The sequence below is a fragment of the Massilia sp. IC2-476 genome (assembly GCF_020707295.1).
Taxonomy (GTDB): Bacteria; Pseudomonadota; Gammaproteobacteria; order Burkholderiales; family Burkholderiaceae_D; genus Telluria.
On record NZ_JAJFER010000002.1, the window covers coordinates 851098 to 908768 of the forward strand.

47 protein-coding genes, 1 tRNA gene and 1 pseudogene (2 of these 49 only partly in view) are annotated in these 57671 nt (G+C 66.1%); 44 read left to right on the top strand and 5 right to left on the bottom strand.

Annotated elements, in window-relative coordinates:
- The 5 genes from LK539_RS08680 to adk form a co-directional block, all read left to right on the top strand.
- A protein-coding gene (locus tag LK539_RS08680) for a biopolymer transporter ExbD (RefSeq protein ID WP_227800577.1) crosses the window boundary here: on the top strand, window positions 1-106 show its final stretch. The gene continues 338 nt to the left of window position 1, outside the view; 106 of the gene's 444 nt are visible here — the last part of the coding sequence; the start codon falls outside the window, past its left edge; its stop codon occupies window positions 104-106.
- Window positions 107-137: 31 nt separating this feature from the next.
- Complete coding sequence (gene lpxK / locus LK539_RS08685; RefSeq protein WP_227800499.1) at window positions 138-1166, top strand: tetraacyldisaccharide 4'-kinase; 1029 nt, start codon at window positions 138-140, stop codon at window positions 1164-1166.
- Entirely contained in the window at window positions 1147-1317 is a 171-nt protein-coding gene (locus LK539_RS08690; RefSeq protein ID WP_227800500.1) for a Trm112 family protein, read from the top strand. The genes lpxK and LK539_RS08690 overlap by 20 nt, the downstream gene beginning before the upstream one ends.
- Window positions 1318-1321: 4 nt before the next feature.
- On the top strand, window positions 1322-2074 hold the full coding sequence (kdsB, locus tag LK539_RS08695; RefSeq protein ID WP_227800501.1) for a 3-deoxy-manno-octulosonate cytidylyltransferase: 753 nt from the start codon (window positions 1322-1324) through the stop codon (window positions 2072-2074).
- A 194-nt stretch (window positions 2075-2268) separates the two neighbouring features.
- Window positions 2269-2925, top strand: coding sequence for an adenylate kinase (gene adk / locus LK539_RS08700; RefSeq protein ID WP_227800502.1), 657 nt, complete (start codon window positions 2269-2271; stop codon window positions 2923-2925).
- A 182-nt stretch (window positions 2926-3107) separates the two neighbouring features.
- Here the strand turns inward: adk and LK539_RS08705 are convergent, their stop codons facing one another.
- Window positions 3108-3620 (bottom strand): thioredoxin domain-containing protein, encoded by a 513-nt coding sequence (locus tag LK539_RS08705; RefSeq protein WP_227800503.1) that lies wholly within the window; start codon window positions 3618-3620, stop codon window positions 3108-3110.
- A 164-nt stretch (window positions 3621-3784) separates the two neighbouring features.
- Here LK539_RS08705 and LK539_RS08710 point away from each other — a divergent pair, with 164 nt between their 5' ends.
- The 11 genes from LK539_RS08710 to LK539_RS08760 all read left to right on the top strand — a co-directional run bounded on the left by LK539_RS08710 (window position 3785) and on the right by LK539_RS08760 (window position 18139).
- Window positions 3785-4444, top strand: coding sequence for a hypothetical protein (locus tag LK539_RS08710; protein WP_227800504.1), 660 nt, complete (start codon window positions 3785-3787; stop codon window positions 4442-4444).
- A gap of 111 nt (window positions 4445-4555) precedes the next feature.
- The gene (locus tag LK539_RS08715) at window positions 4556-5314 is read left to right on the top strand and encodes a 3-hydroxyacyl-CoA dehydrogenase (protein WP_227800505.1); all 759 of its coding nucleotides are present in this window, start codon (window positions 4556-4558) and stop codon (window positions 5312-5314) included.
- 106 nt (window positions 5315-5420) lie between these two features.
- Window positions 5421-7205: a gamma-glutamyltransferase gene (ggt, locus tag LK539_RS08720; RefSeq protein ID WP_227800506.1), complete on the top strand. Its 1785-nt coding sequence runs from the start codon at window positions 5421-5423 to the stop codon at window positions 7203-7205.
- Between the two features lie 134 nt (window positions 7206-7339).
- Complete coding sequence (locus LK539_RS08725; RefSeq protein WP_227800507.1) at window positions 7340-8749, top strand: hypothetical protein; 1410 nt, start codon at window positions 7340-7342, stop codon at window positions 8747-8749.
- A complete protein-coding gene (locus tag LK539_RS08730; RefSeq protein WP_227800508.1) occupies window positions 8746-9099 on the top strand; it encodes a hypothetical protein in 354 nt (117 codons plus the stop codon). Before LK539_RS08725 ends, LK539_RS08730 begins: the two co-directional genes overlap by 4 nt.
- A 103-nt stretch (window positions 9100-9202) precedes the next feature.
- Window positions 9203-9727 (top strand): hypothetical protein, encoded by a 525-nt coding sequence (locus LK539_RS08735; protein WP_227800509.1) that lies wholly within the window; start codon window positions 9203-9205, stop codon window positions 9725-9727.
- A 60-nt stretch (window positions 9728-9787) separates the two neighbouring features.
- Window positions 9788-10957 carry a patatin-like phospholipase family protein gene (locus tag LK539_RS08740; RefSeq protein ID WP_227800510.1) on the top strand — a complete coding sequence of 390 codons (1170 nt, stop codon included), beginning with the start codon at window positions 9788-9790 and terminating at the stop codon, window positions 10955-10957.
- 26 nt (window positions 10958-10983) lie between these two features.
- On the top strand, window positions 10984-15177 hold the full coding sequence (locus LK539_RS08745; protein WP_227800511.1) for a two-component regulator propeller domain-containing protein: 4194 nt from the start codon (window positions 10984-10986) through the stop codon (window positions 15175-15177).
- Window positions 15178-15205: 28 nt separating this feature from the next.
- Window positions 15206-15904, top strand: a complete 699-nt coding sequence (locus LK539_RS08750) for a response regulator (protein WP_227800512.1) — start codon at window positions 15206-15208, stop codon at window positions 15902-15904.
- Between the two features lie 83 nt (window positions 15905-15987).
- Complete coding sequence (locus LK539_RS08755; protein ID WP_227800513.1) at window positions 15988-17619, top strand: AMP-binding protein; 1632 nt, start codon at window positions 15988-15990, stop codon at window positions 17617-17619.
- Between the two features lie 7 nt (window positions 17620-17626).
- Complete coding sequence (locus LK539_RS08760) at window positions 17627-18139, top strand: MarR family winged helix-turn-helix transcriptional regulator (protein WP_227800514.1); 513 nt, start codon at window positions 17627-17629, stop codon at window positions 18137-18139.
- A 3-nt stretch (window positions 18140-18142) separates the two neighbouring features.
- Here the strand turns inward: LK539_RS08760 and LK539_RS08765 are convergent, their stop codons facing one another.
- Window positions 18143-18595 (bottom strand): PEP-CTERM sorting domain-containing protein, encoded by a 453-nt coding sequence (locus LK539_RS08765; RefSeq protein ID WP_227800515.1) that lies wholly within the window; start codon window positions 18593-18595, stop codon window positions 18143-18145.
- 323 nt (window positions 18596-18918) lie between these two features.
- On the opposite strand from LK539_RS08765, the gene LK539_RS08770 reads away from it, so the two are divergent.
- Together LK539_RS08770 and LK539_RS08775 are read left to right on the top strand one after the other, a co-directional pair.
- A tRNA-Arg gene (locus LK539_RS08770) sits at window positions 18919-18993 on the top strand.
- Window positions 18994-19090: 97 nt separating this feature from the next.
- The gene (locus tag LK539_RS08775; protein ID WP_227800516.1) at window positions 19091-21859 is read left to right on the top strand and encodes a PAS domain-containing protein; all 2769 of its coding nucleotides are present in this window, start codon (window positions 19091-19093) and stop codon (window positions 21857-21859) included.
- Between the two features lie 346 nt (window positions 21860-22205).
- Here the strand turns inward: LK539_RS08775 and LK539_RS08780 are convergent, their stop codons facing one another.
- From LK539_RS08780 to LK539_RS08790, 3 genes and pseudogenes are all read right to left on the bottom strand, one after another.
- Window positions 22206-23147 (bottom strand): hypothetical protein, encoded by a 942-nt coding sequence (locus tag LK539_RS08780; protein ID WP_227800517.1) that lies wholly within the window; start codon window positions 23145-23147, stop codon window positions 22206-22208.
- A 369-nt stretch (window positions 23148-23516) separates the two neighbouring features.
- Window positions 23517-23680, bottom strand: a pseudogene (locus LK539_RS08785) (transposase); the annotation flags it as partial.
- A 530-nt stretch (window positions 23681-24210) separates the two neighbouring features.
- The gene (locus LK539_RS08790) at window positions 24211-24819 is read right to left on the bottom strand and encodes a PH domain-containing protein (RefSeq protein ID WP_227800518.1); all 609 of its coding nucleotides are present in this window, start codon (window positions 24817-24819) and stop codon (window positions 24211-24213) included.
- A gap of 184 nt (window positions 24820-25003) precedes the next feature.
- Here LK539_RS08790 and LK539_RS08795 point away from each other — a divergent pair, with 184 nt between their 5' ends.
- The 26 genes from LK539_RS08795 to LK539_RS08920 form a co-directional block, all read left to right on the top strand.
- The gene (locus LK539_RS08795; RefSeq protein WP_227800519.1) at window positions 25004-26953 is read left to right on the top strand and encodes an ATP-binding cassette domain-containing protein; all 1950 of its coding nucleotides are present in this window, start codon (window positions 25004-25006) and stop codon (window positions 26951-26953) included.
- A gap of 52 nt (window positions 26954-27005) precedes the next feature.
- The gene (locus LK539_RS08800) at window positions 27006-27734 is read left to right on the top strand and encodes a CAAX prenyl protease-related protein (RefSeq protein ID WP_227800520.1); all 729 of its coding nucleotides are present in this window, start codon (window positions 27006-27008) and stop codon (window positions 27732-27734) included.
- Between the two features lie 49 nt (window positions 27735-27783).
- Complete coding sequence (epsL, locus tag LK539_RS08805) at window positions 27784-29010, top strand: XrtB/PEP-CTERM-associated polysaccharide biosynthesis outer membrane protein EpsL (RefSeq protein ID WP_227800521.1); 1227 nt, start codon at window positions 27784-27786, stop codon at window positions 29008-29010.
- 22 nt (window positions 29011-29032) lie between these two features.
- The gene (locus LK539_RS08810; RefSeq protein ID WP_227800522.1) at window positions 29033-30415 is read left to right on the top strand and encodes an undecaprenyl-phosphate glucose phosphotransferase; all 1383 of its coding nucleotides are present in this window, start codon (window positions 29033-29035) and stop codon (window positions 30413-30415) included.
- A gap of 285 nt (window positions 30416-30700) precedes the next feature.
- On the top strand, window positions 30701-31816 hold the full coding sequence (gene gmd / locus LK539_RS08815; protein WP_227800523.1) for a GDP-mannose 4,6-dehydratase: 1116 nt from the start codon (window positions 30701-30703) through the stop codon (window positions 31814-31816).
- A gap of 5 nt (window positions 31817-31821) precedes the next feature.
- Entirely contained in the window at window positions 31822-32859 is a 1038-nt protein-coding gene (locus LK539_RS08820; protein WP_227800524.1) for a GDP-L-fucose synthase, read from the top strand.
- A gap of 184 nt (window positions 32860-33043) precedes the next feature.
- Window positions 33044-34114: an EpsD family peptidyl-prolyl cis-trans isomerase gene (locus LK539_RS08825; RefSeq protein ID WP_227800525.1), complete on the top strand. Its 1071-nt coding sequence runs from the start codon at window positions 33044-33046 to the stop codon at window positions 34112-34114.
- 45 nt (window positions 34115-34159) lie between these two features.
- Window positions 34160-34948, top strand: a complete 789-nt coding sequence (gene epsE / locus LK539_RS08830; RefSeq protein ID WP_227800526.1) for a polysaccharide export protein EpsE — start codon at window positions 34160-34162, stop codon at window positions 34946-34948.
- A 225-nt stretch (window positions 34949-35173) separates the two neighbouring features.
- A complete protein-coding gene (gene epsF / locus LK539_RS08835) occupies window positions 35174-36580 on the top strand; it encodes a chain length determinant protein EpsF (RefSeq protein ID WP_227800527.1) in 1407 nt (468 codons plus the stop codon).
- A gap of 71 nt (window positions 36581-36651) precedes the next feature.
- Complete coding sequence (epsG, locus tag LK539_RS08840) at window positions 36652-37551, top strand: chain length determinant protein tyrosine kinase EpsG (protein ID WP_227800528.1); 900 nt, start codon at window positions 36652-36654, stop codon at window positions 37549-37551.
- A 1-nt stretch (window position 37552) separates the two neighbouring features.
- On the top strand, window positions 37553-38542 hold the full coding sequence (gene xrtB, locus LK539_RS08845; RefSeq protein WP_227800529.1) for an exosortase B: 990 nt from the start codon (window positions 37553-37555) through the stop codon (window positions 38540-38542).
- On the top strand, window positions 38539-39288 hold the full coding sequence (gene epsI / locus LK539_RS08850) for an exosortase-associated protein EpsI, B-type (RefSeq protein WP_227800530.1): 750 nt from the start codon (window positions 38539-38541) through the stop codon (window positions 39286-39288). The genes xrtB and epsI overlap by 4 nt, the downstream gene beginning before the upstream one ends.
- Window positions 39289-39309: 21 nt before the next feature.
- Window positions 39310-40779 carry an O-antigen ligase gene (locus LK539_RS08855; RefSeq protein WP_227800531.1) on the top strand — a complete coding sequence of 490 codons (1470 nt, stop codon included), beginning with the start codon at window positions 39310-39312 and terminating at the stop codon, window positions 40777-40779.
- Window positions 40779-42302, top strand: coding sequence for an oligosaccharide flippase family protein (locus LK539_RS08860; RefSeq protein ID WP_227800532.1), 1524 nt, complete (start codon window positions 40779-40781; stop codon window positions 42300-42302). Before LK539_RS08855 ends, LK539_RS08860 begins: the two co-directional genes overlap by 1 nt.
- A gap of 14 nt (window positions 42303-42316) precedes the next feature.
- Window positions 42317-43525, top strand: a complete 1209-nt coding sequence (locus LK539_RS08865; RefSeq protein WP_227800533.1) for a glycosyltransferase family 4 protein — start codon at window positions 42317-42319, stop codon at window positions 43523-43525.
- Window positions 43515-44336, top strand: coding sequence for a glycosyltransferase family 2 protein (locus LK539_RS08870; protein WP_227800534.1), 822 nt, complete (start codon window positions 43515-43517; stop codon window positions 44334-44336). The genes LK539_RS08865 and LK539_RS08870 overlap by 11 nt, the downstream gene beginning before the upstream one ends.
- A gap of 287 nt (window positions 44337-44623) precedes the next feature.
- Window positions 44624-46858, top strand: coding sequence for a DUF4962 domain-containing protein (locus LK539_RS08875; RefSeq protein WP_227800535.1), 2235 nt, complete (start codon window positions 44624-44626; stop codon window positions 46856-46858).
- Between the two features lie 99 nt (window positions 46859-46957).
- Window positions 46958-47818 (top strand): beta-1,6-N-acetylglucosaminyltransferase, encoded by an 861-nt coding sequence (locus LK539_RS08880; protein ID WP_227800536.1) that lies wholly within the window; start codon window positions 46958-46960, stop codon window positions 47816-47818.
- Between the two features lie 90 nt (window positions 47819-47908).
- A complete protein-coding gene (locus LK539_RS08885; RefSeq protein ID WP_227800537.1) occupies window positions 47909-48892 on the top strand; it encodes a cation diffusion facilitator family transporter in 984 nt (327 codons plus the stop codon).
- A 107-nt stretch (window positions 48893-48999) separates the two neighbouring features.
- The gene (locus LK539_RS08890) at window positions 49000-50235 is read left to right on the top strand and encodes a glycosyltransferase (protein WP_227800538.1); all 1236 of its coding nucleotides are present in this window, start codon (window positions 49000-49002) and stop codon (window positions 50233-50235) included.
- Window positions 50236-50361: 126 nt separating this feature from the next.
- On the top strand, window positions 50362-51492 hold the full coding sequence (locus LK539_RS08895; RefSeq protein WP_227800539.1) for a glycosyltransferase family 4 protein: 1131 nt from the start codon (window positions 50362-50364) through the stop codon (window positions 51490-51492).
- Between the two features lie 26 nt (window positions 51493-51518).
- Window positions 51519-53453, top strand: coding sequence for a heparinase II/III family protein (locus LK539_RS08900; RefSeq protein ID WP_227800540.1), 1935 nt, complete (start codon window positions 51519-51521; stop codon window positions 53451-53453).
- Window positions 53454-53509: 56 nt separating this feature from the next.
- Window positions 53510-54646 (top strand): non-hydrolyzing UDP-N-acetylglucosamine 2-epimerase, encoded by a 1137-nt coding sequence (wecB, locus tag LK539_RS08905; RefSeq protein ID WP_227800541.1) that lies wholly within the window; start codon window positions 53510-53512, stop codon window positions 54644-54646.
- A 65-nt stretch (window positions 54647-54711) separates the two neighbouring features.
- A complete protein-coding gene (locus LK539_RS08910) occupies window positions 54712-55422 on the top strand; it encodes a WecB/TagA/CpsF family glycosyltransferase (protein WP_227800542.1) in 711 nt (236 codons plus the stop codon).
- 195 nt (window positions 55423-55617) lie between these two features.
- Window positions 55618-56616, top strand: a complete 999-nt coding sequence (galE, locus tag LK539_RS08915; protein WP_227800543.1) for a UDP-glucose 4-epimerase GalE — start codon at window positions 55618-55620, stop codon at window positions 56614-56616.
- Window positions 56617-56637: 21 nt separating this feature from the next.
- A protein-coding gene (locus tag LK539_RS08920; protein ID WP_227800544.1) for a sugar phosphate nucleotidyltransferase crosses the window boundary here: on the top strand, window positions 56638-57671 show its 5' portion. Its footprint extends 145 nt past the window's final position; only the first 1034 of its 1179 coding nucleotides appear in the window; it begins with the start codon at window positions 56638-56640; its stop codon lies off the right edge, out of view.

Here is a 57671-nt window from a genome sequence, read left to right on the forward strand (position 1 = left end):
CGACCAGTTCGCGATGCATCAGATGGTGATCAACGTGCTGGAAGCGGCGCGCGTGGCAGGCTACGACAAGCTGACCTTCGCCGCCCAGACCGGCGCCAAAAAATAACACCAGCGGACGCGCAAGCGTCCGCCCCCGCATGTCTTCCAAGCTCGAATCGACCCTTACCCGCGCCTGGCTGCGCCGCGGCCCGCTGGCGCTGGCGCTGCTGCCGCTCGCATTGATCTTCCGGCTGCTGGCCGCCGTCCGCGTGCTGCTCTACCGCCTCGGCATCAAGAAGAGCGAGCGCCTGCCGGTGCCCGTGATCGTGGTCGGCAATATCTTTATCGGTGGGACCGGCAAGACCCCGCTGACGATCTGGCTGGCGGAAGCCCTGCGCGGGGCCGGCATGCGTCCCGGCGTGATCTCGCGCGGCCATGGCGGCGCGGAAAGCGCAGCGCGTGAAGTCACACCGCAGTCCGATGCGCGCGAGGTGGGCGACGAGCCGCTCCTTATCGCAGCGCGTGCAGGCTGTCCGGTCGTGGTGGGACGCAAGCGCGCGGAGGCGGGCAGGGCGTTGCTGGCGGCGCACCCCGAGGTCGACGTGCTGATCACCGACGACGGCCTGCAGCACTACGCCTTGGGGCGCGACCTCGAGATCGTCCTGTTCGACGGCCGCGGCGTCGGCAACGGCTGGCTGCTGCCGGCCGGCCCGCTGCGCGAGCCGCCTTCGCGCCGCCGCGATTTCACCGTCGTGAACGCGCCCCAGATCACGCCGCAGCTGGCGCGCTCGGTGGGCGGCCAAGCTTTCCGCATGCAACTGGCGGGCGATTTCGCCGAACCCCTGAACCGTCCGGAAGCCTGCCTGCCGCTGGCGCGCCTGCAGGGCCGGCGCATCGTGGCCGCGGCCGGGATCGGCAATCCGGGGCGCTTCTTCGCAATGCTGCGCGGCGCCGGCCTGAGCTTTCGCGAACTGCCGCTGCCCGACCACCACGACTTCCTCGACCGCCCATTTGACGGCGTTGACGCCGATGTCATCCTGATCACGGAGAAGGATGCAGTAAAATGTCGGCAACTTGATAACCTGAAGGACGACCCGCGGCTGTGGGTCGTGCCGGTGACGGCGCGGATCGATCCCGCGCTGGCCGAACAAATCGTGGAGAAATGTCGTGGACGCTCGACTGCTTGATATCCTGGTCTGCCCGCTGTGCAAGGGCCCCCTCCAGTACGACAAGAAGGCGCAGGAACTGACCTGCAGCCCGGACCGCCTTGCATATCCTGTTCGCGACGGTATCCCGATCATGTGGGCTGACCAGGCGCGCAAGATCGAACCGGTGTAACTCGATGGGCTTTACCGTCATCATCCCGGCGCGCCTTGCCTCGACCCGGCTGCCGAACAAGCCGCTGGCCGACCTCGGCGGCAAGCCGATGGTCGTGCGCGTCGCCGAGCGTGCGCGCGAATCGGGCGCCGCGCGCATCATCGTTGCTACCGATCACCCGGATATCCTGGCTGCCTGCCAGGCGCACGGCATCGAGGCCTGCATGACCCGCGCCGAGCACCCCTCGGGCACCGACCGCATCGCGGAAGTCGCGCAACAGCTGTGCCTGGCGCCTGAGGAAGTCGTGGTCAACCTGCAGGGCGACGAGCCACTGATCGACCCGGCCCTGCTGGCTGCCTGCGCCGCCCGCATTCGCGACGGCGTGCCGATGGCCACCGTTGCCCATCCGATCCACGACGTCGCGGACGTGTTCAACCCGAACGTGGTCAAGGTCGTGCTCGACAAGGCGGGCAGGGCCCTGTACTTCTCGCGCGCCACGATTCCCTGGAACCGCGACGCCTTCGCCGCGTCAAAGGAATCGCTGCCGGCGGGGTATGCGCCGCTGCGCCACGTTGGTCTCTATGCTTACAGCAACGCTTTCCTCCAGGCCTATCCGGCACTGGAAAGCTCGCCCCTCGAAACCATCGAGGCGCTGGAACAGTTGCGTGTGCTCTGGCATGGCTACCCGATCGCCGTCCACATCACGGACAGCGCGCCGCCGGCCGGTGTCGACACCCCTGACGACCTGGAGCGCGTGCGCCGTCACTACGCTGCCTGAAAGGCAAATCGCAGCTAGTTTATTGTTGTCTGCGCTACATCAAACCTGACTGGCGGAAGGCCCCGGAATTGGCGTTAAAGCTGACTTTTGTGGTAACTTTCGTATCAAGTAAGCAGATATGCATCAAGCGCGCATCTACAACATTGCTCGCCTACATAAAAATTATCAACATCCTCTAAGAATCTAGGAAACTCATGCGTCTCATTCTGTTAGGAGCACCCGGCGCCGGCAAAGGCACCCAGGCCAACTTCATCAAGGAAAAGTTCAACATTCCCCAGATTTCGACCGGCGACATGCTGCGTGCCGCAATCAAGGCTGGAACCGAACTGGGCCTGGCTGCGAAGAAGGTGATGGATGCGGGCCAGCTGGTGTCCGACGACATCATCATCGGCCTGGTGAAAGAGCGCCTGAAAGAGACCGATTGCGCCAACGGCTACCTGTTCGACGGCTTCCCGCGCACCATCGCGCAGGCCGACGCCATGAAGGACAGCGGCGTCACCATCGACTACGTGCTGGAAATCGACGTGCCGGACGAACTGATCGTCGAGCGCATGTCGGGCCGCCGCACCCACCAGGCATCGGGCCGCGTGTACCACACCAAGTTCAATCCGCCGAAGGCCGAGGGTGTCGACGACGTCACCGGCGAGCCGCTGGTGCAGCGCGACGACGACAAGGAAGAGACCGTGCAGAAGCGCCTGGCCGTGTACCACAACCAGACCGAAGTGCTGCTGGGCTACTACAACAAGTGGGCCCAGTCGGGCCTGCCGGGCGCGCCGAAGTACCGCAAGATCTCGGGTGTCGGCCCGGTCGAGCAGGTGCGCGACGCAGCCTTCGCCGCGCTGTCGGAATAAACCGTCAGCGCATGTGTGAAAACGGCCCCGCGGGGCCGTTTTTCATTGGTGCTTACAAATATTTCTCGACGGCCGCGGTCATCTCGTAGGGTGGTCGGCTCTGCCGACCGCGCGTTCGACTCCGGCACGCATGACGACTGCTCATTGAGGAGTTGAACGCGCGCACGGCCGAGCCGTGCACCCTACAGGTACTTCTCGACGGCGGCTGTTAGCGACTCGCGGTCCGAATCCCCGTGGTAGCGCTCGCCGTTGATGAAGAAGCTCGGCGTCCCGCTCGCGCCCAGCGCCTTGCCTTCATCTGCTTGGGCGCGGATCTGCTCGCGGTAGCGGCGCGCCGCCAGGTCTTCCTGGAAACGGCCGTTCTCGATGCCGAGCTGCTGGGCCACCAGTGGCAACTGGGCCGGTGACATCTGCGCCTGGTGCTCGAACAGCGCGTCATGCATCTGCCAGAACTTGCCCTGGGCGCCGGCCGCCTCGGCCGCCTCGGCGGCGCCTTCCGCGAACGGGTGCATGCCGAGCGGCAGGTGGCGGTAAACCAGGGCGAGGCGCTCGCCGTAGCGCTGCTGCAGCTCGACCAGGGTAGGGTGGGCACGCGCGCAATAGGGGCACTGGAAGTCGCCGTACTCGACGATGACGATGTCGGCGTCCGGGCGTCCGCGCACGTGGTCGTTTTCCGTGATCTGCAACTGGCTCATGCCTTCTCCTGTCGATATGTGTTGGCCCGATCTTCGCATGCCGTCCCGGGGCCATGCCGCCCGTTACCGCCCAACAATCATGTGAGGAATTGTTTCGCGTGCGCCGACGCCGCTTGCAGGGGCAGATAATGAGCTGTCCACATTTCAAACTCACGAGGTGCACCATGCGTCCCACCAAGTCCATGATTGCCCTGTTGTTCGCGCTGGGATCCAGCTGCGCGCTGGCCCAGAACGGGGCGTCGCCGCAACCGCCGACCGGCAAGCCGGTGTCCGACAGCGCCAGCTACGGTCCGGTACTGAACCCGCAGACGCCGCCGGCGACCACGCAGCAGCCTACCCAGGCCGCCGGTGAAGCCCGGCCCCAGGCCCAGGAAGAGCGGGCCGGCCAGCCGCCCGTTACCAGCAAGCAGGTCGAGGTCGATCCGTCGGCCCGCCCGGCCCCAGGCAGCAATCCACCGCAAGGGCAGGCGCAGCCGCAGACCCGGCAGCAGAACCAGCAGCCCATGACCGAGCAGGAAAAGCGCGGGCAGCCCGAGCGCCAGCAGCAGACCAAGAAGCAGGCCCAGCGCCGTCCGGGCGCGGTGCAGCAGATCACGAGCACGCCGCGCATCGTCGCGCCTGCGCCCACCCTGACGCCGCGCGCCCCGGCGCCTGGCGTGTCCGCGCCGGTGGGACCGCAAACCAGCCAGGTGATCGGCTGCGCCGGCAGCGGCTGCACCGATGTCAACGGCGGCAGCTACAACGCCAGCGGTCCGGGCAATACCACCGTGAGCAGCAGCGGCCGCCTGTGCACCCGCAACGGCGCCAACATGCAGTGCATTTGACGGGGCTGCGGGCCCGCGGATGGTTTTTCTTGCCAAAAATTCGCTACAATGCCGCTGTTTGACGTTTACGTTAACGTAAAAGCGCACAAGAATTTTTAAAAAGGGAAAACCATGCAAATTCAGAACAATGTGTTCATCGTGACCGGTGGCGCGTCGGGGCTTGGAGCAGCCACCGCGCGCATGATCACGGAGGCGGGCGGCAAGGTCGTCATCGCCGACGTGCAGGCTGAGGCCGGCGCGGCCCTGGCGGCAGAACTGGGTGGCCAGTTCGTCAAGTGCGACGTGACCTCGGAAGCGGACGGCCTGGCCGTGGTCGAGGCGGCCTCGAAGCTGGGCACCCTGCGTGGCCTGGTCAACTGCGCCGGCGTCGCGCCGGCCGTCAAGACCGTCGGCAAGGACGGCCCGCACCCGCTGGACGCCTTCCAGCGCGCGGTGAACATCAACCTGGTCGGTACCTTCAATATGTGCCGCCTGGCGGCCGACGCCATGGGCAAAACCGAAGCATCGGAATACGGCGAGCGCGGCATCATCATCAATACCGCCTCGGTCGCGGCCTTCGACGGCCAGATCGGCCAGGCAGCCTACGGCTCCTCGAAAGCGGCGGTGGCCGGCATGACCCTGCCGATGGCGCGCGACCTGGCGCGCAGCGGCATCCGCGTGATGACCATCGCCCCGGGCATTTTCGAAACCCCGATGCTGATGGGCATGCCGCAGGAAGTGCGCGACTCGCTCGGCAAGATGGTCCCGTTCCCGCCGCGCCTCGGCATGCCGAAGGAATACGCGCACCTGGCCAAGGCCATCATCGAAAACGTGATGCTCAACGGCGAAACGATCCGCCTGGACGGCGCGATCCGCATGCAGCCGAAATAAGCACATGCATATCGCTTCCTGAAGCGTGCTGCCAATTGTTGTAGGATTGGCAGATGTCGGGCGCGTGGCGCAAGCCGCGTGCCCGTTTTGCTTTTGGAGAAACGATTTGAACAACACGAAGTTGCGCAGCACCGTCCTGGCCCTGGCACTGGCCTTTACCGTTCACCCCCTGTTGGCGCAGGACGTGCGCCAGGCGGCGCCCGAAGCCGCCACCGGCTACCAGGAAAAAGCCGGCTGGCCGGCGAAAAAATACATGGTGGCCGCGGCCAACCCGCTGGCGGTGCAAGCGGGCTACCAGATACTGAAACAAGGCGGCAGCGCGATCGACGCGGCGATCGCCACCCAGCTGGTCCTGACCCTGGTCGAGCCGCAGTCCTCGGGCATCGGCGGCGGCGCCTTCCTCGTTCACTACGACGGCCGCAAGACCCAGGCCTTCGACGGCCGCGAGACCGCCCCCGGCAAGGCCGACGAGCGCCTGTTCCAGCGTCCCGACGGCACGCCGCTGTCGCGCACTGAAGGCATTGTCGGCGGCCGCTCGACCGGCGCGCCGGGCGTGCTGCGCATGCTCGAGCTGGCGCACAAGGAGCACGGCAAGCTGCCGTGGAAGGCATTGTTCGCGCCCGCCATCAAGCTGTCCGAAGAAGGCTTCGCGGTCAGTCCGCGCCTGCACGCGCTGCTCTCCGGCGACCAGCACCTGCGCAAGGACCCGGAGGCCGCGCGCTACTTCTACGGCAATGGCGGCCAGCCCTGGCCAGTCGGCCACATCCTGAAGAACCCCGCGCTGGCCAAGACCCTGCGCGAGATCGCCGACGGCGGCGCCGATGCCTTCTACAAGGGCCACATCGCACGCGACATCGCGGCCAAGGTGCAGGGCCACCCGACCAATCCGGGCCTCTTGAGCGCCGCCGACATCGCCGCCTACCAGCCCAAGGTGCGCACGCCGGTGTGCAGCGACTACCGCGCCTACACCGTGTGCGGCATGCCGCCGCCGTCTTCCGGCGGCATCGCCGTGGCCCAGATGCTGGGCATGTTCGAGACCATGGACATGAAGGCGCTGGCGCCAGCGAAGGGCGTGCCGGGACCGGACGCGCTGCACGTGTTCAGCGAAGTCGGGCGCCTGGCCTATGCGGACCGCAACCGCTACGCGGCCGACACCGACTTCGTGCCGCTGCCCGGCCGCGGCCTGCCTGGCCTGATCGACAAGGGCTACCTGGCCGCGCGCGCCAAGCTTGTCGGATCGCGCTCGATGGGCGAGGCGCCGGCCGGCAAGCCGCCCGGCATGGACCTGGCCTGGCACTGGGGCAAGGACAACGCCATCGAAACCCCGTCCACCTCGCACGTGGCCGTCGTCGATGGTTACGGCATGGGCCTGGCGATGACCACCACCATCGAAGACGCCTTCGGCTCGCGCCAGATGGTCGACGGCTTCATCCTCAACAACCAGCTGACCGACTTTTCCTTCGCATCGCGGGATGCGGACGGCCCGATCGCCAACCGCGTGGAAGCGCTCAAGCGCCCGCGCAGCGCGATGTCGCCGACCATCGTCTTCGATCGCAAGACGGGCAAGCTGGTGCTGACCGTCGGTTCGCCCGGCGGCCCGGCCATCATCAACTACGTGGCCAAGGTGCTGGTCGGCACGCTCGACTGGGGCCTGAACGTGCAGGAAGCGATCTCGCTGCCGAACTTCGGCAGCCGCAACGGCCCGACCGAGCTGGAAGTGGGGCGCTTCCCGTCCACCACGATCGAAGCGCTGAACGCGCGCGGCCACAAGGCACGACTTGGCGAGCAGACCTCGGGCCTGCACGGCATCCAGCGCATCGAGGTGCATGGCGTGCCGCTGTGGTACGGCGGCGCCGACCCGCGCCGCGAAGGCGTGGCAAAGGGGGACTGAACCCGGTCGCTACAAACCGGTGAAAAAGCCGGACAACTGATGACCAATTCGGGAAGCCTGTCCGACAAACTTGCGACAGATGGGTGACGGCGCCTGCCTACGATGACGGTATTGACACCGACATCGAGATTGCCATGCGCCCGACCACTGCCCGACCCATCCTGCTCGCCGCCAGCCTGCTGGCCCTGCTCAGCGCCTGCGGCGGCGGAGGAGGGGACGCCGGTGGCGGCGCCGGCGGCGGCAAGGACAATCCTCCACCGCCGGTGCAGACAAGCGTCGAGCACCGCGTGACCGGCGAAGCCGTCGTCAAGGTGCGCGGCGCCGGGGCCGGCTGGGTCGCGCTGGTCGACCAGCTGCAGCCCTCGTTCGCCTCCTTCCTGCGCCCGGCGCGGCGGCTGGTGATCGCCGAAGGCGCCGCCGCCTCCAGCGCCTATGCGCCGCCCGAGGGCTGGTCGCTGCTCGACTTCGCCGTGCACCCGAGCCGCGAGATCAGCGTCGTCATCGCCACCGACAGCGAGGTGCGGCTGCTGCGCCTGGACCGGCGCGGGGCGGTACTGGCGCAGCACGCCTTCCAGGACGCCGCCATCGCCGACGATCCTCTCTTCAGCGACCCCGCCATCCCCAATCACAAGGCCCTGCTGCCGAAGGCGACCCGCGACGGCGTGCGCCTGGCGCCGCTCGGCGAGCACCTGGCCATGGCGCTGCACACCGCCCGCAATTCGATCCTGGCCTACCGCTATGCCTACGGCGCCGGCGGCTTCGCCCGCAACTGGCGCACCCTGGTGGAGCCGGGCGTGTTCGTGAGCGGCCGCAGCGTCATCAGCGGCACCTACGATCCCTATGGCAGCCTGGGCGAGCAATGGCAGGTCTTGCTGGACGCCGATGCCAACGGACGCATCGCCGTCGGCGTCAACCTGAACCCGACCGACTATGCCGAGGCCCATGCCGAGCATTTCAAGGAGGCCTTGCCGGCCAGCTTCTACGCCGGGGCCCTGATCACCGAACTGGCGCCCGATGGACGCCGCGTCGGCACCAGCTACATCGAACCGCGCACGCCCTTCGAACTGAAGGCCGTGAAATGGCACGGCAACGCCATCGCCGCGGTCGGCCGCGTGCTGCCGGTGCGCCGTCCCGATGGCTACGGCTGGGACGGCGTGCTGAGCCTGATCCCGGCCGGCAGCAAGGGCCGGGCGGATTACCGCACGGTCGACGTCGACCGCGGCGACGTGCTGCTCGACGTCGCTTCGCTCCCGGACGGGCGCCTGCTGGCCTCGGGCAGCACCGGCTACTTCCAGAACCCGAACGGCGCCAGCATCTCCGAGGACGCCAGGCCCCTGCTGCTGGTGCTCGAGGCCGACGGCCGCGTGCGCGAACAGCTGCCGGCGGGCGTCGGGCCGCGCCACAACCAGCTGCGTTCGGTGGCGCCCTGGACTGGCGGCTGGCTGGCCGCCGGCATGGAGAACGGACCCGGCACCCATTCGGCCGATGCCGACCCCGCGCTGCTGCGCGCGGACGGCCATGTGCGCAGCATCCGGATCCCATGAACGGCATCCATGCGCACCAGGCCGGCCGCCATCCCCGCCCGCTGGTGCTCGGCATGCTGGCCTTTGCCGTGTGCGGCCTGGCGCTGTGGTTTGCACCCGCTCACCTGGGCGCCGCAGTCCTGTTCGCGATGGCGCTGGCCGTGCTGGCCGGGCGGGCGAGGGCGCTTGCCGACGACTTCTTCGCCGGCCTGGCGCTGGCCCTGGCCGGCTGGGGCGGCGCCGGGCTGGTGCTCGGCAGCCCGGCGCAGCGTTTCAGTACGCTGATGCTGTTGCCGGAAGTCTTCCTGCTCACCTTCATCCTCGGCAGCATGGGCTTCTTCCTCGGCGTCTGCCTGCGCCGCCGCCCGTGACAATGTGAGATTTTTTCGCGAGTCCGGCGCGGCTACACTGGGCCATGGACAAAAAACTGCTGGTACATGCGCAGCCGCCAGCCTGCACGCGGGAGCGGCGCGCATGAATATTCTCGATTTCATGGCCGGGACCTTCTCCGTCCGGCTTCCGGACGGCCGCTTCGTTTATCGGCCCTTGGGAGCCCGCGGCGCCTGCTACGTGATGACGCTGGCCCAGCGCCGCACCCGCGCCTGGGCCCAGCTGGCCTTCTACGGCGCGCTGATGGCGCTCGTCGCGCACTACCCGCCCGTACCGATCACCAAGGGCGTGGTCATCGGCGGCGCCGGCATCCTTGCCTTGAACTACCTGCTGCTCTGGCTGTACACCTTCGGCCTGGACAAGACCGAGCCGCCTGCGCCCATGACACGTGAGCAGCGCCACAGCGCCGTGGCGGACCAGGGCCGCGCGCTCGGCCGGCCGCTGCTGTGGATCATGGTCATCGTCAGCTGGCTGTTCGCGCTCGGAGGACTGTCCATGGTCCTGCTGCTCGGGAAATGGCTGAGCGGCGCGCTGTGCATGCTGTTCTTCGGCGCCTGCGCCGCCGTCTTCACCTGGCAGCTCCGGCTGACCCGCGCGGAACGTCGGTGAAAACCAACTAACAGGCTATTTATTTCCCAAGAGATAGTCGATTTTTGCTACCCTTGGGAGGTGGACAGCAACGAGAAAACAGGCCTGGTCCTCACAGGCGGTGGAGCGCGCGCCGCCTATCAGGCCGGCGTGATGCATGCGATCGCGCGCATCCTGGCCGACGCCGGCCGTCCGGCCCTGCGCTCTCCCTTCGACATCATCTGCGGCACCTCGGCCGGGGCGCTCAACGCCACCGCGCTGGCCTGCCGCGCCGACGACTTCACCAGCGCCGTGCGCGGCCTGCTGGGCGTGTGGGAAAGCGTGGCCGCCCACCAGGTCTACCGCGCCGATTCGTTGGCCGTGCTGCGCTCCGGCGCGCGCTGGCTGTCGCTGCTCTCGTTCGGCTGGCTGCTGCGCAAGTGGCGGGCGGCGCCGCCCCAGTCCCTGCTCGACAACACCCCACTGGCCGGCCTGCTGCACCGCGTGCTCGACCTGCCGCGGCTGGACGCGGCGCTGGCCGACGGCGTGCTGCATGCGCTGGCGATCACCGCCTCGTCGTACAGCAGCGGCCACCACATCACCTTCTACCAGGCGGCGCGCGAGATCACGCCCTGGCAGCGCCACCAGCGCCTGGCGCTGTCGACCCAGATCGGGGTCGAGCACCTGCTGGCTTCCAGCGCCATCCCCTTCATCTTCCCGGCGGTGCCGCTGTACCTGGCCGGACGGCGCGAATACTGCGGCGACGGCTCGATGCGCCAGCTGGCGCCGATCGCGCCGGCCATCCACTTGGGCGCGACCCGGGTGCTGGTGGTGGGGGCGGGACGCATGGCGGAGCCGGCGGTCGACCCTGTGCCCACCAGCGGCTATCCGAGCCTGGCGCAGATCGCCGGCCATGCGCTGTCCTCGATCTTCCTCGACAGCCTGGCGGCCGACATCGAGCGCCTGCAGCGGGTCAACCAGACCCTCGAGCGGGTGCCGCTGGAGGCACGCGCGGCGCTGCCGCTGCGGCGCATGGAACTGCTGGTGATCGCCCCCTCGGAGCGGCTCGACGACATCGCGCTGCGCCATGTGCACAGCCTGCCGGCGCCGGTGCGCACCCTGCTGGGCGGAATCGGGGCGCTGGAAACGCGCGGCGCGGCGCTCGCGTCCTACCTGCTGTTCGAGGGCAGCTACACGCGCGAACTGATCCGCCTCGGCGAACACGACACCCTGGCGCGGCGCGACGACGTGCTGGCCTTTTTCCCGCAATGAAGGCCTGGTGTAGACTCCTGGCGAGCATGCTGCTGCTGGCCGTGTGCGCGGGCGCGCTGGCCGGCCCGCCACGCCCGACCCTGCGCTTCGAGCACCTGTCGGTGGGCCAGGGCCTGCCCCAGGAAACCGTGCTGGCCGTGCTGCAGGACCGTGACGGCTTCATGTGGTTCGGCACCCAGAACGGCCTGTCGCGCTTCGACGGCTACCGCGTCATCAACTACCGCAGCGTACCGGGCAAGCCCAATTCGCTGTCGAACAGCTGGGTGCGGGTCCTGCACCTGGACCGCCACGGGCGCCTGTGGCTGGGCACCGACGGGGGCCTCAACCTGTACGACCCGGCGACCCAGTCCTTCACCCTGTTCGTGCCGGAAGAGACGGCCAGGCGCGGCAACGGCAACCGCCACATCAACGCCATCGTCGGCGACGGCGGCGACGGGCTGTGGATCGGCACCAACGACGGCCTGCAGTACTTCGACACGGCGCTGCGCCGCTTCACCACCTGGCACCACGAACGCGGCGACGAACGCAGCCTGAGCGACGACAACGTCAACGCCCTGGTGCTGGATACAACGGGGCGCCTGTGGATCGGCACCGGCGGGGGACTGGACAGCCTCGGCCCTAAACGCGAGCGGATCGAGCACCATCCTTCCGGCCTGGGGCCGCGCAGCAACCCGGTGCACGCCCTGATGATCGACGGCGAGCAGCGCTTGTGGGTGGGGCGGCTGGGCGGACTGGAACGGCATGCGCTGGCCGGCCCGGACGCCGGCAAGGTCAAGCGCTTCGATGCACAGGACGGCGTCGGTCCGTGGTGGATCACTACCCTGTACCGCGACGCCGGCAACGAGATCTGGGTCGGCACCCACGACGATGGCCTGCTGCGCTGGCGCGGCCGCGAGGACCGCTTCGACAACCACCGCCACGCCGTCACCGACCGCCACAGCCTGGGCGACAACCAGGTCTCGGCGCTGTACCGCGACCGCCTCGGCAGCTTCTGGGTCGGCACCTGGTATGCGGGCGTGTCGCGGGTCGACCTGGGCAGCGGCGGCTTCGCCCGCATCGTGCGCCGCGACGACGTGCCCAACACCCTGGCCGACAACAAGGCGCGCGCGCTGCTCATGGACACACGCGGCGACAACGAGCGCCTGTGGGTCGGCACCGGCAGCGCCCTGAACCACATCGACCCGGCCACCGGCTACACCACCGTGTACCGGCCCGACCCCGCCAAGCCCAACAGCCTGGCCGGCCTGCCGGCATCCGCACTGGCGCGCGACCGCGCCGGCATGCTGTGGATCGGCAGCCGCACCGGCCTGACTTCCTTCGATCCGGCCCTTGGACGCTTCGCGCGCCGCAGGCTGCCGGGCGATGCCGACGCCAACAACGTGCGCGCCCTGTACGCCACGCCGGACGACAGCATCTGGATCGCGACCCGCGGCGGGCTGCACCGCCTTGCGCCGGGCACGCGCGCGGTCGAGAGCTGGCGCCACGACCCCGCGCGCTCGACCAGCCTGGCCGACGACATCGTGCGCCCGATGCTGCAGGACCGGCGCGGGCGCATGTGGATCGGCACCTTCGACGGCCTGGACCTGATGGATCCCGCCAGCGGGCGCTTCCGCCACTTCCGCCACGACCCCTACGATGCGGCCAGCCTGAGCCACGACGAAGTGCATGACCTGTTCGAGGACAGCCGCGGCGACGTCTGGGTCGGCACGGCGGTGGGGCTGAACCGCATGGTGACCGCCGCCGACGGCTCGGTGAGCTTCGTGCGCTACACCACGCGCGACGGCCTGGTGGACGACGCCGTGGCGGCGATCCTGGAAGACGGCGACGGCCGCCTGTGGATCAGCACCACCAGCGGACTGTCCTGCTTCGATCCGGTCAACAAGCGCTGGCGCAACTACACGGCGGCGGATGGCCTCACCGAAGGCGCCTTCTTCGACGCCGCGGCGGTACGCGGCGCCGACGGCACCCTGTACTTTGGCGGCTTCAACGGCATCACCGCCTTCGACCCGCGCGCGATCCGCGACAACCGCGTGGCGCCGCGGCCCGTCATCACGGGCCTGACGATCTTCAACCGGCCGGCCGAGGAAGTGCTGCCGGGCGTGCTCAAGGGCCCGGTCGAGCATGCCGAGACGGTGACGCTGCCGGCTGGCGCCTCGGTGTTCTCGCTCGAGTTCTCGGCGCTGCACTTCGCCGCGCCGGAACGCAACCGCTTCGCCTACCGCCTCGACGGCTTCGACCAGGACTGGGTGCAAGGCGACGCCGCCAAGCGCTTCGCCACCTACACCAACCTCGACCCCGGCACCTACGTGTTCCGCCTGCGCGCGGCCAACAAGGACGGGGTCTGGAGCGACCAGGTGGCGGCGCTCGCGATCACCATCGAGCCGCCGCCCTGGGGCACGCCCTGGTTCCGCGCGATCGTCCTGTTCCTGGCGCTGGCGCTGCTGTACGCGGCCAACCGCATGCGCATGTCCGGCCTGCGCCGCCAGAAGGAGCAGCTGGCCCGCCAGGTCAGCCTGCGCACCGAGCAGGTGGAAGAACAGAACCGCACGCTGGAGCGCCAGACCGAAGAGCTGCGCGACCAGGAGCAGCGCGTGCGCCAGCAGTCCAACGAACTGGCGCGCGCCTACCGCGCGCTGCAGGAGAACGAGGAATTCCTGCGCCAGGCCAAGCAGCGCGCCGAGGACGCGACGCGCCAGAAGTCGGAATTCCTGGCCAACATGAGCCACGAGATGCGCACCCCGCTGGCAGGCGTGATCGGCATGCTCGGCTTCGCGCTGCGCGACGGCAGCCTGCGCGAGACCACGCGCGAGCAGATCGAGCGCGGCCAGGGCAACGCCCAGGCCCTGCTGGCGATCATCAACGACCTGCTCGACTTCTCCAAGATCGAGGCGGGCAAGCTGAGCATCGAGGACATCGACTTCGACCTGCATGCCATGATCCGCAACGTGGCCAGCCTGTTCGAGGAGCAGGCGGCCGGGAAGAGCGTCGGCTTCGAGGTCGTGGTGGACGAGGCGCTGCCGCGCTTCGTGGTGGGCGATCCGACCCGCCTGCGCCAGGTGCTGGTCAACCTGGTCGGTAATGCCTTCAAGTTCACCCGCTCCGGTTCGATTACCCTCGGGGTCGAGCTGCGGGGCGATGACCAGGTGCGCGGCGACGGCTGGAACATGGTGCGCTTCACGGTGCGCGACACCGGCATCGGCATCCCGGCCGACGCGCTGCCGCGCCTGTTCCAGAAATTCGAGCAGGCCGACACCACCACCACGCGCCGCTACGGCGGCACCGGCCTGGGCCTGGCGATCTGCCGCCAGCTGGTGGCCCTGATGGGCGGTTCCATCGGCGTCAACAGCCTCGAGGGCAAGGGCAGCACCTTCAGCGTGCTGCTGCCGCTGGCCGACGGCGTCGAGCCGGCCCACGTGGAAAGCGCGCAGCGCGCCCCGCACACGCACCGCCTGCGCATCCTGTGCGCCGAGGACTTCCCGACCAACCAGATCATCGCCCGCACCATGGTCGAGGAGATGGGCCACCAGATCGACATCGCCGACAACGGCGTCCAGGCGGTGGCGGCCTGCGCCCGCACCCGCTACGACCTGGTGCTGATGGACGGGCGCATGCCGGAGATGGATGGCGCCAGCGCCACCCGCATCATCCGCGCCGGCGGCACGTTCGAGGCGCGGGTGCTGGATCCGCACCTGATGATCGTGGCCCTGACCGCCAACGCCAGCGGCGAAGACCGGGCGCGCTACCTGGCCTGCGGCATGGATGCCTTCCTGACCAAGCCGATCGACGAGGACGCACTGCACCAGCAGATCTCGCGCGCCATCGAGCGCCAGCTGGCGCGCGGCATCTTGCTGCCGCCGATGCCTGCGCCGACACCGGCGCCGACGGTGGCGGTGCTGGACGCGATGTTCGGCGTCACCACCGCGCCTGCGCCGGCGCCCAAGGAGCCGGCCGATGCGCTGGCCGGCCGCCTGCGCGCCGCCTTCGCCGCCGACCTGCCGCGCCGCCGCGCCGAACTGGATGCTGCGCTGGCCAGCGGCGACCTGGATGCGGCCGGCAGGGTGCTGCACGGCCTGCGCGGCAGCGCCGCCTACCTCGGCGAAACCACCCTGGGCGCGCTGTGCGCTGAACTGGAAGCGGCCGCCGATGCCGGCCACCTGCCGCGCGTGCTGGCCGGCCTGGCGAGGCTCCAGCCGCAGCTCGATGCTTTCCTGCAGCCCTGAGCGCAGCTGTGCCTATAATGGCAACTAGTTGCAATGGCATGGGGGCACGGACTGGATGAAGGTGCTGGTGGTGGATGACGACGTGGTGGCGCGCATGATGCTGATGCATCAGATCGACCACTGCGGGCAATTCGAGATCGTGGAGGCGGAGGACGGCGAGGATGCCTGGCGCATGCTGGCGGACGGCCTGCGCCCCGGCATCATGTTCTGCGACCTGCGCATGCCGAACCTGGACGGCATGGGCCTGCTGGCGCGGGTGCGCGCCGATCCCGTGCTGGCGGCGCTGCCGGTGGTGCTGGTCTCAGCCGCTTCGGACGGCGACACCCTGTCCGAAGCCGGGCGCCTGGGCGCCGACGGCTACATCGTGAAACCCTTCGCGGCAGGGCAGGTGCGGGCCCAGCTCGCGCGCCTGGTGCAGCCCGACGCCGACCCGGCCGAGGTCGCGCAGCGCCTCGGGGTCAGCCTGGACCGCCTGCTGCTCTACCTGGGCGGCCTGCAGCGCCAGCTGGAAGAGGCGGGACCGGCCATCGCGTCCCTCCCGAGCCTGGCGCGCTCGGCGCAGCTGGAGCGCCTGGCCGAAGGCTGCGCCACGCTCGGGCTGGCGGATGGCGCCGCGCGGCTGCGCAGCGCCGGCACGCAGGACGATGCGCAGCTCGCCCAGACCGCGCTGGCCCAGGCCCTGGGCGGTGTCCTGCGCCAGCAGGCGCGCGCGCAAGCACAGCCCTGATTTCGCTTGCCGGCCAATTACTTTAGATTTAAAGTAATCCGCGACCTTGCTGCACCACTGCCGGACTTTCACAGGGACCCGACATGACCGATGCCTCCGCAGCACTTGCGCCGTCCGGCTATGCCGACGGCTTCGCCCGCGCCATGCTGCCACCGCTCGATGAGTGGCCGGAAATGCGCTTCGACCTGCCCGAACTTCAGTACCCGCCGCGCCTCAACTGCGTGGCCGAGCTGTTGGACGCCGCCACCCTGCGCGGCTGGGACGAACGCACGGCCCTGATCGGCGCGCGCGAACGGCTGACGTATGCCGAGCTGCGCGCACGGGTCGACCGCATCGCCCATGTGCTGCACCACGACCTCGAGCTCGCGACCGGCAGCCGGGTGCTGCTGCGCGGCGCCAACTGTCCGATGATGGCAGCCTGCATCCTGGCGGTGATCAAGGCCGGCTGCATCGCGGTGCCCACCATGCCGCTGCTGCGTGCCCGCGAGCTGGGTACCATCGCGTCGCGCGCCCGGGTCGACGCGGTCCTGTGCGCGGCCGCACTGCGCGCCGAGGTCGATGCGATGGAGCCGGGTGGACTTCCCTTGGTCCTGTTCGACGATCCCGACGCGCCGGATGCACTGGAGCGGCGCATGGCGGCCCACGACGCCCCCTTCGCCGCGCTAGACACGGCCGCCGACGATGTCTGCCTGATCAGCTTCACCTCCGGCACCACCGGCGTCCCGAAGGGGACCATGCACTTCCACCGCGACCTGCTGGCGATCTGCGACTGCTTCCCGCGCTATACCCTGGAGTCGCGCATCGATGACGTGTTCATCGGCACGCCGCCGCTGGCCTTCACCTTCGGCCTGGGCGGGCTGCTGCTGTTTCCGCTGCGGGTGGGCGCCAGCGCGGTCCTGATCGAAAAACTGAATCCGGAAGGCCTCTTGGGGGCGATCCAGGAACGGCGCGCCACGGTGTGCTTCACCGCGCCCACCTTCTACCGCCAGATGGCCCAGCTGGCGCCGCGCTTTGACCTCTCCAGCCTGACACGCAGCGTGTCGGCCGGCGAAGCGCTGCCGGTAGCGACGCGCGAAGCGTGGAAGGCTGCGACAGGCCTCGAGATGATCGACGGGATCGGCGCCACCGAGATGCTGCACATCTTCATCTCCGCCGCCGGCAGCGACGTGCGCCCTGGCGCGACCGGCAAGCCGGTGCCGGGCTACCTCGCCTGCATCCTCGACGAGGACGGACAGCCGGCAGCGCCGGGCGTGGTGGGGCGCCTGGCCGTGAAAGGGCCGACCGGCTGCCGCTATCTTAGCGACCCGCGCCAGCGCAACTACGTGCAGGGTGGCTGGAACATCACCGGCGACGCCTACGAGATGGATGCCGACGGCTACTTCTACTACCGTTCGCGGCTGGACGACATGATCATCTCGGCCGGCTACAACATCGCCGGCGCCGAAGTCGAGGAAGCGCTGCTGCACCATCCGGCGGTGGCCGAATGCGGCGTGGTGGGGCGGGCGGACGAGGAGCGCGGGCAGGTGGTCGAGGCCCATGTGGTGCTGAAACCGGGCGTCCCGCCGAGCAGCGAGACGGCGCTGGCCCTGCAGGAATTCGTCAAGGCCCAGATCGCGCCCTACAAGTACCCGCGCGTGGTGCGCTTCCGCGAACAACTGCCGCGGACCGAAACCGGTAAACTGCAACGGTTTAAATTACGCTTGGATGCGGTCTGAGGAAAACATGTCGGATCTCGAGGATGGCGGGCAGGGCAGGGAAGACGAGCTCGACCTGGCAAGCCGCTTGCGGCAGGAACACCACCAGTCGCTCAAGCTGTGGCTGCGCATGCTGTCGTGCACGGTGCGCATCGAAAACGAGATCCGTGCCCGGCTGCGCGCCAGTTTCGGCATCACGCTGCCGCGCTTCGACCTGATGGCCCAGCTCGAGCGTCATCCCGAGGGCCTGCGCATGGGCGAGCTGTCCAAGCGCATGATGGTCACGGGAGGCAACGTCACCGGCATCACCGACCAGCTCGAGCGCGAAAAGCTGGTGGAGCGGATGCCCGACCCGCAGGACCGGCGCGCCTGGGCGGTGCGCTTGACGCCGGCCGGCCGCAAGGCCTTTGCCGACATGGCGGCGGTCCACGAGCGCTGGATCGAAGAGATGCTGGCCGATATCCCGGCCGAGGACAAGGCCAGCCTGATCGGGCTGCTGGCCTCGATGAAGGGCCGGCTCAGGATCGCCGACCCGAAGTAGCCATCAGCCGCGACGGCGGCGTGCACCCGTTGCCGCGAGCAGGCCCAGGCCGAGCAGGACGATGCCGCCCGGTTCCGGCAGCTCGACCTGGTTGTAGGACACGCCCATGGTGGTCGTGTAGTGGCTCAAGCGGCCGATATTGCACTTGCTCTGGTTGTTCGCGCAGGCGCCGCCAGTGAGGAACTGCACCTGGTCGTCGGTCCAGACGAGCTGGCTCAGGTTGCCGGTGTTGCGGAAGAAGAAGGTGGTCGCGGTGGCATTGGTGCCGCCGGTGCCGAACTTCAGTGCGAAGTAACCTGGTTGGGTCAGGTCGGTCAGGAACCAGGCGCCGGGCATGCCAGGCACTGCGCTGGCGCTGATGAGGTCCGCGTCAGCCTTGCCGCTCAGGAACAGGGTCTTGTCGCCAGACAGTTTGCGCAGCATGTCGAGCTCGGCTGCGTCACTCGAATTGTTCATTTTCGCTTCGCCGATCTTGACGTCGACCGCGAAAATTGGCGCCGCTTGCGCAGCGGGGGTAGTCAGTGCTGCTAGCAAGCACAGCACAGCGAAAGCGATTTGGCGGGTTGCATTCATTGTCATATTATTTCTAATGGAGAAACTATGCTATCTATAAAGCAAGTTTTATGCCATAGTAGAAATATTTATGGAAATCAATGGGTTGCCAAGGATGCCTCTGTTAATAGGAGATGTTCTGTAAGGTTTTTCGACAGTGGGCCATGCTTCGGGACGACGGCAGTTCTGCTTTGGCAAGACGACTGGTACAATAGCGGTCTGCGCGTGTCGCCATAGTACAATGGATAGTACAAGGTCCTCCTAAGACTTAGATGCAGGTTCGATTCCTGCTGGCGACACCATTCTCCGCCCATCCGGGCAAGCGCTTTCCCGCCCGGCTATACTTGCCGCTCCGCTGGCCCGTCCGGGCGGCGCCCGTCATTCAATCGGACCCGCTCGATGTTCCTCACCGCTCCCACGCCCGCCGGCAAGTCCGATACCGTCGAGATGCTGATGGCCGCTCATGACTGGCGCGCCGCGCCTTGCGGCGAGCCGTCCGGGTGGGAACCGGCGCTGCAGTATGCGCTCCGCCAGATGCTCGATGCGGCGGTGCCGATGTTCATGGTCTGGGGCGAGGCCGAAACCTTCCTCTATAACGACGCCTACGTGCCGATCCTGGGGCTGCGCCATCCGCATGCGCTGGCACAGTCGTTCGAGCACGTCTGGCCGGAGGCCTATCCGGCCGTGGCGCCTGCCGTGGCAAATGCGATGGCGGGCCAGCCGACCAGTTTCTCGCATGCTCCTTTCGTCGTGACCCGCAACGGGGTCGACGAGCAGGTCTCGTTCTCCTTTACGTATTCGCCGCTGCGCCGCCTGGACGGCACGGTGCTGGGCTTCAGCTGCGTGGTGCTGGAGACGACCGATATCGACGCCTGGCGTCGCAGCGAGGCGGCGCTGCACGACGCCCAGCTGCGCCTGGAAGCCGCGCTCGGCGCTGCCCAGGTCGCAACCTGGAACTGGGACATCCGCGCCAACCGCGTGTATGCGGACGCCAACCTGGCGCGCATGTACAGCGTCTCGGACCGGGATGCCGACGGCGGACCGATCGAGGCCTACCTGACCGCGATCCACCCCGACGACGTGGCCAAGGTAGGGGCGCACATCGAGCATGCCCTGAGCACCGGCGACGCTTTCAGCGAAAACTACCGGCTGCGCGCCGCGGACGGCAGCTGGCGCCACGTCGAGGCGCGCGGCAAGGTGACGTTTGGGGCCGACGGGCTTCCCGAATGGCTGCCTGGCATCGCGCTCGATGTCACTGCCCAGAAGGAGGCCGAGGCGCGCCTGCAGCGCAGCGAGGCGCGCTTCCGGCGCCTGGCCGAATCGAACGTGCTCGGCATCGTGCAGTACCGCGCCGACGGCGCGCTGCTCGATCCGAACGATGCCTTCCTCGACATCCTGGGTGTCACGCGCGCAGAGTTCGAGCGCGCGGGCCTGTCGTGGCGGGCATTGACGCCGCCCGAGTGGCGCGAGGCGGACGAGCGCGGCTGGGCCCAGCTGCGCGCCACCGGCGTGATGGAACCCTACGAGAAGGAGTACCTGCGCAGCGACGGCAGCCGCGCCGCCGTCTACCTCGGCGCCGCGAACGTCGAGGGTAATCCGGACGAAGGCATCAGCTACGTGCTCGACATTTCCGGCATCCGCGCCGCCGAGCGCGCCCTCAAGGAAAGCGAAGCGCGCTTCCGCGTGATCGCCAATGCCATGCCGCAGGCGGTCTGGTCGACCCGTCCCGACGGCTTCCACGACTACTACAACGACCAGTGGTATGCCTTCACCGGCATGCCCTACGGTTCGACCGACGGCGACGCCTGGAACGGCCTGTTCCATCCGGACGACCAGGCGGCAGCCTGGGACAAGTGGCGCCATTCGCTGCGCACCGGCGAACCCTACGAGATCGAATACCGCCTGCGCCACCACTCGGGCCACTACCGCTGGGCGCTCGGGCGCGCGCTGCCGGTGCGCGCCGAGGACGGCAGCATCGTGCGCTGGATGGGCACCTGCACCGATATCCACGAACAGAAGCTGACCCAGCAGGCGCTGCAGGAAAACGACCGGCGCAAGGACGAATTCCTGGCGATGCTGGCGCACGAACTGCGCAATCCCCTGGCGCCGATCGCCACCGCGGCTTCGCTGCTGACGATGGCGGCGCAGGACCCGGCGCGCGTGCGCCAGGTAGGCGCCGTGATCTCGCGCCAGACGGCCCACATGACGGGCCTGATCGACGACCTGATGGACGTCTCGCGCGTCACCCGCGGACTCGTGACCCTGGAGCGCGAAGACCTCAGCCTGGCGCAGGTGATCGACGACGCCGTTGAGCAGGTGCGCCCGCTGGTCGAGGGCAGGACGCACCGGCTCGAGCTGCAGGCGGCCGGCGCCGCCGGTATACGTGTACGCGGCGATCGCAAGCGTCTGGTGCAGGTGCTGGCCAACATCCTCGGCAATGCGGCCCGCTATACGCCGGCGGGCGGACACATCGTGCTCAAGGCCGGCATCGACGAGGGCCGCGCCGTGCTGTCCGTGCGCGACAACGGCATCGGCATGTCGCCCGAGCTGGTCGCCAGCGCTTTCGAGCTGTTCCACCAGGGGACACGCAGCTCCGACCGCGCGCAGGGCGGGCTTGGTATCGGCCTGGCGCTGGTGCGCAGCCTGGTCGAGCTGCACGGCGGCACGGTGCGCGCTGCCAGCCAGGGAGAAGGGCGCGGCAGCACCTTTACCGTCAGCCTGCCGCTGCCGGAGCAGGGCGGCGCCGCGCAGACGCAGGCGGACGGCGTAGTACCGCAGGCTGCTCCCGCCGCGCTGCGCGTGCTGGTGGTCGACGACAATACCGATGCCGCCGAGTTGGTGGCGATGTTCCTCGGCCTGCTCGGCTACGACGTCTGTGTCGAGTTCAGCGCGGCCGCAGCGCTGGAACGGGCACGCCAGGTCATGCCCCAGGTCTGCCTGCTCGACATCGGCCTGCCGGGCATGGACGGCAAGGAACTGGCGCGCCGCCTGCGCCAGATGCCCGGCCTGGAAGACGTACGCCTGGCGGCGATGACCGGCTACGGCCAGCCACATGACCGGCGCGAGACCGAAGCGGCGGGTTTCGATGCGCACTTCGTCAAGCCGGTCGAGACCGATGCGCTGGCGGCGTGGCTGGCGACGGCGGAAGGCCGAGGCGCGGCGGACTGACGACGTCCCAGAACCGGGGTCACAGAACCGGGGTCGCACAGAACCGGGGTCAGGTCTGACATTCGGACACGAACTCGGCTTTAGGCTTGTTGGATACTGTCAGCTAAGTCTGATATGCAAGAACATCCGTACGCAGCTCGTGAATAAGCGCTGAGCTTGCGTCTGAATGTCAGACTTGACCCTGTAATCAATCTAGTGACACACCTGACAATTTCCATTCTCGACTTAGCCTGTGAATAGACCGCCGGCTCTGTAAGCAGTCAACTGCGAATACCATGAAGAGGCAAGAGAAAAGTGTAGCGTTACTCTCTGCAGACCGTAGCAGGGAAATGCCAGTATGTTCCTGTTAGGTCACTCGCAGCGGCACCTGTAGATGGCTGGCCTGTGTGGCGCTATGCTGGAATGCGCCGACAAACCCGGCTACCTGCCGGCTCAGTAGGTCGAACGCTTCAGTCTGGGTTGGTGTCAGGGGTTCACGGCGCAGCAGTTTCAGGATTTTCTGTTTGAGTAGGCTTAAAATCCCAAATGGGCGGATAACCTTGATGAGCCTTGTGGCTGTAGTGCTGAAGTCGTCGCAGTTCCGGGTAATTTCAAGCTTTTTCTGGTGGGACATGTCCAGCACACCCGGCAGGGCAAGTAGATGTTTTTTCTGCTCGCCGATGACCCGGTCAAGCTTGACCGTTTCTTCGTGGATTTCATTTGCCTTTTTGTGGGTGCTGTAGCTAGCGATAGCAATAAGTGGGACTGCGACTATGCCTCCCAGCACTGCCATGCCTCCACTTACACCTGCCCCACCCGCAGCCAGAGTGCCGCCACCCAGCCAGGCTAATGTTGCGTTGGTGGCTGCTGCACCCGACAGTCCGGAGATGGCGGCGCCAGTTCCGGCCGACCCGAGGGCACCGACAAGCGCCCACGAACCAACGGCGAGCGAACCGCCGGCTGCTGTCCCCGCCCCGATGCCAATCGCGGCATTGAAATCACTGTGGAATTTTTCAACACTGCTGATGGTTTTGACGGTATAGGTGAATTCTATGCTGCTCGCGTTATGTGTCGTCGTCTTCAGAATTTTCCCGCACTTTATCAACAGAGGGCGGATCGCGGTCAGTGAAGCACCAATCGCGGAGACGTTGGTATCAATCTCCTTTTTAAAACGCCGGGTTTCCTTGCAAAGCTTTTCATGTTCGGAATAGCTCGTCTGGTAAGCTGCCTTTGCCTCCTCCAGCCGATATGCGCCTCCAAGGGTTGCGACGTTGCTAATAACGTTAAAGGTGCCTTTGATAAATCCCATGATGTCAAATGAGTGCCAGCGGCAGCCTGTGTTGCAGGTTAAAGATGGAGTTGCGGAGGACCGAGCTTCCCCAGCAGCTTGTATTTGATAATTCCAGCTATTGTGCCGTCTCGCAGGTAGCAGCAGATCGGATCCACCGGACGAAGCACTCTTACAGATGAGCAGACCTAATTTATACGACTTGCTCGGAAGATAGCCATGATCTCCGGTTGTTCAATTTCTCTAGGAATCAATTGCACTCCATAAATTTTACATCATTGGACAAAATTTCTATGAGGATTCAGCGAGAGTCTCCCAGAAAATATGTCGACTGCGTACCTGTATGATCATGCTCTGAAAGTCTTCGCAGAGGCCCTCGTGAACGCGCTAAACGCCACCCAGCATCCATTCGTAAAGGCGACACCGGCATGTCATGCCGCTCCGGCAGTCGAGTTCGCGCGGCAGGTACTTCCACGGTATCCAGTCGCGAGGAAAAATAGGGTTCCGGTTAGGGCCACGCGGTCATCGATACGTGGGCGTCCGCCTTTTGGCGATCGGGATGGGCCGGAAGCTCGTAACGCTGGACAGGCTAGGAGCAAACTGCATGGGCGATACGGTCTTTTAGTCAGAAACGCTTTTTCTGGTCTAGAAAGCTGATGCCCAGCGCAACGATGAACAATCCAAGTGGAAGGCCTTTAGTATCATCGTGCAAATCGCCTGTAAGCTTCCAGCATGCCAACACGAAGACGAAGAAGCTTACCCACGACTTCTGGCTGTGCAATAAATTACCAAACGCAGGCCAAGCGCGACCAACGAGGTGCGCGGCTAGGTAGACCGCGCCAAACACCCCGATAAACAATAGCAAAATCCCCATGGCGGTCCCAAGAAATTAAGTCCTGTATCTCGTCGAGTTGGTTCCCCGGTCGCGAAATAGCATGAACTCGTGCTTTTCCGCCGCATCAATAATTGAATCTAACGGTTCAAAAATTATGGCCTCTTCAGTTGTGCTCAATGACCGCTATTGGCCGATAGCGGACGCTCGACAGATCCGGCCGGGAAGATCAGACGTTCCGGCCGGCGAACGTCAGTTATGAATGTACTTGGTGAACACGTCACTGAAGTCGCGCTTGGTATGCGTCTCCAGCATCGCCGTGTTCAGCGCGCTCAGTAGCTGCCCGTACGAGGCAACCAGACCACCTTCGCCCGGCGCCAGGTTCAGCTTGTGCACCGAGGCCGTCGCATCCAGCGTGCGCAGGGCATTGTCGCGGCACACGGCGTCGCGGTGCTGCTGCTTGCCGATCGTGATCAGGGCCTTGTAGATGTCCTTCAGCTGTTCGATGTAGGTCTTCTTGATGTCGATCGAGAAGCGGATGTTGTCGATGTCAAACTTGAGTTCGACGTCCATGTCCAGCGTGCCGGCGGTCTCGATGCTGACCTTCGAGACCTGGTGCGAGGCGTAGTCGTAGCGCTTGATCGATCGCTTCGAGGACACCGCCGAATCGCCGTCGACATGGATCAGCGCCAGGTTGGTGAAGCAGTATTCGTCCTTCTTGCTCTTGATGAGGAAGAAGATCTGCTCGCCGTCTTCGCTGAACAGGTAATCGTCGGCGTCGACCTTGTTGTAGTCCGCAGGCCCGACGATGACGCCGATATCGCTGATGCCCAGTGCTTCCGCTGCCAGTTTCTTGAACATGATCGTCCTCGCGTGGTGAAAGCAATCACATTAGCATTATTTTTCTGCAGGAAAAACGTTTCCGTGGACAGATATTGCGTTGTGTAGTGCTTCAGTTACGCCCCAGGCGCGCCAGTCGGTACAATGCACGCTTCTTTCAACATTTTGCGTCTGTCGCCCCTGGTGGCGGGCGGGTTCACGGATCATGGCTGTCATTTCCCTCACTTCCGCGCAACTGGCCTTCGGTCACGTCGCGCTGCTCGACCACGCTGACTTTTCCCTCGAGACCGGCGAACGCGTCGGCCTGATCGGCCGTAACGGCACCGGCAAGTCCTCGCTGCTGAAGATCATCTCCGGCCGCTCCAAACTCGACGATGGCCTCCTGGTCATGCAGCAGGGCGTCAAGATCGCCTACGTCGAGCAGGAGCCCGTGTTCGATCCCGAGTCCAGCGTGTTCGACGCGGTGGCGGCCGGCATGGGTGACCAGCAGGCCATGCTGGCCGAGTACGAGTCGCTGACCGGCCAGTTCGGCGGCGACAACGACGAGGCGCTGATGGAGCGCATGCACGAGATCCAGCTCAAGCTCGATGCCATCGATGGCTGGAACCTGGCGCACAAGGTCGACACTACGCTCGACCGCCTCGGCCTGAATCGCGACGCGAAGATGGGCACGCTGTCGGGCGGGATGCAGAAGCGCGTGGCGCTGGCCGTGGCCCTGGTGTCCGCACCCGACGTGCTGCTGCTCGACGAACCGACCAACCACCTCGACTTCACCTCTATCAAATGGCTGGAGGGGCTGCTGCGCGAATTCCGCGGCTCGGTGCTGTTCATCACCCACGACCGCAGCTTCCTCGACAATGTCGCCACCCGCATCATCGAACTCGATCGCGGCCGCCTGCTGTCCTTCCCGGGCAACTTCTCGACCTACCAGGAACGCAAGCGCGAACTGCTGGCCAACGAGGAAGTCGAGAACGCCAAGTTCGACAAGTTTCTCGCGCAGGAAGAAGTGTGGATCCGCAAGGGCGTGCAGGCACGCCGTACGCGCGACGAGGGCAGGGTACGGCGCCTGGAGGCGCTGCGCCTGCAGCGCGCGGCACGCCGTGAGCAGCAGGGCACGGTACGCCTCGACGTCGGCACCGGCGAGCGCTCGGGCAAGATCGTCGCCGAGCTGGAAAACATTTCCAAGTCGTACGGTGAGAAAGTCATCATCAGCAACTTCACCGGCACCATCATGCGTGGCGACAAGGTTGGCCTGATCGGACCGAACGGCGCCGGCAAGACCACGCTGCTGAAGATCATCCTGGGCGACGAGACCGCCGACAGCGGCACGGCCAAGCTGGGCACCAAGCTGAACGTGGCCTATTTCGACCAGATGCGCGCCCAGCTCAACGAAGAGGCGAGCCTGGCCGACACCATCTCGCCGGGCAGCGACTGGGTCGAAATCAATGGCCAGAAGAAGCACGTGATGACTTACCTGAACGACTTCCTGTTCGCGCCGGAACGCGCGCGCTCGCCGGTGAAGTCGCTCTCCGGTGGCGAGCGCAACCGCCTGCTGCTGGCGCGCCTGTTCGCCAAGCCGGCCAACTGCCTGGTGCTGGACGAACCGACCAACGACCTCGACATCGAAACCCTCGAACTGCTCGAGGAATTGCTTGAGGAATATTCGGGCACCGTCTTCCTCGTCAGCCACGATCGCACCTTCCTCGACAACGTCGTGACCCAGGTAATCGTGGCCGAAGGAAACGGTCTGTGGCGTGAATACGTCGGTGGCTACACGGACTGGGAGCGTGCGCGTGCGAGCGAGCCGGCCAGGCCCGCGTCCGTGGTACAAAAGGCCGTACAAGCCGCATCGGCCAGCCCCACGCAGCCCGCGGCCAAAGCTGGTGAAATGTCATCTACCGCACAGAGCGGGACTGGTAAAAAGGTAAAGTTGAGCTACAAGGAACAGCGCGAACTGGAGGAACTTCCCCAGCTGATCGCCACTCTTGAAGATGAGCAGTCCGCCATTACAGCCCAGCTGAACTCGGCGGATTTCTACAAGCAGAATCCCGGTGACGCGCGCCGTCTGAGCGAGCGTCATGCCGAGATCGACGACCTGCTGCTCGACGCCCTCGATCGCTGGGAGCGCATCGAAGCCCGCGCAAGGGGCGAGTAGCGTAACGAACGGGGCAGGCCAAGCGCCTGCAAGGAAAGGACCAGACCGGGACATGACCGAGCATAACGATCCACGTACCGCTCCAACTGCACCTCCCGCGTTCCCGGTCGACGCACCCCTCTTCAGCCGCGCCGCCTGGGCGCGCATCTTGCCATTCGGCGCCTACATCTTCTTCATCATCCTCGGTGACATGCTTGAACGCACGGGCATGTCCCGTGCCGACCTGCGCTGGCTGTACCCGGTGCAGATCGCCGTCGTCGCGCTGCTGCTGGGCGTCAACTGGCGCAGCTACCACGAGCTGCGCGCGCCGCTCCCTGGCCTGAAGCAGCTGCTGCTTGCGCTGCTGGTCGGCGTGCTGGTGCTGGTGCTGTGGGTGAATCTCGACGCGCCCTGGATGACGGTCGGCTCGAGCCCGGGCTACGACCCGCGCACCAACGGCGAACTCGACTGGCTCCTGATCCTCATCCGCATCGCCGGCGCAGCGCTGGTGGTGCCCGTCATGGAAGAACTGTTCTGGCGCTCCTTCGTCATGCGCTGGGTCGATGCCGCCGACTTCGAAGCTTTGGACCCGGCGCGCGTGGGCATCAAGGGTTTCCTGGTCTCGGTCGTCCTGTTCGGCTTCGAGCACAACCTCTGGCTGGCCGGCATTGTCGCCGGCGTCGCCTACAGCCTCCTGTACATGCGTCACCGCAACCTCTGGTCCGCGGTAATCGCCCACGCTGTCACCAACGGCCTGCTCGGGGTCTGGGTGGTCGCGACCGGCAGCTGGGCGTTCTGGTAAGCACAGGCTTCATATTCCAAGCGCAATGACTCTTGATAAGACGAACAACATGATGCATTCACGCCCTTACACACTGCGCCCGCTGGCGGCCCTGCTCGGCGCACTGTTCATCCTCCCGCTCCAGCACGCTGCGGCGCAGAATACGGCCCAGCAGGAAGAAGGCCTCAAGCTCTACGGTGGCATCGGCTGGGGCTATGACGACAACCTGCTGCGGGTGCCGGATAACCGCCCCGCCTTCCAGGGCAAGCGCAGCGACCGCTGGCGCCAGACCGAGGTAGGCGTCGTCTACAACAAGCGCATCAGCCGCCAGCGCGTGGCGGTGGTGGCCAAGGCCTCGAAGGTCGACTTCGACTTCTTCAAGCAGCTCGACTACAACGGACGTGACATGCAGGCCACCTGGTTCTGGGAACTGGGCAACAAGTTCGAAGGGCAGGCCGGTACCCTGTACGACCGCTCGCTGTCCTCGTACACCGACTTCTTCAGCGAGGAGCGCAACGTGCGCGAGCGCCGTCGCCAGTGGTTCGATGCCGGCTGGAAGATGCACCCGAGCTGGAAGCTACGCACCGGCTTTACCCGCGAGCGCTACGAATACGAGCTGCTGACCCAGCGCTGGAACAATCGCACCGAGCGCGCCGCGGAACTGGAACTGCTGTACACGCCGCGCACCCGCAACTCGGTGGGCCTGGTAGCGCGCCGGGTCAAGGGCGAATACCCGTTCCGCCGCCCCTCCAGCCCGGGCGGCCTCACCGACGACTTCACCCAGGACGAACTGAAGGTGCGCGTCAACTGGTACGCCACCGGTTCCACCACGCTGCAGGCCCTGGGCGGCTACGTGCGGCGCGAACAGCCCTCGTTCGGCGAAGGCAAGACCAGCGGCTTCAACGGCCGCCTGAACGGCTTCTATCAGCCGCGCGGCAAGGTCACCTACAACGCCTCGGTATGGCGCGAGTTCGCCCCGATCGAGAGCAGCATCGTCAGCTATACGCTGAACCGCGGCGCCAGCGTCGGCGCCAGCTGGCAGGCCACCGGCAAGATCAAGGTCGATGCCAACGCCGCCTACGAGCAGCGCGCCTTCGAGCCGCGGCGCGCCTTTGCCGGCTCGGACTCGCTGGAAGACTCGCTCCGCACCGCCAGCCTGCGCGCCACCTGGCAGGTCAAGCGCAAGATCGCCGTGTCGGCCGGCTGGCAGCACCAGTCGCGCAGCGGTTCGCAGACCCTGAACCTGGGCAAGTTTGACGCCAACACCGTGATGGTGAACGCGAACGTGCTGTTCTGAAGCAGGTTTCACGAAGCGACTTATGACGGTTAACGACATCCCGATCATTTCCTTTTTCCAGCGCGTGCTCGATCCCCTGATCATCATGGGGACCCTGTATCTCGCGACGCTGTACTACGGTGAGCCGTTCTCCGGATACTCGCTGGTGCTGATGATCCTGGCCTTCTTCATCTCCACCTCGGTCTACCAGCACGTCGATCCCTACCGCACCTGGCGCAGCGGCCGCATGCTGGCCTATGCGCGCGATACCGTGTTCGGCTGGTGCCTGACCATCGCCGTGCTGTACTTCCTGGGCTCGGCCAGCGGCCTGAAATATTTCTACGACGAGCGCGTGCTGCTGGCCTGGTTCATCGCGACGCCGGTGACCATCCTGGTCAGCCACCTGGCGGTGCGCAAGGCTACCGGCAGCCGCGACCGTTCGCGCGAAGTGCGCTCGATCGTGGTGGTCGGTATCAACGACGTCGGCATCAAGTTTGCCAAGGTCTGCGAGCGCCACCCGAACCTGTTCATGGAAGTCTGCGGCTTTTTCGAAGACCGCAACGACGAGCGCCGCCCGAGCGGAGTCGGCCACCCGGTGCTCGGTGGCATGGCCGACGTCTGCCACTACGTGCGCCAGCACAACATCAAGATGATCTTCATCAGCCAGCCGATCTCGGCCCAGCCGCGCATCCGCAAGCTGATCGACGAGCTGAAGGACACCACCGCCTCGGTCTACTTCCTGCCGGACGTCTATGTGTTCGACCTGATGCAGGCGCGCTTCGACACCGTGGGCGGCATGCCGGTGATCGCGATCAGCGAAACGCCGTTCATGGGCTTCAACAGCGTGATCAAGCGCGGCAGCGATATCCTGATCGGCAGCATCATCCTGCTGCTGCTGGCGCCGCTGATGGTGGCGATCGCCATCGCGGTCAAGCTGACATCAAACGGTCCCATCATCTTCCGCCAGCGCCGTTACGGCCTGTATGGCGAAGAGATCTACGTCTACAAGTTCCGCTCGATGACCGTCACCGAGGATGGTCCGAACGTGGTGCAGGCGCAAAAGAACGACCAGCGCGTGACCCGAATCGGCGGCTTCCTGCGCCGCACTTCGCTCGACGAACTGCCGCAGTTCATCAACGTGCTGCAGGGACGCATGAGCCTGGTCGGACCGCGACCGCATGCCGTGGCACACAACGAGCAGTACCGCAAGCTGATCAAGGGCTACATGCTGCGCCATAAGGTCAGGCCGGGGATCACCGGCTGGGCCCAGGTGAACGGCCTGCGCGGCGAGACGGCCACGCTCGACAAGATGGAAGCGCGCATCCAGTACGACCTTGATTACCTGCGCAACTGGTCGCTGTGGCTCGACCTGTGGATCATCGTGAAGACGGTTAAGGTAGTGCTGACGCGGGAGAACGCACACTGAGCGTGCACTCTGCGCGCATTGAACCCGGCCATGCATTCCGGTGTCGGACAGCTGGAAAGTCGAGGGTGTTCGGCTGCATCGAAAAGTAATTAACTGCTCGCAATATGCAGTTATTTACCAGTGAAAACACTTTAAGTTCGAGTTGGAAACAATTCGCTTAGAGCCGACTTAAAAGCAACGCGCACGATTGCTATCTTGCTTGCGTGACCATGCCAGCTGCGTAGAATCGTTGATGAGTTTGCAACTGCCGGGACGGGATTCGTCTGTTCCGCACGGGAAAAGAATATGAAGAAAGCACTGATTACCGGCGTGACCGGCCAGGATGGTTCCTACCTGGCGGAGCTGCTGCTGGAGAAGGGCTACGAGGTCCACGGTATCAAGCGCCGCGCCTCGCTGTTCAACACCGGGCGCATCGACCATATCTACGAAGACCCGCACGCCGACAATCCGCGCTTCATCCTCCATTACGGCGACCTCACCGACACTTCCAACCTGACCCGCATCCTGCAGCAAGTGCAGCCCGACGAAGTCTATAACCTGGGCGCGATGAGCCACGTGGCGGTGTCCTTCGAATCGCCCGAATACACGGCCGACGTCGACGGCATCGGCACCCTGCGCCTGCTGGAAGCGATCCGCCTGCTGGGGCTGGAAAAAAAGACCCGCTTCTACCAGGCCTCGACCTCCGAACTGTATGGCCTGGTGCAGGAAACGCCGCAGCGCGAGACGACCCCGTTCTATCCGCGCAGTCCCTACGCCGTGGCCAAGCTGTACGCCTACTGGATCACCGTGAACTACCGCGAGGCCTACGGCATGTATGCCTGCAACGGCATCCTGTTCAACCACGAATCCCCGCGCCGCGGCGAGACCTTCGTCACCCGCAAGATCACGCGTGCGCTGGCCAACATCGCCCAGGGGCTCGAGCCCCAGCTCTTCCTCGGCAACCTCGATGCGCTGCGCGACTGGGGCCATGCGCGCGACTACGTGCAGATGCAATGGCTGATGCTGCAGCAGGACAAGGCTGAAGACTTCGTGATCGCCACCGGGCGCCAGTATTCGGTGCGCGACTTCGTCGAGGTGGCGGCGCGCGAGCTCGGCATCGAGATCGCGTGGCAGGGGCAGGGCGTCGAGGAGCGGGGCCTGGTGGCCGCCGTGCACGGCGAACACGCCCCCGGCGTCGTGGTCGGCCAGCCGATCGTGGCGGTGGATCCGCAATATTTTCGTCCGACCGAGGTCGAGACCCTGCTGGGCGACCCGGGCCGTGCGCGCGAGCGCCTCGGCTGGGAACCGACAACCAGTTTCGAAGCGATGGTGAAGGAGATGGTGGCGCACGACCTCGACACGGCGCGCCGCCACAAACTCCTCGCCTCGCATGGCTACAACGTCGCACTTTCACTGGAGTAAATGTGTTGAATAATCAGCCTCGCATCTATGTCGCCGGCCATCGTGGCCTGGTCGGCTCGGCCATCGTGCGCGTCCTGCGCGCCCAGGGCTACACCAACATCGTCACCCGCACCCATGCCGAACTGGAACTGACCGACCAGGCCCAGGTGCGCGAGTTCTTCCGTACCGAACACATCGACCAGGTCTACCTGGCGGCGGCCAAGGTGGGCGGCATCCATGCCAACAACACCTATCCGGCCGAGTTCATCTACGACAACATGATGGTGCAGGCCAACGTGGTCCACGAGGCCTGGCGTGCCGGCGTGAACAAGCTGCTGTTCCTCGGTTCTTCCTGTATCTACCCGCGCCTGGCGGCCCAGCCGATCCGCGAGGAATACCTGATGAACGGCATCCTCGAGCCGACCAACGAACCGTATGCGATGGCCAAGATCGCCGGCATCAAGCTGTGCGAGAGCTATAACCGCCAGTACGGCACCGATTACCGCAGCGTGATGCCAACCAACCTGTACGGCCCGGGCGACAACTACCACCCGGAGAACAGCCACGTGATCCCGGCCCTGCTGCGCCGCTTCCACGAAGCGCGCGTCAACGATGCGCCGGAAGTGGTGATCTGGGGCAGCGGCAAGCCGATGCGCGAGTTCCTGTACGTGGACGACATGGCGGCCGCCAGCGTCTACGTGATGAACCTGCCTTGCGAGGTGTATGCGGCGAATACCGACCCCATGCATTCCCACATCAACGTCGGCACCGGCCAGGACGTCACCATCGCCGAACTGGCGCGCCTGGTGGGCGAGACCGTCGGCTACCGCGGCAACATCGTGTTCGATGCTTCCAAGCCGGATGGCACGCCGCGCAAGCTGCTCGACGTCTCCAAGCTGGCCGCGCTCGGCTGGCGCGCCAGCACGCCACTGCAGGACGGCCTGCGCCGCGCCTACGAAGCCTTCGTCGCCCAGCAGGACGAAGAAGCGGAAGCAGGGCCGGAGGCCGTCCCCGCCGAATTGCTGGGACGTGCGCCCGGCGGCGCGGCGCGTGTTGCCGCCTGAGCGTGACGATGGCGCGCCGATTGTTTCGGCGCGCTAGTAAAGTGTTAATTGACGAACAGAGAACGAATCGTGTGGAACCCAGAATGGTTGAGTCCCGATCCAGCTCCGGGTCACAAATGAAATGCGGAATAACAAGAGGAACAAAAAAGCGGATTTCCCGCTCACCAACGTCGAGGAAACTATCTTGAAAACCTTCCATTTGGCAGCCAACCAAACTTCCTTCCCCAGCCCCCGGCGCCTGCTGTCCGCGGCGGCGCTGGTGCTGTGCGCGGCAAGCCTGGCCGCTTGCAGCAAGGATGAAGCACCCAAGGAATCGAAGCCGGGCCAGGCCCTGGCCAGCGTCAACGGCGAAGAAATCACCGTGCTGCAACTGAACGAAGAACTGCAGCGCCTCGGCGTGTCGGGCCAGCAGCAGCAGGCGGCCGGCAAGCAGGTCCTGCAGGCGCTGGTCGACCGCGAGCTGCTGGAAAGCGAGGCTGCCAAGGAAAAACTCGACCGTGATCCAAAGGTGATGCAGGCCATCGAACGGGCCCGCTCGCTGATCATCGCCCAGGCCTACATGCAGAAGCGCCTGGGCGAGCCGGTGCGTCCGTCGCCAGCCGAAGTGGAAGACTACTTCAACAAGAACCCGCAGTTCTTCGCCAACCGCAAGCAATTCGCCATGAACGAACTGATCCTGGCGGCGAACGACCTGACCCCGGAAGTGCGCGCCGCCGCCGACAAGGCCAAGTCGCTGGAAGAAGTCGCCGTCTTCCTCGACGCCCGCAACATCAAGTACGGCCGCGCCCAGGTCACCCGCAGCACCGCCGACCTGAATCCCCAGCTGTCGAGCAAGCTGCTGTCGATGGACAAGGGCCAGCTGTTCGCCGTCAAGGAAGGCGACCGCGCGATGCTGATCTCGATCGCCGAAGTGCGCGATGCGCCCGTCACCCTGGCGATTGCCGGCCCGCAGATCGGCCAGTACCTGATGAACAAGAAGCAGAAGGAAGCGGCCGCCGCCGAAATCCAGCGCCTGCGCGGCACCGCCAAGATTGCCTACCTGAACAAGGACTACGCTCCGAACCCGAACGCCCCGGCAACTGCGCCGGCAGCCGTGCCGGCAGCTGGCGCAGCGGACCCGGCTGCAACAGCCGTCGCCGGCGCCGATGCCGCCGGCGTGGCCCCAGCCGCGCAGAACTCGGTCGCGCCGGCCGCTGACACCGGCGCGCCAGCCGACAAGGCGGCGCTCGACCGCGGCGTCGCAGGCCTGAAGTAAGCGCTGTCCCCGACCAATTCGAACAACAGGAGTGAAGGAGCAATCATGAAACGATTCGTCAAGTGGATGATGGCCGCTGCGCTGGTGCTGAGCATGGGCGTCGCAGGCGCCGCCGAAGTGCTGCTGGGACCGGGCGACGTGGTCAAGCTGTCGGTCTACGGCAGCCCCGACCTGTCGCTGGAAACCCGGGTCAGCGAAAGCGGCAACATCACCTTCCCGTTGCTGGGCCAGGTGGCGGTGGGTGGCCTGTCGGTGGCCGCCGCGGAAAAGAAGATCGGTGACATGCTGGAGAAGGGCGGCTACCTCAAGAAAGCCCAGGTCAACATGCTGGTGACCACGCTGGCCAGCCAGCAGGTCTCGGTGCTGGGCTATGTGAACCGTCCGGGCCGCTATGCGGTGGAAGGGCGCCGCAAGGTGCTCGACCTGCTGGCGATGGCGGGCGGCATCCATGGCGATGGCGGCGACATCATCAGCCTGGTGCGCACCCGCAACGGCAACACCACGCGCGAGACCATCGACGTGGTCGACATGGTCCGCAAAGGCGAGCTGAACAAGGACTACGAAGTGGCCGGCGGCGACATCATCTACGTCGAGCGCGCCCCGCGTGCCTATGTCACCGGCGAAGTCCAGCGCCCGGGTCCGTTCCGCCTCGAGCGCGGCATGACCGTCCAGCAGGCCGTCTCGGCCGGTGGCGGCCTGAGCCTGCGCGGCAGCAACAAGGGCATGAAGATCACCCGCAAGGACGCCAGCGGCAACCCGGTGACGATGGATGTCAAGGCCAGCGATCCGGTCCAGGTCGACGACGTCATCGTGGTGCGTGAATCGTGGTTCTGAGGTTTTTCGTTTTACGTAGGGTGGGCGGATTCCGCCCACGCGGTGATCGTCGGATGACGAATAGCCGCGCAGGCTGCAGTACCGTGATTTGACCGCGTGGGCGGAAATCCGCCCACCCTACGGTACTGCTGCAGCCGCGCCTCGTTTTCCGTTTTTGTAGCAAGGTAGTACCCGTCGTGTTTCTGTCCACCCCGCTGTCAAGGCATCTGATGCAAAGGTAAGGCCATGAACGTTCATCAATTCCTGCTGATTCTTCTTGCCAGGAAGAAGATCATCCTGTCGACCCTGCTGGTCACGGTCCTGCTCGCTTTGGGCTGGAGCCTGGTGCAGCAGAAGACCTACAAGGCAACCGCATCCGTGCTGTTGAACTACAAGGGCGTGGACCCGGTGAGCGGTCTGACCATGCCGGGCAACCTGATGCCGGGCTATATGGCGACCCAGATCGACATCATCAGCAGCAAGAACGTGGCCCTGCGCGTGGTCGATTCCTTGCGCCTGGCCTCCAGCCCGGCCGTGCAGGCCCAGTGGCGCGAAGCGAGCGAAGGCAAGGGCTCGGTGCGCGACTGGCTCGCCGACCTGCTGCTGAAGAAACTCGAGATCATGCCTTCGCGTGAATCGAGCGTGGTCGAGATCAGCTTCAAGGGCGCCGACCCGGCCTTTGCGGCGGCGGTCGCCAACGCCTTCGCCGACGAATACCAGAAGATCGCTGTCCAGCTCAAGACCGAGCCGGCCAAGAAGGCCTCGGCCTACTTCAACGAACAGACCAAGCAGCTGCGCGACAACCTGGAAGCGGCGCAGGCGCGCCTGTCGAAATACCAGCAGGAGAAGGGCATCGTCAGCCTCGACAACAACCGCGTCGACGTCGAGCTGTCGCGCCTGAACGACCTCTCGGCCCAGCTGGTGGCGGCCCAGACCCAGGCCATGGAAGCGAGCTCGCGCGCCAGCATGGCCAACGGCGTCGGTTCGCCCGACGTCGCCAACAACGCCCTGGTCCAGAGCCTGCGCGTGAGCCTGGCCAGCGGCGAAGCCAAGCTGGCCGAGGCGGCCTCGCGCTACGGCCGTAATCACCCGGCCTACCAGTCGGCCTCGGCCGAAGTGGGCAAGATGCGCGCCGAACTGAACGCCGCCCTGGGCAGCGTGTCGAAGAGTGTCGGTTCCAACGCCCAGATCTACCGCCAGCGCGAGTCCGAGCTGCGCGCCGAGCTGGCCGCCCAGAAGACCCGCGTGCTCGAGCTGAACCGCACCCGCGACGAGCTCGGCGTGCTGCTGAAGGACCTCGACAGCGCCCAGCGCGCCTTCGATTCCGCCAGCCAGCGCTTCTCGCAGACCCGCATCGAGGCCCAGTCCGAGCAGTCCGACATCTCGATCCTGAACCCGGCGGTGCCGCCGACCGAGCCGGCAGGCCCGCGCGTGCTGCTCAACACCCTGGTCTCGATCCTGCTGGGCACCATCCTCGGCGTCGGCCTGGCCCTGCTGCTGGAACTCCTGAACCGTCCGGTGCGCTCCGTGGGCGACGTCAAGGACATGCTGGGCATCCCGGTGCTCGGCACCATCGAGTGGCGCATGAAGCGCCCGCGCTCCGCCGGCATCCGCGCGCTGATGACCCCGCGCCGCCTGCTGCGGCTGAACTGAGGCACGCCCCCGGCGCGCCCACGAGGTGCGCCCGGGGCGGCGCTTCCGAACCAAAAGAATAGGACCAGACCATGAATTCATCCGTGCTATCCGCATTGCCCACCGGCGCACCGCATGAGGGCGCGATCCACAACGGTGCCCCGCTCGACTCGAGCATGGGCGCGCTGCTGCTCGATTCCGGCAAGCTCACGCCCGAGAGCGCGGAACGCGTGCTGCGCATGCAGAAGGATCTCGGGATCCGCTTCGGCGAAGCGGCCGTGCGCCTGGGGCTGGTCAGCGAGGACGATATCCAGCAAGTGCTGGCGCGCCAGTTCTCCTATCCGTATTTGCAGAAAGGGCAGGCCAACCTGTCGCCCAAGCTGGTGGCGGCCTACGACCCGTTCTCGCCGCAGGTCGAAGCCCTGCGCGCGATCCGCAGCCAGCTGATGCTGCGCTGGTTTGCACGCGGCCGGCGCGCCCTGGCCATCGCCGGCGTCACCCCGGAAGACGGTTCCAGCCTGTTCGCGGCGAATCTCGCGGTGGTGTTCTCGCAGCTGGGCGAACAGACCCTGCTGGTGGATGCCAACCTGCGCAGTCCGCGCCAGCAGGAAATGTTCGGCGTCAAGCCGCGCCAGGGCCTGTCCGACCTGCTGGCCGGCCGCGCCGACCTCGACGTCATCCAGCGCGTGCCGGCCTTTGTCGACCTGTCCCTGATGCCCGCCGGGACCCTGCCGCCGAACCCGCAGGAACTGCTGGCGCGCGAAGGCTTCCGCAATCTGAATACCCAGCTCGAGTCGCGCTACGACGTGGTACTGTACGACCTGCCGCCCTTCGCCAGCGGCGCCGACGCGCTGGCCGTGGCCGGACGCGCCGGCGGCGTGCTGCTGGTGGCCTGCAAGCACCGCACGCGCATCGCCAACGTCAGCCGCATGGCCGAACAGATGGCCGAATCCGGCGCCGAAGTGGTCGGCTCCGTGGTGGTGGAGTTCTGAGATGGCGACGGCGGCCCAGAACCAGGCGGCAATGCCGGAATACAGCGCGCCGACCCTGGCCGGCACCCTCGACGCCCTGCGGCGTTCGCTGCCCGAATGGTGGCCGGTATATGCCGGCCTGGCAATCCTGCTCGGCCCCACCTTCTACGACCTGTTCACCGGCGCCTGGATCGGCGAAGAGCAGGGACATGGCCCGATCATCTTCTTCCTGGCCCTGTGGCTGATCTGGCGCAAGTGGCCGGAGCTCAATGCCGCCGTCGGACCGACGCCGGCGGGTAGCTGGGCCGGCTGGCCGGTGCTGGCCATCGGCCTGATGTTCCACCTGCTGGGCCGCTCGCAGAAGATCCTGATGTTCGAAGTCGCCTCGATCGTGGTGGTAATGGCGGCCGTGATCCTGCTCAAGTTCGGCAGCCGCGCACTGCGCGTCCTGTGGTTCCCCTTCTTCTTCATGCTGTTCCTGATCCCGCTGCCGAGCGAGCTGGTGGCGGCGGTGACGATGCCGATGAAGATGGCCGTGTCCTGGGTGACCGAGCACATCCTGTTCGCGCTGGGCTACCCGATCTCGCGCTCGGGCGTGGTGCTGCAGATGGGCCAGTACCAGCTGCTGGTGGCCGACGCCTGCGCCGGCCTGCAGACCCTGCTCACGCTGGAAGCGCTCGGCCTGTTCTACCTGAACCTGATGCGCCACCCCTCGGCCTTCCGCAACATCACGCTGGCGATCCTGATCATCCCGATCTCGTTCACGGCCAACGTGATCCGCGTGATCGCGCTGACCCTGATCACCTATTACTTCGGCGACGCCGCCGGCCAGGGCTTCCTGCACGGCTTCGCCGGCATGGTGCTGTTCATCACCGCGCTGTTGCTGATTCTGGCGGTCGACAACGGCCTGCAATGGTGGATCAAGCGCCGCGAAAGCGGCGGCAGCGGCCCGGGCACGGGCGGTGGCCGCCGCAGCGCGCCAGGTCGCGGCACCCTGAAGGAGGCAACATGACCCGCCGTTTCGCCATCAGCGTGGTGCTGGGCCTGGCCATGGCCGGCACCTCGGCCCTGACCGGCGCCCTGACGCCCAAGGCGCGGGTACCGCAGGCCCACGAACAGTTCAGCCTCGAGCAAATGATCCCCCAGCGCTTCGGCGACTGGCGCATCGACCCCTCGGTGGTGCCGCTCCAGCCCGATCCCGAACAGCAGAGCGTGCTGGAAAAGATCTATGACCAGACCCTGTCGCGCACCTACATCAACGGGGCGGGGCAGCGCGTGATGCTCTCGATCGCCTATGGCGGCGACCAGAGCAAGTCGCTGCAGTTGCACTTGCCCGAGGTCTGCTACGTGGCGCAGGGTTTCCAGATGGAGAAGGAAGCGGAAGACAATCTTCCGACCCGCTTCGGCGAACTGCCGGTCAAGCGCCTGGTGGCGCGCCTACACGAGCGCAACGAGCCGATCACCTACTGGATCACGATCGGCGAACACGCCGCGCGCGCCGGCATCCAGCAGAAGCTGCGCCGCCTGGCCTATGGCCTGTCGGGCGAGATCCCGGATGGCATGCTGGTGCGGGTCTCGACCATCCAGGCCAGTGACACCCAGGCCTACGGCGTGCAGGACCGCTTCGTCACCGACATGCTGACTGTGATGGCGCCGCGCGACCGCGCGCGCCTGCTCGGCGCCGGGCTGGCCGGGACGGCCCCGGTCCAGGCGCATGCGCAGCCCCGAGGTGGGTCACAGCTGCCGGCGCGCGGCTGAGGACGCAGGCAAGGACGCTCGATGAACCTGAACGCCATCATCCCTTACGTCTATTACTCGCTGCCCTGGGCCTTCATCATCGGCCTGTCGATCGCGGCCGTCGCGGGGATCGGCGTCGGCCTGGTGTGGCCGCGCTTCCTGGTCTATCCCTACCTGGCGGTCTACTTCTGCATGAACTCCACCAGCTACGGCAACATGGCGATCTTCGCCAGCCGCAGCATCTACAGCCGCGGCTCGGGCGTGCTGCTGTTCGGCCTGGTGCTGTGGTACGTGCTCGGCGCCTGGGCCTGCGCCAGGGTCGCCGCCACCTTCCAGCGCTACCCGACCCCGGCCTGTAATCTGCGGCCCTGGTTCTGGTGCTGGGCGGTGCTACTGGCCGCGCACGTCGGCGTCGGCCTGGTGAACGATGTCAGCGTCGCCGAATCGCTGACCCCGCAGGGCTTTTCCAACATCGTCTGGATGGCGCCGCTGATCTCGCTGATGCTGCTGTCCTTCCGCACCCGCGAGCACGTGCTGGAACTGACCCACTTCATCCTGATCGTCGGCCTGTGCCGCTCGCTGTTCGGGCTGGTGCGCTGGGCCGCCTTCGGGGGCGACCCGAACAATGTTTACGCGAACCTGAACGCGATCAAGATCCGCCTGACCTTCTTCGACATCAACGACAGCCTGGTCTGCACCATCGCCTTCGCGATCGCCGCCGTCCACCTGTTCCAGACCGTCAAGACCGATCGCCCCAAGTTCTGGCGCACCATCGAGTGGATGACCCTGATATCGACGGCGATGTGCATCCTGCTGTCCTACCGCCGCAGCGCCTGGATCGGCTTCATGCTGGCCTTCCTGGTGATCATGATGCGTTTCCCGCTCAAGCGCCGCATGCAGCTGATGACAGCCGGCCTGCCGGTGGTCGGCGCCGCCCTGGCCTACGTGGCGGTGCAGCGCCTGTCCCAGACCAAGGGCGCGGGAGGAGGGCTGGGAAGCCTGGTCTACGACATGCAGTCCAAGCGCTTCGGGCCCGAGAGCGAACGGGTGCTCGAACTGAAGTTCGCCCTGGGCGACTTCCTGGCCAATCCGATCACCGGTATCGGCAGCTGGGGCCGCTACACCGGCTATCAGTACATCTCCTGGCAGCAGAACCCGGACGGCGGCCTGTTCCTGCACAGCGGGGTGCTGCACATCGCGCTCAAGAGCGGCCTGGTCGGCACCTTCCTGCTGTTCGGCACCCTGGCCACCTTCATCCTGTTCGCGCGCCGCGCGCTCAAGCAATTGCCGCCTGAACTGCTCGGCCTGGCCACGGCCGGGGTGGCGGGGCTGGCCTTCATGATTCCCGACTTCCTGATCGGCACGCCGTTCCCGCAGGTACGCACCAGCCAGATGCTGGCCGTCTGCATCGCCCTGCCTTACCTGGCGATGGCCGTGGCCAAGGCGGCGCCCGTGACGAAACCGGCGGTGAAGCCCTTCATGCCGCCGCGTCCCCACCTGGTGCCCGCCTGATGAACCTGCGTCTTGCCCGTAACGCCTGGTCGAACCTGCTGGGCGCCGCCATCCCCGCGCTGGTGATGCTCGGCACCGTACCGCTGGTCGTCAAGGGCCTGGGCGACGCCGGCTATGGCGTGTATTCGCTGGTGACGGCCATCGTCGGCTATTTCGCCGTCATCGACATCAACGTCACCGCCGGCTCGGTGAAGTACATCGCCGAGCACAATGCGCGCAAGGACGAGGACCGGATCTTCGAGACCATTTCCTTCGGCCTGGCCACCTACGCCGGCATCGGGGTGCTGGGCGCGCTTGGCCTGTACTTTAGTGCGCCGGCGCTGGTGGGCGGCGTGTTCGCAGTGCCCTCGGGGCTCGTGCCGGAAGCCACCGCCACGTTGCGGCTGGCGGCGCTCGGCTTCCTGGCCGGACAGCTGCAGAGCTACCTGAACAGCGTGCCGCAGTCGCTGATGCGCTACGACATCTCGGCGCGCCTGGAGATGGTGTTCGGCACCCTGGTGCCGCTCGCCACCGTCGGCGTGCTGCTGCTCGGCTATGGCCTGTTCGAAGTGATCCTGTTGCGGGTGGCGGCCTCCACCATCCATTGCAGCATCCTGTGGGGCGCGATCCGGCGCCTGCTGCCCGGCATGCGCTGGCGCTGGCCGGGGGCGAGCTTTCGCAATGCGCTGCTGGGCTTTTCCGCCTATTCCTTCCTGTCGCGCTTTGCCACGCTGTCGTATGCCCATGCCGACAAGCTGATCATCGGCGCCCTGGTCGGGGTCACCGGCCTGGCCTACTTCACGGTGGCGGCCACGCTCGCCAACCGCGTGCTGAGCCTGACCTTCCGCCTGTCCGGCGTGTTCTTCCCGGCCGCCAGCGCACTGGCCGCCAGCGGCGAGTATGCCCGCCTGGACCGCGTCTACCTGAAGGCAACCCGCTACGTGGTGTTCCTGAACGCCGCGATCCTGGTGCTGGTGGCGGTCTTTGCGCACCAGATCCTCGGCTACTGGATGAACGACGCCTTTGCCCGCAACGGTGCGCTGGTGCTGGCGGTGATGGCGCTGTCGCAGTTCGTCGATTCGCTCACCAGCCTGCCGTCGCTGGTGAACGACGGCATGGGCCACCCGCGCGTGTCCGGCCTGTTCGCCGTCACCCGCGCCCTGGCCGGTCTCGCCATCGTCTACGTCGGCGTGGCGGGGTGGGGGATCGACGGCGCGGCCTGGGGCCACCTGGTGGCCTCGCTTGTCTTCACCGCGATCTTCCTGGTCTACGTCCACGGGCGTACCGTGCCCACCACGCTCGCGCGCCTGGTAGGCCAGGGCTATGCGCCGGGCCTACCAGGCGTCGCCCTGGTGGCGGTCGCCGCCACGGCGGCCGAGCAGCTGTTCGACCGCGGGGCCTGGGATTTCCTGTTCATTCTGAGCGTGACCGTGCTGCTGCTGGGCGTACACGGCGCGCTGTTCGTCGTCGAGCGCGACGACCGCCTGATGGCGTGGACGCGCCTGAAGTCGGGCTGGTCGCGCTGGCAGGCGAAGGGAGCTTGAGTTTGCGGATATTGATGGTTTCGGAAGATTTGCCTGGCGCCCAGCTCGGCGGCCTGGCCAAGCATGTCGTCACCCTGTCGAACGCCCTGATGGAAGATGGCCACCACGTCGACATCATGGGCCGTTCCGACCGCGCCCACCCCAAGAGCGCCGAGGAGATCGGCTTCCAGGGGCGCTTCGTTCCGGGTTTCGACTTTCGCCGGGTGGGCTGGAAGGAAGCCCAGCTCGGCTTCTTCAATCCGGCCAAGCGGCCTTGGTTCGCGGCGAAGGTGGCGCGCGCGCTGTCCGAGCATGCCCTTGCCATCGGCAACTACGACGTGGTGCACTACCACGGCCACCTGCCCATGGCCGGGCTGTACGTCGACCCGGCGCTGAATTTCGTGCAGACCCGCCACGACCAGGGCAGCGAATGCGTGACCCACCTGCGCTTCAAGGGCGACGCCGTGTGTACCGAGACTTCACCGCGTGCCTGCGCCGCCTGCGCCCATGCGGCGCCGGGACCGGTACGCAGCCTGCTGTCGGGCCATGCGGTGGCGCGCTACCGCGACGAGACCGAGCGCACTTTCGCCCGCCACAAGACCATTTTCGTGTCGGACTTCCTGCGCCGCCAGTTCCTGCGCGCGCTGCCGCACGCCGACCTGTCGCGCTCGCGCGTGATCCACAACTTCATCAACTACCGCAAGCTGGCGCGCCTGGCGGAAAACGGCGGCACGCCAAAGCAGGGCCAGGTACTGCTGGCCGGCCGCATCGATACCGGCAAGGGCTTCGCCGAGTTCCTGGCTGCGGCGCGCGACCGCCTGCCGCCGCAGGCGCAGGTGCTGGTGGTCGGCGACGGCCCGCTGCGCGCGCGCCTCGAAGCCGAGTATGCGAGCGAGCAGGTGCGCTTCCTCGGCTGGCAGCCAAACACGGAAGTGGCGGCGCTCACGGCCGCCAGCCATGTCTGCGTCGTGCCCTCGGTGTGGGAAGAACCCTGCGGCACCACCATCCTCGAAGCACTGGCGCTGGGCCGGCCCTGCCTGGCGCTGGCGCGCGGCGGCAATCCCGAGCTTGCCGTCTACGAGTCGTATCCCGGCCAGCTGCGCCTGGCCACGTCGATGCCGGAGCTGGTCACGCACCTAGTCGACGAACTGGCGCGGCCGGCACAAGCGCGTCCCTTGCCGGCGTCCGCCGGGATGGACGTTTACCAGGCCATTCCCAAGATCGTGGACTTCTATGAACAATAATCCTTCGACCCTCTCCGCAGCCAAGCCGACGTTTTCCATCGTCACCTGCACCTGGAACAGCGCCGCCACCCTGGCCGATACCCTGGCCTCGGTCCAGGCCCAGACCTGCCAGGACTACGAACACATCTTCGTCGACGGCGGCTCCACCGACGGCACCCTGGAAATGATCGCGGCCTACCTGCAGGACAGGCCCGGCAACAAGCGGGTGCTGCGCGACGTGGGCGGCGGCATCAGCCGCGCCATGAACCAGGGGATCGAAGCGGCGCGCGGCGAATACATCGCGCACCTGCATTCGGACGACTACTACAACGGCCCCGACGTGCTGGCCACCGTGAAGCGCACGTTCGACGAAGCGCAGGCGCAGGGGCGTCCGGTCGACTGGGTCTACGGCAATATCCAGGTCCTGAAGAACGGCAAGATGGTGCCGCCTTATGCGATGCCGGCTTTTTCCTATCGCTCCTTCGTGGCCGGGCGCAGCTCGATCCCGCATCCGGCCGTGTTCATCCGCAAGGCCGCCTTCGAGCGGGTCGGCAGCTTCGACGAAAAGCTCAAGTACGCGATGGACATCGACCTGTGGCTGCGCCTGGGTGCGGTATCGCGCCCGGCCATGATCGACCAGCCGCTGACGGTGTTCCGCGACCATGAGGGCAGCGTGTCCTCGGCCAACCGCATCAAGGCGCGCCAGGAAGAATTCAACGTGCGCCGGCGCCACATGGACAAGGCGCCGCTGGCCTTCGGTATTTACTGCCTGCGCTACCTGAAACGCATGCGCGCGCTGCAGGCCGAGGCGCGCGCAGTGCCGGTTGCATGAAACGATAGCAATCCGACAGCTTTGCCGTTTTGTCTTTTCAGCCCGTTTACGACCGTTAAAAGCCTGAAAATATTGGCCTGTAAAAGTTGAAATTCTGTCGTGGGATTTCTGCAAAGCAAGCAAAAAATCGGTGATTTCTTTGGGGAATTTGCCTGCGTTCAACTTACTTTGGGGTAGGATTAGTCCTGTCAAGTAAGTCGCTTTTCAAGCGCAGCAAACCTTTCTCGAGCCGCGGGCACAGCCCGGAACGGCGCACGGAATTCCAGTTTTTTTCTTGGAGCACCCACATGCAATTTCAACGGAAGAGCCTGTTCCTGGCCGCTGCCTTCGCCTCGCTGTTCGCGAGCGCAGGCGCACGTGCCGACTGGGTCCAGTCGACCGATCCCCTGGTCGTCCAGGCCAAGCCTGAAATGAACCAGGTGCAGGCGCAGAACCCACCCGCATTCACCTGGGCCCGCCATGCCACCGGTCCGGCCAGCTACGAGATCGAGATCACCCCGGTGGGCGGCAGCCCGACCAAGGCCGTTGTCGACCGCAACTGGTACCTGCCGACCAAGGCCATGGCCCTCGGCAACTACACCTGGCGCGTCCGCCCGGCAGGCAGCAGCGAATGGTCGAGCCCGCGCACCTTCTCGATCACCAGCCGCTCGACCGTGTTCGAAGTGCCCGACAACGCGACCCTGCGCAACCGTATCCTCTCGAAGGCCCGTCCGCGCTCGCTGCCCTCGTCGGTGACCCCGTTCTCGACCTGGAACTATGCCAAGCGCACCACCCTCGAGCCCTACCTGAGCCGCCTGGCCAACGAAGTCAAGGCCCAGACCACGGCTGTGCCGTCCCTGAGCGACTCGCGCTGGTCGATCGTCATCACCTCGCCGCTGACCGCCGCCATGGCCAGCCAGCAGACCGACGTGCGCCAGCGTATCAACGAAGCGACCCGCCAGATGGAAGCGGCGGCGCTGACCTGGCGCCTGCGCGGCGACGCGGCCTTCCTGACCGAAGCGCTGCGCCGCGGCGACGAGCTGGCCGCGCTCAACCCCTACGGCCCGACCAGCTACGAGAACCAGGACCAGGCCACCCGCCAGATCGCCTGGGGGCTGGCCAAGACCATCGACCTGCTGGGCAGTTCGCTGGACGGCACCCGCAAGGCGCGCTGGCTGGCCTCGATCAAGGCCCGCACCACGGTCATCTACAACAACCTGGCCGGCGACAACGGCCGCCTCGACCAGTACCCGTTCGACTCGCACGGCAATACCAGCCTGGTGTTCCTGGTCCTGATCTCGACCCTGACCCTGGGCGACATCCCGGAAGCCCAGACCTGGTTCGACTTCTCGTTCCGCGCCTATGCGCTCAGCCCGAACCCCTGGGGCGGCCCGGAGGGCGGCTACGCCAACGGCACCGCCTACGCCGAATATGCGGCCGGCTACCTGCTGGCGCTGTGGGATCCGCTCACCAACGCCAGTGGCGTGAACTTCTTCGGCAAGCCCTGGACCCTGGGCTTCCTCGATTTCGCGATGGAATTCACCCCGCCGGGCGCGCGTACCCACGCCTTCGGCGACGCCTCCGAGACCAAGCCGGACCCGCGCGTGTTCCGTGCCTTTGCCTCGCGCATGTGGTCGCCGCGCGCCGCCTGGTACGTGAAGAACACCACCGGCATGGAAGACGCCATGTCGCTGCTGCAGGCCGAATACCCGCTGCCGGTGACCTACACGACTTACCAGGAAGCGCCGCAGAACTCTGCCTACTACCCGACCGTCGGCTGGGTGGCGATGCACAGCAACCTCGGTTCGACCGCGCGCACCTCGACCTACTTCAAGTCCAGCCCCTATGGCTCGTTCAACCACAGCCACGGCGACCAGAACGGCCTGCTGCTGTCGATCGCCGGCCAGCCGCTGCTGATCAAGGCCGGCTGGTACGACTGGTACGGTTCGCCATACTGGACCGACTGGTACCACCAGACCCGTTCGCAGAACGCGATCACCTTCGACGGCGGCAAGGGCCAGATGGTGAACGGCTACCGCGAGCAGCTGCAGCGTAACGGCAAGATCACGGCCTTTACCGCCCAGCCGAGCTACGACTATGCCGAAGGCGACGCGACCCCGTCGTATGGCGGCCAGCTGACCATGGCCAAGCGCCAGGTCTGGCATCTGCGCAACGCCGGCAACGCCGTCCTGGTGCGCGACCGCCTGGCCAGCACCGTGGCCCGCACCTATGAGTGGAACATGCACACCCCGGCCATCATGAGCGTCGAGAACGGCCAGAACGTGAAGGTCGAAGCGGGCGGCCAGTCGCTGTGCGTGCGTTCGCTGAACAGCAACGCCAGCTTCGCCAAGTGGATCGGACCGGGCGCCAAGACCAACGTGGTGGAAGACCACGGCGCCTTCTACTTGAAGGCCAACGCCAACACCACCGCCGAGTACCTGGTGCTGCTCGACGTCGGCTGCAAGAAGCCGACCGTCAACATCTCGACCTCGGGCTCGGTGCGTACCGTGACCGTGGGCGGCCAGACGGTGAGCATCAACTAAGCGGGCGCTATCCCCGGGGCGTGCCGTGCTAGACTCGGCGCGCAGCAAAAGTCCTCCGCGGCCAGGCGCTGCGGGGGACTTTTCTTTTGGGGGAGGGCGATGAAGCAGGTATTCCTGATCTGTGCGCACAAGGACATCGAGCAATTGAACGCTCTGGTCGAAGCGCTGCGCGATCCCGATTTCATCGTCTACGTCCACCTCGACCGCAAGAGCGCGCTCGATCCCGCCGCGCTGCATCCCTCCGCCATTCGAGTTGCGCCGCGCATCGATGTGCGTTGGGGCGGCTTCTCGCAAGTTCAGGCCACTCTCGTTTCGCTGCGCCAGATCCTGCGCGAGCAGCCTGACTTCGACAAGGTGATCTTCCTGTCCGCCCAGGACTATCCGCTGCTGCCCAATGAGCTTCTCAAGCGCGAGCTCATGCGCTTGCAAGCCCATGAGCTGCTGGAGACGGCGCCGATCCGGCCTGATGGCTGGAACGTGGGCTTTCGCTACCAATTCTTCCACCGCGAAGGGGGAGGGAAGCTGGAGCGCCTGGCCTGCGGCCTGGCCAACCGCATGCTGCGCCTCACGGGACAGCGGCGCCGGATGCCGGACGGCTTCGCGCCGCACGGCGGGGCATCCTGGTGGGCCTTGTCGCGCGATTGCCTGCTTGAAGCGCTGCGCCTGGCGGACAGCCATCCGCGCTTGCTGCGCTTCATGCGCACCGTCCAGTGCCCGGACGAGATGCTGTTCCAGACCCTGGTCATGCACTCGCGCTTTGCCGAGCGCGTCCTGTCCGATAACTTCCGCTACGTGCAATGGCCGGAGCAGGGCGCACGCAATCCGAAGGTGCTGGACGCCGCCGACTTCGAGCGCATCCGCGCCTCCAACGCCCACTTCTGCCGCAAGCTCGACAGCCAGGCCAGTGCCGGGCTGCTGCCGCGCCTGCGGCAGTGGAAGGAAAGCCGCGCCGCGGCCTGAACCATCCGGTGCGCGTGCGCACCCGCACAGACGGTCTCTCCCGGCTGCATCAGGCTGGCCTTCCTATCCGGAGGAATCATGAAGGACGCCATGCCCGACAGTAAAACGGTGGATGCCACGGTCCACGAAGCCGACGTGAGCGCCGAGGCGACGTCGCGCAGCGGCTCGCAGAAAGTCATCTACGCCGCCATCGTGGCCAACCTCGGCATCGCCACGGCCAAGTTCATCGTCGCCGGCATCACCGGCAGCGCCGCGATGGTGGCCGAAGGCATCCACTCGGCCGTCGACACCGGCAACGAATTCCTGCTCCTGCTGGGCGAGCGCCGCAGCACGCGTCCCGCCGACCGCAAGCATCCCTTCGGCTACGGCAAGTCGCTGTACTTCTGGGCCCTGATCGTGGCCCTGTCCGTGTTTTCGCTGGGCGGCGGGCTGTCGATCTACCACGGCATCGATGCGCTGGAAAACCCGCCGCCGCTGGAAGACCCGACCTGGAACTATGTCGTGCTCGGGGTCGCGGCCCTGTTCGAGGGCTATAGCTGGAACGTCTCGCGCAAGGCCCTGAACGCCGTGCGTAAACCAGGCGCCTCGCTCTGGCAGACCGTGCGCGCCAGCAAGGATGCTTCGGTGTTCACGGTCTTCATCGAAGACTCGGCGGCGCTGCTGGGCCTCGGCATTGCCGCGCTGGGCATCGCGCTCGGCCAGTACTTCGGCAATCCGTATGCCGACCCGATCGCCTCGATCCTGATCGGCCTGCTGCTGATCGCGGCTGCCTTCATGCTGGCGCGCGAGACCGGCGGCCTGCTGGTCGGCGAAAGCATCGACCGCGACCAGCTCGCTGCCCTGTATGCGCTGTTCCGGCGAGAGCCGGCGCTGGACAGCGTGGCCAGCCTGCGCACCATGCAGATGGGGCCGGAGGAAGTGCTGCTGGCGGCCTCGGTCCAGTTTCGGCGCGGCATGCCGATCGACGAAGTGGAGCAGGCGATCGCGCGGATCGAGGCGGCGGTGGCCGCCGAGCATCCGGTGATCCGCCAGATCTATTTCGAGGCTTCGGCGCTGCGCACCTCGCTGTGCTGACGCGGGGCCGGCAAGGTATTCTTTTTAAGTCTGGATGTGTTGCAGCGCACATTAGCGCCATGCCGCTGAAGCGTGCGCGGAAAACGCTGGGCTAGAATCGCTTGCCCATGATTGAACCGAACAGTATGCGCAAGCCCCTGTCCATTGCTTTCATCGTCCGAGATCCGCTGCCGCCGCTGCGCGCCGACGTGCTGACCCTGTTCGGCGCCGAGATGCCGCGCTATGGCGTCAACACCGAACTGGTGGGGCAGTCCGGCAGCGAAGCCGATGCCCCCTGGCCGGCCGGCGGCATGCACACGGTGGGCAGCCTGAAGTCGCGCTTTGCCGCCATCCTGTCGCCTCTGTGGGACCTGCGTGGCCTGCTGCAGGCCCGGCGCCGCCGCCGGCCCGACTGCATCCAGGTGCGCGACAAGATCGCCTCCGGCCTGCTGGGCCGGATGGCCGCCGCCGTGCTGCGCGTCCCTTTCATCTACTGGATGTCCTTCCCGATCGTCGAAGGCTTCGAGGTACGTCGCGACGAGATCGGCAGCCGCGGCAAGGGCCTGATATGGTTCGCCCATGCCCTGCGCGCTGCCGCCTCCCGTTTCGTCATCTACCGCCTGGTGCTGCCTGGCGCGCGCCATATCTTCGTCCAGAGCGAAGCCATGGCGGACTGGCTGGCAAGCAAGGGCTTCGAGCGCAGCCGCATGACGGCCGTGCCGATGGGCGTGGACGCTAGCCTGTTCGATCGCGGCAAAGTAGCGCCGGTCGAGGATGCACGGCTGGACGGGCGTCGCGTGATCCTCTACCTCGGCCGCATCGCCCAGGCGCGCCGTTCCGACTTCCTGCTGGACGTGGCCGAGGTCCTGAAACAGGACGTGCCCGATGTGCTGCTGGTGATCGCGGGCGACGCCGCCTCGAACGACGAAATGGACTGGATGCGCGCCGAGATCGCCCGCCGCGGCATTGGGCAGCACGTGCTGCTGACCGGCTGGCTGCCCCAGCATGTGGCCCTGGGCTATGCGGTGCGGGCCGAGGTCGGGTTGTCGCCGATCCCGCGCGGTACTCTGTTCGACGTGTCCTCGCCGACCAAGCTGGTGGAATACCTGGCGCTGGGCATCCCCAGCGTGGCGAATGACATCCCGGACCAGCAACTGGTGATCGAGGAGAGCCGGGCAGGCCTATGCGCGCCGATGGAGGCGGGGCCCTTTGCCGCCGCCGTCAGACGGCTGCTGGATGATCCCGGGCTCGCCGCCGAGTTTGCGCAACGTGGCCCAGCGTACGTTAACAGCCACCGTACCTATGCTATTCTGGGTCGGATTGTTGCAGAAACGTACACAAAAATCCTGCCGCCATCGAGTTGAAATTGCAACACTGGAGTCCGCCAGGCATCGTATCGTGCGCATGTCGGGGAAAAGTGTGTTGTACCATCCAAGAGAATTTCTATTTTGCAAACTTGATTGCAGGCAGATGAAGGAAAGGCACATGGCATGAACCGGGCATCGGCACCAGCAGCGCCAGCGGCGACGCACGCGTCGCCACGGGTGCTCATGCTGGGGACCGAGCCTGGCGGACGCGGCGGTGTGGCCACCGTGGTCTCGCTGCTGCGCCAGAACGGCCTGTTCGAGCGCGAAGGGGTGTGCTACATCCCGACCCACGCCGAAGGCACGCGCCTGGCCAAGGCCGGCGCCGCCCTCAAGGGCCTGGCGCGCACCGTCGCCTGCCTGCTGCGCCGCCCGGAAGTCGTCCATGCGCACGCGGCCTCGAACGGCAGCTTCGTGCGCAAATCGGTGCTCCTGGCGCTGGCTCGCGCTAGCGGCGCCAGGACCGTGTTCCACCTGCACGGCGCCTGCTTCGACAGTTTCATCGAGCGTTCCAGCCCCCTGATGCGGCGCTGGATCCGCCATACCCTGGAACAGAGTTCGGTCGTCATCGCCCTGTCCACGCGCTGGGCCGACTTCCTGCACGGCTTCGCGCCGCAGGCCAGGGTGGTGGTGATCCCGAACTCGGTGCCGCTGCCGCCGCTTGCGGCGGACCGTTCCGAGCCGGGCCGCATCCTGTTCCTGGGCCAGGTCGAGCCGCGCAAGGGCATCTATGAACTGGTGGACGCGCTGGCCCTGCTGAAGGACCGTTTCCCGCAGATGCGCCTCGCGATCGGCGGGCAGGGCGAACTGATTGAGGTGAAGCGCCGGGCGCGTGACGCCGGCGTGCTGGACCGGATAGAGGAACTGGGCTGGGTCACGGCCCAGCGCAAGGCCGACGAGCTGGCGCGCGCGTCGATCTTCTGCCTGCCCTCGCATGCGGAAGGCCTGCCGATGGCGCTGCTGGAAGCCATGGCGGCCGGCAAGGCGGTGGTCAGCACGGGAGTCGGCGGCATTCCCGATGCGCTGCGTGACGGTGACAATGGGCTGATGATCGAACCGGGAAAGGTCGAACAACTAGCGCAGGCCCTGAGCAAATTACTCGGTGACGACGAAGAGCGTCGCCGACTCGGCGCGCGTGCGCGCGCCACGATCGAGCAAGAATTCGAGTCCGGCGTCGTGATCGGACAAATTTCAGCGGTGTATCGGCAACTGCGCGACAGCATCGCGGCAACTTCGCAAAGCGGGGGGAAGAGATGAACGCAACAGTAAGGATAGGTTGGCTGGTGAACCGGCTCAGATGCATGTCGGTGGCCGAAGTGGGCTACCGGATGCGCCAGGCGGCCGCCACCAGGATGGGTCGACGCATGGCCGGCCGCACGGCGCCCGCGCCACTGCCGCGTGCCCGCACGCTGGCGGTGCAGGGTGCGCCTGCGCTCGACCAGGCCGAAATCGACGCCTTGCTGCTCGATGCCGACCGCATCTGCGCCGGCCACGTGGTGCTGTTCGCCGAACGCCGCTTCGACGTCGGCGTGCCCACCGCCTGGAACCGCGATCCCGAGACCGGCGTCACCGGCCCGTCCATCTACGCCGGCGACATCGCCATCACGAATCGCGAACTGGTCGGCGACATCAAGCACGTGTGGGAGCTGAACCGCCACCTGCACCTGGTGCGCCTGGCCCAGGCCTGGACCCTGAGCGGCGAGGTGCGCTGGCTGCATGCGCTGGAACAGCAGCTGCGCAGCTGGCTCGACCAGTGCCCGCCGCTGACCGGCCCCAACTGGACCAGCTCGCTCGAACTGGGCATCCGCCTGATCAACTGGAGCCTCGTGTGGCAACTGGTGGGCGGCGAGAACAGCGCGCTGTTCGCCGGCGAATCCGGCCAGAAGCTGCGCGCCGACTGGCTCGACAGCATCCACGCCCATTGCCGCACCATCGCGCGCCACCTGTCGCGCCATTCCTCGGCCAACAACCACCTGATCGGCGAACTGTCCGGCCTGTACGTGGGCGCCAGCACCTGGCCGTGCTGGAAGGAGTCCGCCGACTGGATGGAGCAGGCGCGCCGCGAGCTCGAGCACGAAGCCGTGGCCCAGTACTCGCGCGACGGCGTCAACCGCGAGCAGGCCTTTGCCTACCACATCTTTTCCAGTGAATTCCTGTTCGTCGCCGGCCTGATGGGCCAGGCCTGCGGCCAGCCTTTCCCGCGCCACTACTGGGCGTCGCTGCAGCGCGCGCTGCGCTTCCTGCGCTCGGTGCGCGACGTCGGCGGCAACGTGCCGGCGGTGGGCGACGCCGACGACGGCAGCGTGTTCCGCCTCGACGCCGGCGGCCTCGATCGCGCCGCCCAGTTGCTGGCGCTGGGCGACACTGTGTTCGGAGCCGCTGCCGACAATCATCCGGGCGTGCGCTGGCTGCTGCATGCGCTGCCGGGCGCGCGTCCCGACTGCGATCCGCACGAGGTCGATACCGGCTGGGCCTTCCCGGATGGCGGCTACTTCCTGTTCGGGAACCACTTCGGCGAGCACAGCGAGATCAAGGGCATGCTCGACTGCGGCCCGCTCGGCTATCTCGGCATCGCCGCCCATGGCCATGCCGACGCGCTGGCATTGAATCTCTCGGTGGCGGGCGAGGAATGCCTGATCGACCCCGGCACCTATTCCTACTGGCAGGACCAGAAGTGGCGCGACTACTTCCGCGGCACCTCGGCCCACAACACCGTGCGCATCGACGGCCTCGACCAGTCCACCAGCGGCGGCCGCTTCATGTGGCTGCGCAAGGCCGAGGCGCGCATCGAGCGCATGCCCAGCAGCCCGAACGACTTCGATTTCCGCGGCTCGCACGACGGCTACACCCGCCTGTCGGACCCGGTGCGCCACATGCGCAGCGTGCGCTTCGACGGCGCCAGCAACACGCTGACCGTGCGCGACGAAGTGTCGGCGCGCAAGCAGCACAAGGTCGAACTGTTCTGGCACTTCGCGCCGGAACTTGACGTGCGCCTGACCAGCCACGGGTTGTCCGTGCGCGGCAAGCGCTTCGTGCTGCAAATGCAGGCCAGCGGGGCCGATTTGCAGCTGGAACTGGTACGCGGCGCGGAAAACCCGCCGCTCGGCTGGTGCTCGCGCACCTATGAATCGAAGCGGCCGTGCGAAGTGCTGCGGATCACGACCGTATCGTCCGCCGTTCCAGTCGAATGCAGGTTTACAATAACGTTCCTGCATTAGCAAAAAATTTACCAAATTCAACAATAAAACTAGTTAAAAAAAGGGAAATGTCCAAAATGCTGATTTACCTCGTTGCCGGCGCCCGTCCGAATTTCATGAAGATCGCGCCCATCGTGCGCGCCCTTCAGGCCCAGGATGTGTTGACGTTCAAGATCATCCACACCGGACAGCACTATGACCGCGAGATGAACGACGTGTTCTTCGAGGAACTCGGCATTCCGCAGCCGGACGTGTTCATGGCCGCCGGCGGCGGCAGCCACGCCCAGCAGACCGCCAAGATCATGGTGGCCTTCGAGGAGCTGTGCATGGCCGAGCGCCCGGCCGCCGTGCTGGTGGTCGGCGACGTCAACTCGACCCTGGCCTGCTCGATCGTGGCCAAGAAACTGGTCATTCCGGTGGCCCACGTCGAGGCCGGCCTGCGCAGCGGCGATATCAGCATGCCCGAGGAAATCAACCGCCTCGTCACCGACAGCATCTCGGACTGGTTCTTCGCCACCGAGCCGGCTGCCGTCGAGCACCTGCGCCGCGAAGGCAAGCCGGATTCCGCCGTGCACTACGTCGGCCACGTGATGGTGGACAACGTGCTGTACCAGGCCGACAAGCTGTCGCGCGCCGATACCTCCGCGTTTGAGACCAGCGGCTTCAAGTCGCAAAGCCAGGCCAATGGCGGCCGCTATGGCGTGGTCACGCTGCACCGCCCGAGCAACGTCGACGAGCCGGCCACCTTTGCCCGCATCGCCGGCGCGCTGAAGGAAATCGCCCAGGAACTGCCGCTGATCTTCCCGGTGCATCCGCGCACCCGCGCCAACATCGAGAAATTCGGCATCGACCTCGGCCCCAACGTCACGCTGGCCGGCCCGCAGGCCTATATGGCCTTCCTCAACCTGTGGAAGGACGCAGCCGTGGTGCTGACCGACAGCGGCGGCCTGCAGGAAGAAACCACGGCGCTGGGCGTGCCTTGCGTCACGATCCGCGAAAACACCGAACGTCCGGTGACGGTCGAAGAGGGCTCCAATGTCCTGGCCGGCACCGATCCCGAAGCCATCGTGCGCGAAGCCAGGAAGGTCTTGCGTGGCGAAGGCAAGCAGGGCCGCCGCCCGCAGCTGTGGGACGGCAAGGCGGCCGAACGCATCGTCGCGATCCTCGCCAGGGAGATCGCGGGAGCGGCAGAGCCGGAAGGCCTCGCCGCCTAACCGATTAAAGGAATCACATGGATGACCGGATCACGTTGATGGGCTGTCAGGTGGATAACCTGACCATGGAAGAAACACTGGGCAAGGTCGAAGGATTCATCCAGTCCGGCTTGCCCCATCAGCACGTGGTGGTCAACGTGGACAAGCTGGTGAAAGCCAGCCGTGACGCCGAGCTGCGCAGAATCATCAACGACTGCGCGCTCATCAACGTCGACGGCATGCCGGTGGTGTGGGCCTCGCGCCTGCTCGGCAAGCCGCTCAAGGAACGGGTCGCCGGCGTCGACCTGTTCGAAGCGCTGATGCGGCGCGCCGGCGAGAAGGGCTGGCGCGTGTTCCTGCTCGGCGCACGCGAGGAAGTCGTCAGCAAGGTGGCCGAGACCTACACCCGCAAGTATCCACGCCTGGTACTGGCGGGCTACCGCAACGGCTACTGGAAGGGCGAGGATGAAGAGCAGGCCGTGGCCGAGCAGATCCGGGCCAGCAATGCCGACCTGCTGTTCGTGGCGATCAGCTCGCCCAAGAAGGAGCAGTTCCTCGGCAAGTACCAGGCCCACATGCGGATTCCCTTCGCGATGGGCGTCGGCGGCACTTTCGATGTCGCCATCGGCAAGGTGAAGCGGGCCCCGCTGTGGATGCAGAAATCCGGGCTCGAATGGTTTTACCGCTTCCTGCAGGAGCCGCGCCGCATGTTCCGGCGCTACTTCATTGAAGACATGGCCTTCATCGGCCTGCTGTTCAAGGAAGCCCTGAAAGGCAGGCAGGTAAAACAGGGATAGGGCGGCCGCAGAAGCCGCCCACCAGCAGGACACACAAGAACACGAGACGCCGCCCCCTGGCCCTTGCGGCCCCCCGCGCCTTCGCCCAGCGACCGGCGCCGGGTGAACGCATGGCTGCGAGCGTGGCGGTGATATGCCGTGCGACTGAAAGTTGCATATTTAATATAATTTACATATCACAGAGAGCGAAACGACATGAAGATCCTGGTTACCGGCGGCATGGGCTACATCGGCTCGCATACCGTCGTCGAACTGCAGAACGCCGGCCATGAGGTGGTCGTGGTGGACAACCTGTCCAACGCGGTCTCCTCGGTGCAGGAGCGGGTGCAGCGCATCACCGACAAGACCTTTGTCTTCGAAGAGGCCGACATCCGCGACCGCGCGGCCATGGAGCGTGTCTTCGGCGCGCACAAGGTCGACGCCGTGATCCACTTCGCCGGCCTGAAGGCGGTCGGCGAATCGGTGGCGCAGCCGCTGCGCTACTACGACAACAACGTCAACGGCAGCGTCATCCTGTTCGAGACGATGGCCAAGTTCGGCGTCAAGACCATCGTGTTCTCGTCCTCGGCGACGGTCTACGGCGACCCGGCCTCGGTGCCGATCCGCGAAGACTTCCCGCTGTCGGCCACCAATCCCTACGGCCGCAGCAAGCTGATGATCGAAGACATCCTGCGCGACCTGGCCAAGGCCGAGCCGGAGTGGCGCATCGCGCTGCTGCGCTACTTCAACCCGGTCGGCGCCCACGAAAGCGGCCTGATCGGCGAAGAGCCGAACGGCATCCCGAACAACCTGGTTCCCTACATCGCCCAGGTCGCCAACGGCCAGCGCGACAAGCTGTCCGTGTTCGGCGGCGACTACCCGACGCCGGACGGCACCGGCCTGCGCGATTACATCCACGTGGTCGACCTCGCGATCGGCCACGTGAAGACCCTCGACCGCCTGGCCAAGGGGCCGGGCATCGTCACCTACAACCTCGGTACCGGCCGCGGCAACAGCGTTCTCGAGATGGTGCGCGCTTTCGAGCAGGCCAGTGGCCGCAAGATCGCCTTCCAGATCGTCGACCGCCGCCCCGGCGACGTGGCCAAGTGCTACGCCGACCCGGCCAAGGCTAGTTCCGAACTGGGCTGGACCGCCGAGCGTGACGTCGCTCAAATGTGCGCCGACGTGTGGCGCTACCAAACCACTGCCAAATAATCTAATGTAAAGGACGGTCCGATGAAAGCCATGATCCTAGCTGCAGGCAAGGGCACCCGTGTACGCCCACTGACCTATGACCTGCCTAAACCCATGATCCCCCTGCTGGGCAAACCCGTGATGGCCTATCTGGTCGAACACCTCAAGAAGCACGGCGTGACCGAAATCATGGTCAACGTCAGCTGGCTCCACGAGAAGATCGAGGAGTACTTCGGCGAGGGCGAGCAGTTCGGTGTCCAGATCGGCTACTCCTTCGAGGGCTACATCAAGGATGACGGCGAAGTCGTCCCCGAACCGATTGGCTCAGCCGGCGGCATGAAGAAGATCCAGGAATTCGGCGGCTTCTTCGACGACACCACCATCGTGTTGTGCGGCGACGCCCTGATCGACCTCGACCTCAAGGCGGCGCTGCTCGAGCACCGCCGCAAGGGCGCGATGGCCACCGTCATCACCAAGGAAGTCCCGTGGGACAAGGTCTCGTCGTATGGCGTGGTGGTCACCGACGCGGAAGGGCGCATCACCGAGTTCCAGGAAAAGCCAAGCGAAGCCGAAGCCAAGTCCAACTTCATCTCGACCGGCATCTACATCTTCGAGCCGGAAGTCATCGACCTGATTCCAAGTGGGGTGCCGTTCGACATCGGTTCCGAACTCTTCCCCCTTCTGGCAGAGCGCGGCCTGCCGTTCTACGCCCAGGGCCGCCCGTTCAACTGGCTCGACATCGGCACCATGAGCGACTACTGGGAAGTGCTGCAGACGGTCCTCACCGGCGAGGTCAACCACATGGACGTGCCGGGCATCCAGATCGAGCCGGGCGTCTGGACCGGCCTGAACACCAGCATCGACTGGGAAGGCACCACCATTGAAGGTCCGGTCTACATCGGCTCCAACGTCAAGATCGAAGCGGGTGCGCGCATCGTCGGCCCGACCTGGATCGGCCACGGCAGCCACATCTGCGAAGGCGCCGAGATCGTGCGCAGCGTGTTGTTCGAATACACACGGGTGTTGCATGATGTAACATTGCATGAAATGATCGTTTTCAAGGATTACAGTGTCGA

Coding starts and splice junctions, on each gene's coding strand:
- LK539_RS08870 (WP_227800534.1), top strand. CDS start 43,515: ATGAACAATAATCCTTCGACCCTCTCCGCAGCCAAGCCGACGTTTTCC.
- LK539_RS08855 (WP_227800531.1), top strand. CDS start 39,310: ATGAACCTGAACGCCATCATCCCTTACGTCTATTACTCGCTGCCCTGG.
- LK539_RS08710 (WP_227800504.1), top strand. CDS start 3,785: ATGCGTCCCACCAAGTCCATGATTGCCCTGTTGTTCGCGCTGGGATCC.
- LK539_RS08735 (WP_227800509.1), top strand. CDS start 9,203: ATGAATATTCTCGATTTCATGGCCGGGACCTTCTCCGTCCGGCTTCCG.
- epsF (WP_227800527.1), top strand. CDS start 35,174: ATGAACGTTCATCAATTCCTGCTGATTCTTCTTGCCAGGAAGAAGATC.
- LK539_RS08795 (WP_227800519.1), top strand. CDS start 25,004: ATGGCTGTCATTTCCCTCACTTCCGCGCAACTGGCCTTCGGTCACGTC.
- gmd (WP_227800523.1), top strand. CDS start 30,701: ATGAAGAAAGCACTGATTACCGGCGTGACCGGCCAGGATGGTTCCTAC.
- LK539_RS08880 (WP_227800536.1), top strand. CDS start 46,958: ATGAAGCAGGTATTCCTGATCTGTGCGCACAAGGACATCGAGCAATTG.
- LK539_RS08810 (WP_227800522.1), top strand. CDS start 29,033: ATGACGGTTAACGACATCCCGATCATTTCCTTTTTCCAGCGCGTGCTC.
- LK539_RS08790 (WP_227800518.1), bottom strand. CDS start 24,819: ATGTTCAAGAAACTGGCAGCGGAAGCACTGGGCATCAGCGATATCGGC.
- LK539_RS08860 (WP_227800532.1), top strand. CDS start 40,779: ATGAACCTGCGTCTTGCCCGTAACGCCTGGTCGAACCTGCTGGGCGCC.
- LK539_RS08890 (WP_227800538.1), top strand. CDS start 49,000: ATGATTGAACCGAACAGTATGCGCAAGCCCCTGTCCATTGCTTTCATC.
- LK539_RS08865 (WP_227800533.1), top strand. CDS start 42,317: ATGGTTTCGGAAGATTTGCCTGGCGCCCAGCTCGGCGGCCTGGCCAAG.
- LK539_RS08755 (WP_227800513.1), top strand. CDS start 15,988: ATGACCGATGCCTCCGCAGCACTTGCGCCGTCCGGCTATGCCGACGGC.
- galE (WP_227800543.1), top strand. CDS start 55,618: ATGAAGATCCTGGTTACCGGCGGCATGGGCTACATCGGCTCGCATACC.
- LK539_RS08705 (WP_227800503.1), bottom strand. CDS start 3,620: ATGAGCCAGTTGCAGATCACGGAAAACGACCACGTGCGCGGACGCCCG.
- epsI (WP_227800530.1), top strand. CDS start 38,539: ATGACCCGCCGTTTCGCCATCAGCGTGGTGCTGGGCCTGGCCATGGCC.
- lpxK (WP_227800499.1), top strand. CDS start 138: ATGTCTTCCAAGCTCGAATCGACCCTTACCCGCGCCTGGCTGCGCCGC.
- LK539_RS08895 (WP_227800539.1), top strand. CDS start 50,362: ATGAACCGGGCATCGGCACCAGCAGCGCCAGCGGCGACGCACGCGTCG.
- LK539_RS08775 (WP_227800516.1), top strand. CDS start 19,091: ATGTTCCTCACCGCTCCCACGCCCGCCGGCAAGTCCGATACCGTCGAG.
- LK539_RS08765 (WP_227800515.1), bottom strand. CDS start 18,595: ATGAACAATTCGAGTGACGCAGCCGAGCTCGACATGCTGCGCAAACTG.
- epsG (WP_227800528.1), top strand. CDS start 36,652: ATGAATTCATCCGTGCTATCCGCATTGCCCACCGGCGCACCGCATGAG.
- LK539_RS08730 (WP_227800508.1), top strand. CDS start 8,746: ATGAACGGCATCCATGCGCACCAGGCCGGCCGCCATCCCCGCCCGCTG.
- LK539_RS08800 (WP_227800520.1), top strand. CDS start 27,006: ATGACCGAGCATAACGATCCACGTACCGCTCCAACTGCACCTCCCGCG.
- LK539_RS08745 (WP_227800511.1), top strand. CDS start 10,984: ATGCTGCTGCTGGCCGTGTGCGCGGGCGCGCTGGCCGGCCCGCCACGC.
- LK539_RS08885 (WP_227800537.1), top strand. CDS start 47,909: ATGCCCGACAGTAAAACGGTGGATGCCACGGTCCACGAAGCCGACGTG.
- wecB (WP_227800541.1), top strand. CDS start 53,510: ATGCTGATTTACCTCGTTGCCGGCGCCCGTCCGAATTTCATGAAGATC.
- LK539_RS08715 (WP_227800505.1), top strand. CDS start 4,556: ATGCAAATTCAGAACAATGTGTTCATCGTGACCGGTGGCGCGTCGGGG.
- LK539_RS08875 (WP_227800535.1), top strand. CDS start 44,624: ATGCAATTTCAACGGAAGAGCCTGTTCCTGGCCGCTGCCTTCGCCTCG.
- epsL (WP_227800521.1), top strand. CDS start 27,784: ATGATGCATTCACGCCCTTACACACTGCGCCCGCTGGCGGCCCTGCTC.
- LK539_RS08910 (WP_227800542.1), top strand. CDS start 54,712: ATGGAAGAAACACTGGGCAAGGTCGAAGGATTCATCCAGTCCGGCTTG.
- xrtB (WP_227800529.1), top strand. CDS start 37,553: ATGGCGACGGCGGCCCAGAACCAGGCGGCAATGCCGGAATACAGCGCG.
- LK539_RS08780 (WP_227800517.1), bottom strand. CDS start 23,147: ATGGGATTTATCAAAGGCACCTTTAACGTTATTAGCAACGTCGCAACC.
- kdsB (WP_227800501.1), top strand. CDS start 1,322: ATGGGCTTTACCGTCATCATCCCGGCGCGCCTTGCCTCGACCCGGCTG.
- adk (WP_227800502.1), top strand. CDS start 2,269: ATGCGTCTCATTCTGTTAGGAGCACCCGGCGCCGGCAAAGGCACCCAG.
- epsE (WP_227800526.1), top strand. CDS start 34,160: ATGAAACGATTCGTCAAGTGGATGATGGCCGCTGCGCTGGTGCTGAGC.
- LK539_RS08725 (WP_227800507.1), top strand. CDS start 7,340: ATGCGCCCGACCACTGCCCGACCCATCCTGCTCGCCGCCAGCCTGCTG.
- LK539_RS08760 (WP_227800514.1), top strand. CDS start 17,627: ATGTCGGATCTCGAGGATGGCGGGCAGGGCAGGGAAGACGAGCTCGAC.